Here is a 56797-nt window from a genome sequence, read left to right as displayed (position 1 = left end):
GATGCAGCGCTTTATCCCATGCCAAAATGGCAGCCTAAAGTGGGCTATAAAGTGGATCGTGCGTTGATCTTTGCTTTGATGCGCCAAGAATCAGGTTTTAACCCCAAGGCAAAATCCTATGCCGGGGCCAAAGGCCTGATGCAATTGATGCCCGGCACAGCCAGCTTTGTGGCACGCGATCGCCGCATGCGTTGGAGCAAGAAACTGTTTGAGCCGGAAACCAACATCAGCCTTGGTCAGCGCTATATCAATATGTTGCTCAATGAAAATGCCATTAATGGCGATCTGTTTCAAATGACAGCCGCGTGGAATGGCGGACCGGGGAACCTCAATAAATGGAAGCGCGGGGTGAAGTACCAAGATGATCCGCTTTTATTTATTGAAAGTATTCCTTCGCGCGAAACCCGTATCTTTATTGAGCGTGTCTTGACCAATTTCTGGATTTATCGCGACCGTATGGGCCAAGAGGTTCCGACTTTAGACGCAATTGCATCTGGTTCATGGCCGATCTATAAAGGACAAGATGCATCTTCTATCGAGATGGCAAAAAAATAACAGGATAATCTCATGTCTCAAATCCATGGGGAACGCGAGTTCCTTTCGCTTAACATTGCAATCATCACCGTTTCAGACACACGCACATTTGAAAATGACAAATCCGGCGATACGTTGGCCGCGCGCATTGAAGGTGCAAACCATAAAGTCTATGAACGTTTGATCATGAAAGATGATTGTAACGAGCTGGCAGAACAGTTGCGCACATGGTCTGATAATCCTGAGATTGATGTGGTTATCACGACAGGTGGCACAGGGGTGACAGGACGTGATGTGACACCAGAAGCTTTTCGTATGGTGATTGAAAAAGAAATCCCCGGTTTTGGCGAAATTTTCCGCATGTTATCTTATCAAAAGATCAAAACATCCACCATTCAGTCCCGCGCCATGGCGGGTTTGGTCAATGCGACCTATATGTTTGCCCTTCCCGGTTCAAGCGGGGCTGTGAAAGATGCGTGGGATGACATTTTGGTTCATCAGCTCGATGCACGCACACGCCCATGTAACTTTGTGGAACTTATGCCACGCCTGAATGAGCATTTAGCATAAACGATTGATCTAAAATCCCCTATTTCACATGGGGGATTGTAATTATTTTCAGATTCCACCTATAATCGCGTTATTGGTAGGAATAATCTGAATTGGCTGAACAAGTGCCTGATAAAAACGCACAAGGTCAAAGTGATCGTAAAATCCGTTCCATTTTGGAACGTGGTCCGGCAGTGATGTATCACTGTCAGGAATATTGGGACTATGGCATTGATTATATCAGCCCCAATATCACTGACCTAACGGGCTGGGCACCTGAAGATTTTATTGATAATTCTGTTTTCAGGATGGAGATCATCCATCCCGATGACCAACAGTATGTCTTAAGTGATATTCAATCCCTATTTGATCATGGTCACCAGATCCATGAATACCGCCTGCGCAAAAAAGATGGCGAGTATATCTGGGTGATGGATGATGTGCGCACCTTGCAAAGCTCCGATGGGAGTTTTGACGGGCTGGTTGGCTATCTCAGCGATATTACAGAATATAAAGCGACAGAACGTTCTTTGCGCGAAAGTGAACTGCGACACCGTGCAATTTTTGAGACTGTCCTTGAAGGTATTATCACCATCGATTCCAAGGGAATCGTTAAAGATATGAACAATGCTGCTGAGAATATGTTTGGCTATCAGGCCCTACATGTTATTGGTCGCAACATTAAAATGTTAATGCCAGAGCCTTTTGCCTCCAAACATGATGATTATTTAGCAAAATACCATCAAACAGCTGAAGCCAACATTATTGGCACGGGGCGTGTGGTAAGGGGGCGGCGTTCAGACGGTGAGACCTTTGAGATGAGCTTGTCTGTTTCAGAGCTGAACCTGCCTGATGGTAAATATTTTGTTGGGGCGGTACGTGATATTTCTAAGCGGGTGCGCGCCGAAAATGCCTTAAAGCGTAGCCAAGAACGCCTGCGTATGAGCCAGCAATTTGCCAAAATCGGTACATGGGACTGGCATATTGAAGAGGATAAACTTTTTTGGTCCGATCAGGTTTTCCCTTTATTGGGAATAATCAATGATGGGGTTGAAGAGCGCACGCAGCGTTTTCGCGATTGGGTCCATCCTGAAGATTGTGATTATGTCTATCAGGCTTTCATCAAATGTTTCAAAAAAGGCGAACATTTTGATTGTGAGCATCGTGTGCTTTGGCCCGATGGGACGGTGCGCTGGGTCCATGAACAAGGCGATGTGGTGCGCAATACCGAAGGCCGTGCGGTACGTATGGTTGGCGTTATTCATGATGTGAGTGAGAAGAAAAGGCGCGAAAAAGAGCTAGAGCGCGCCCGCCATGCTGCCGATGATGCAAACCAAGCGAAATCTGAATTTCTTTCGCGCATGAGCCATGAGCTTCGCACTCCGTTGAACGCCATTCTTGGCTTTGCCCAGCTCTTAGGCATGAGTGGTAAAAACCCGCTTGTGGAGCGCCAGAAAAGTCAGGTCGGCCAGATTGTGGCAGCGGGTAATCACCTGATGGACCTGATTAACGAGGTGCTTGATCTGGCACGTATTGAAGCCGGGCGCTTAAACCTTTCCCTTGAGCCTGTTGATATGGCTTCCTTGATGGAAGAATGTTTTGATATCAGCGAGTCCTTGGCAAAAGATAAAGACATTGATCTTCATCTTAACGGGGCACTGGATATTTCTTTGTGGGTGGATCGCACGCGCTTAAAACAAATCCTGCTCAATATTCTGTCTAATGCCATTAAATATAATGAGCTTGGCGGGTTTGTTAAATTTGAAGCCCATCAAGTGGATGAACATTGGGTTGAGTTTAGAGTGAGTGATGACGGGCCGGGTATTCGTGCAGAACAAAAAGATCAGATTTTTATGCCCTTTAACCGTTTGGGTGCAGAAAACTCACAAATTGAAGGCACAGGCATTGGCCTCACGCTGACTAAGCAATTGGTTGAGGCCATGGGCGGGACCATTGGTTTTGACAGTATTGTTGATGAAGGTAGCACGTTCTGGGTGAGAATGCCCATTGCCACAGAAACGGAAAAAGTAGCCGTTGAGGCCGATGTAAAACAGTCTGAGCTTAATGAAGTGCGCAAAGTTTTATTTGTCGATGATAATAATGAAAACCGTGATGTGATGACCCAATTTGCCAGCATGGTGAATAATCTGGATATGGTGGTCACCAACACGGGCAAAAGCGGTCTTGAAATAGCACGAGATACAGCACCGGATTTGATTGTGCTGGATATAAATATTGATGATATGGACGGGATAGAGCTGTGTAAGGCTATACGTCAATTACCTAATATGAATTCAACTCCTATTTTCGCCTTGAGCGCGGATAAGTCTCAGGCAACAATAGGGCGCGCGATGGCTGCCGGGTTTGATGAATATCTTTTCAAACCGATTGACCTGAGAGAATTTAGAAAAAAATTAACGCAACTTTGGGCCACCACACATGACTGACATGGAAAAGAAAATATCAGAATGTTGTATTTTGGTGGTGGATGATAAACCCGTCAATGTCTTGTTGCTTGAACAGCTTCTTGAAGAAGAAGGCTTTGATAATGTCATCTCAACAACGGATTCACGCGAAGTCGTTGGCCTTTATCAAAGCAAGCAGATCGATATGATTTTGCTTGATATCCGTATGCCGTATATGGATGGTATTGAGGTAATGGGCGCCTTAAAAGAGGTGGTGGGGGATGATGATTATCTGCCCATTCTGGTTCTGACCGCCCAAACCGATATTGAAACCCATAAAAATGCCTTAGCAGCAGGCGCGCGTGATTTTCTCACCAAACCATTTCAGCCATGGGAAGTCTTTCAACGTATCCGCAATTTATTGGAAACACGGGTTTTTTATAATAACCAGCGTGTGCGCGCGGATGTGTTGGAAACAGAAGTGCAAAAACGCACTAAAGAACTACATGAAACCCAGTTAGAAGTGGTGCGCCGTTTAGGGCGTGCGGGTGAGTATCGCGATAATGAAACGGGTGCCCATGTGGTGCGTATGAGTAAAAGCTGTAAATTGCTCGCCTTAAAAGCAGGTTTGGGGGAGGCTTTTGCAGAGCTGATTTTACAAGCTAGCCCCATGCATGATGTGGGGAAAATTGGTATACCGGATAATATCTTGCTCAAGCCTGCGCGCCTGAGTGATGAAGAACGTCATGTGATGAATAAACATGTGGAAATCGGCATGGATATCATCGGTAGCTTTGATAGTGAAATGCTCTCCATGGCGCGTGAAATTGCGGCAAGTCACCATGAAAAATGGGATGGGAGTGGTTATCCTAATCAGTTATCAGGTGAGGATATTCCCATTTCTGGTCGTATTGCGGCGATTTGTGATGTGTTTGATGCACTCACTTCTGAGCGCCCTTATAAAGAGGCTTGGAGTACAGAAAATGCGCTTTCTTTCTTACAAGAAAATGCCGCAAGCCATTTTGATCCGCATTTAGTGGCAGTTTTCATTGAAATAATCCCCGAAATCACCTCATTACGTCTAGAACACCCTGACGAAGAAGAGTAATATCGTCTCAATAATTCAATTTTCTTAAAAATTACTTTGATTCGGTATTTCTATGATGCGTAGTCTTTTCCTGATTGCGGCGACAGTCCTTTCTTTTCAAACAGGTGGTTTGGCACTTGCCAATAGTGAGTTTCGTGACTCAATCCGTATTGTTGGCTCTTCAACCGTTTTTCCATTTTCTGCTTTTGTGGCGGAAAAATTTCATCGCAAGACCGGGCAAGCGTCTCCTGTTGTGGAATCGACCGGATCGGGTGGGGGCATTAAAATGTTCTGCTCGGGCATTGGGGTAAATTCACCCGATATTGTGACGGCATCGCGGCGCATGAAGGTGACGGAAATTCACAAATGCCAAGATAATAAAGTGAAAGATATTTCAGAAGTCATGATCGGTTGGGACGGGATCATGATGGCTATGGCACGGGGCTCATTAGGTTTTAATCTGACGCGCGAACAGTTATGGAAAGCCTTGGCAAAACGCTTGCCAATTGATGGGCAATGGGTGTTAAACCCCCATACAAAATGGTCTCATATTGATAGCTCCCTTCCTGATAAGACCATTCAGGTTTTTGGCCCGCCCCCCACATCGGGAACACGTGATGTTTTTGTGGAAGAAGTCATGATCAAAGGCTGTCAGTCTGCGGCCCATCAAGATTTAAAAGACACATCTAAACAGATGCATTTATGCGGAGAAATGCGCGAAGACGGGATTTATGTTGAGGCCGGGGAAGATGACGATTTGATCGTGCGCCGCCTCAAAAACAATCCTAATGCGTTGGGTGTTTTGGGCTATAACGCCTTGGAAAGGCGCAATGGCTTGATTGAATCCTTAAGTGTTGAAGGGGTGAAACCAGATTTTGACAGCATTTTGGATGGAAGCTACCCGTTAAGCCGCCCGTTGTTTCTCTATGTGAAAAACGAACATATCAATGCCTTGCCGCAAATCAGCGATTATGTTGATGAGTTTATGAGCATGGGGGCTGTTGGTAATGAGGGTTATCTGGTGGAAAAAGGACTCATCCCCATTCAGGATGAACAGGGAAATGCCCTTAAAAGTCGGGCACTTAAACTCTCTGTTGATTAAAGCTGTTGCTTGGTTGGGCGCACGATGATTTCATTTACATCCACATCATCGGGTTGCTCAATAGCATACAGGCAGGCTTTGGCGATGGCTTCTGCATCAATGGCATCTTCATAAAGTTTCCCCACGCCGTGTGCGATCTTTTCATTACTGATAGATTGGGTGAGCTCAGACGTGACTGCGCCCGGTGAAATGATGGTGGTGCGCAAATAGCCGCGTGATTCTTGGCGCAAACCTTCTGAGATGGCACGCACGGCAAATTTGGTTGCCGCATAGACACCCGATGTGGGGGTGACCACATGGCCCGCAACTGAGGCGATATTGATGATATGACCGGACTTTTGTTCATGCATCTGGTCAATCACAGCGGCAATGCCGTGCAAAACACCGCGAATATTCACATCAATCATGCGGTTCCATTCTTCAACTTTCTTCTCGCTGAAAAAGGACAAAGGCATCACACCCGCGTTGTTGATAAGCACGTCAATGGAGCCAAATTCATCCATGGCAAGCTTTGCCAAGGCCTGTACATCATCTTCTTGAGTGACATCACAAGACTGTGCGCGACAGTTTTGACCAAGCTCATCACGTAATGATTGTAATTTATCAAGGCGACGTGCCCCTAAAACCAGATTAGCCCCTAAGGGTGCAAACTTGCGCGCCATGGCTTCACCCAGCCCACTGCTGGCACCTGTTATGAGGATTGTTTTATTTTTAAGAGAAGACATGACGCCCTTTTTAATTTCAATTGATACATTTGCCTAAAATAGGTGATACATTTAGCCTTCGCAATCGTAATGATTTTTATTTAAGTCTCTGTTAGACTGTAAAAAACGATAACGATTGGGATAACAATAATGTCAACTGATAAGCATCTTATTGCTGAAATTAAGCACGAGCTTGACTGGGCCGCTGAAGAAGTCAAACGCACAGAAACGGAAGTGATGAAGCTGGAAGTGGATTTCAATAAATCCATGGAAGGTCAAGATGATGCTGAGATCAAACGCTTAACAGAAGAAAAAGAACATTTACAAGAACGTATCGGCCTGCACGATGCCTATAGCTTGCAACGCCGGGCTGCCAGCCGCTTTGCCATGTTATGCCATGTGTTTGATATTGCCAGTATGGGCAATACGTCTGACACCTTATGTGAGCAGCTCAGCCGCTTTTTATTCCGTTCTGTTGATGGGGAAGCAGAAAACAAGGATCAGCATGAAAAGCTTTTAGAGTTGGCAGAAGCATTGATTGCCTATTTTGCCGATGGTCATTCAGATGAGGCTGATCATGCCATTCGTTCAGCCTGGCAAGATTTAGAAGAAATGCTGCGCGCAATAGGGCGCAAGATTTAATCTTCTTCTTTGCATAAAATATAAAAAAAGGGCCTGATGAGATAAATCATCAAGCCCTTTTCTTTTGTCTTTAAAAGCGGATGTTATACCAGCTTATCAAGCTCAGCAATCAGCGCATCACCCATGGCAGCACAGCCGATGGCTTTCATGCCGTCTTGCATGATATCGCCTGTACGCACGCCAGCACCCAACACATTTTGAACGCCTTGGTCCAACAGGTCAGCTTCTGCCGCCATGTTAAAGCTGTAGCGCAAACACATGGAGAAGGACAGGATGGTTGCCAATGGGTTTGCCAAATCTTGACCCGCAATATCCGGGGCAGAACCGTGTACGGGTTCGTACATGGCGCGTACTTTGCCGTTTTCATCCTTACCGGATAAAGAGGCAGATGGCAGCATACCGAGTGAACCTGTCAACATGGCAGCGCAATCAGAAAGCAGATCACCAAACAGGTTATCTGTGAGGATCACGTCAAACTGTTTTGGGTTACGCACCAACTGCATGGCGCAGTTATCAGCATACATATGCTCAAGCTTAATATCGCTATATTGTTCTGCGTGTAGTTTTGTTACGACTTCGCGCCAGAACTTACCAGATTCCATCACGTTGGCTTTTTCAACGCTGTGAACCTTGCCGCCGCGTTTTTTTGCCAAATCAAAGGCAACATGGGCTGCACGGATAATTTCTGCATCGGTGTAAACTTGGGTATCAAACCCTTTTTGACCGCCACCGGGCAGGTCTTCAACACCGCGTGGTTCGCCAAAATACACACCTGAAGTCAGTTCGCGCAGAATCATGATATCCAAGCCCTGAACGATTTCGTTTTTCAGTGTGGAACTATCCACAAGCGCGTCAAACACAACAGCCGGACGCAAGTTGGCAAATAGGTCCATTTCTTTGCGAAGACGCAAAAGGCCAGCTTCTGGGCGGGCGTGACGCTCAACATTATCCCACTGTGGGCCACCAACAGCGCCGAGCATAACCGCATCTGCATCCATAGCGTCTTGAACGGTTTCATCGGTTACAGCGCATTTATGTGCTTCGTAACAGGCACCACCCACAAGGCCTTCAGACAGGTTGAAGTTTACAGAACGGTTTTTTGTCAGCCATTCGATGATTTTGCGAACCTGACCCATAACTTCTGGACCAATGCCATCACCCGGCAAGAACAATAGATTTTTAGCGTCGGACATATTGAAATCCCTTAAACAAATATGTCCCTGTCAAAACAGGGACCTCACAATATAAAAAAGGCCCCCCGCTTTCACGAGGGGCACAATGCTTTAATTAACGCGCCATCCAAGGCATAGACTGCTTGTAGCTGTCTTCGAAGGCGTTGATCTTATCTTCTTTTTTAAGGGTAAGACCAACATCATCGAGACCTTCTAGCAAGCAAGACTTGCGAAATGGATCAACGTTGAATTCAATGGCGTCACCCGCACCTTCGATTTTCTGGTTTTCCAGATCGATGGTGATGGTGGCGTTTGCACCGTTAGAAGCCTGTTCCATCAAGCGATCAACATCTGCTTTTGGCAGTCTGATCGGCAAGATACCATTTTTAAAACAGTTGTTATGGAAGATATCGGCAAAGCTTGTGGAAATCACACAACGGATACCAAAATCCGCGATGGCCCAAGGGGCATGCTCGCGGCTGGAACCACAACCAAAGTTGTCGCCCGCAACGATGATCTGGGCTTTGCGATAAGGCTCTTTATTAAGAACAAAATCAGCTTTTTCAGAACCGTCTTGATTAAAACGCATTTCGTCAAACAGGTTGGCACCAAGGCCAGAACGTTTGATGGTTTTTAAGAACAGTTTTGGGATGATCATATCGGTATCGATGTTGATCAACGGCATAGGTGCTGCAATACCGGTTAATGTGGTGAACTTTTCCATGGTCTTAGTTCCCCTCTTTCAACAGTTCGCGAACATCTGTGAGCTTGCCTGTGATGGCAGCAGCGGCCGCCATTTCAGGGCTGACCAGATGGGTGCGAGAATCACGACCTTGACGGCCTTCGAAGTTACGGTTGGAGGTTGAGGCACAACGCTCACCCGGGCTCAAGCGATCATCATTCATCGCCAGACACATGGAACAACCTGCTTCGCGCCAATCAAAACCAGCCTCAGTGAAAATCTGATCCAGACCTTCTTCTTCAGCGATTTCTTTCACCAGACCAGAGCCTGGAACAACCATGGCATTCATGCCTTCAGCCACTTTGCGGCCTTTGGCAACAGCAGCAGCTGCGCGTAAATCTTCAATACGACCGTTTGTACAAGACCCGATAAACACGCGCGTTACAGGGATTTCATTGAGCGGCGTACCCGCTTCAAGACCCATGTAGTTTAACGCACGTTCAATGGCACCAGCTTTACCTTCATTTGGCGCATCAGCAGGTGAAGGAACTGTGGCAGTAATCGGCAGTGCATCTTCAGGGCTTGTACCCCAAGTAACATATGGCACCAGCTCATCAGCTTTGATGATGACGGTTTCGTCATAAACGGCACCTTCATCAGTTGTGAGTGTGCGCCAGTATTTTTCAGCCGCTTCAAAAGCTGCGGCTTTTGGTGACATAGGACGACCGCGAACATAATCGATTGTTTTGTCGTCAACAGCGATAAGACCACCGCGTGCGCCACCTTCAATCGCCATGTTACAAACTGTCATACGACCTTCCATGGAAAGGTCCATGATGGCTTGACCGGTAAATTCAATTACGCTGCCTGTACCGCCAGCGGTACCGATTTTACCAATGATGGCTAAAACCAAATCTTTTGCCGTTACGCCTTCTGGCAGGGCACCTTCAACACGGACTTCCATGTTTTTGGATTTTTTCTGCAACAACGTTTGCGTGGCAAGAACATGTTCGACTTCGGATGTACCGATACCAAAGGCAAGGGAGCCAAAAGCACCGTGGGTTGCTGTGTGGCTATCACCACAAACAATTGTCGCGCCGGGCAGGGTAAAGCCTTGCTCAGGACCCACAATATGCACAACCCCTTGACGCAGGTCGTCCATGGCGAAATAGGGAACGCCGAATTCTTTTACGTTTGTTTCAAGTGCTTCAACCTGAACACGTGATTCTTCGTTTGTAATCACAATACCGTTTGAACGATCAGACGTTGGTACGTTGTGGTCAGCTACAGCGAGGGTGAGTTCTGGATGACGAACCTTACGACCCGACATGCGTAGCCCTTCAAAGGCTTGCGGGGAGGTTACTTCGTGAACCATGTGGCGATCGATGAAGATCAGGCTGGTGCCGTCTTCTTGAGTTTCGATCAAATGGTTGTCCCAGATCTTGTCAAAGAGTGTGCGGGGGTTGCCCATTGTCGTTAGTCTCCGAATGAGTCAGATTGCTATAATCAATACATGTATGAAATGCGCCCCTTCTATAGAAGTTTTGCGCCAAAAGGTCACGCACTTTATACATAGATGGCGCTAGTTTGCGGGTTTTAAAATGATTTTTTGATTAAGTAGGGGAGAGATTAATTACTCTAAAGACATCTGATGAAGCGAATCGGATGTATTGCTTTGATATTTTGCAATATTATGTTAGTCTAATTTAGCTGATGTAAGAAATTTATGGTTATAATTGATGAACTTGACGTTTTAAATTACCGAAGCTAAATCAGGTTTAGAATTATTAAAAACCAAAGATAAAACGTATAAATTGAATGTAAAGGCGCTATGTGTCCTTGAGGTTGAAAGCAGCAATTTCTTTGTAGAAAATGATCTTTCTCATTTGGAAAAAGCTTTTAGTGAGTTTATGCTTTGTCTGTCGATTTGGGGAAAATGCGCTTATCGTCTTCACCGTACCACTCCGGCCAAATGGCATGGAGGGGAACATCTAAACATTCTGCAATGATTGCGTTACCTGTTGGTTGAGGGCGGATTAAGGCAGCACGTACAACGGAATCCGACACGCCATGTTGGCGTGCTAACGCTGCCATTGAGCCGACTTTTTTACGGACTTCGGCTTTAACGTCTTCAGGATGAGCGTTACAGGTTCTGGTTGTTGAATACGGCATGCGTTCCTCAAGTCTGTCACCGGTTTTAGTGCCGGTTTTTTTAGAGCGTTATTTATCACGATTGGGATGGAACCCCTTGATTGGAAAGAGACAACCAATTTTTTCATCCCGCTTGAAGAGTATGCCATATATGGGAAAAATAAATCTAGAGGTTTTATCGTTTTAGACGATTTAGTATTTTATGATGTATCCCATATGTGACATGGCTCGCCCATTTACGGAGTCTAGTTTTGACTGAACATCTTCAAATCCGTTTGAAAGAAATAGCAAAAGAGTGCGGTGGAAACCGTGCCTTATGTGAAAAATCAGGCGTGTCAGAACGTACTTTTGCAAACTGGCTTGCAGGTTCAAGTGAGCCCAAAATCATTGGTATCTCTGCGATTGCACAGGCTGCAGGTGTGACGATTGACTGGATTGTGACAGGCTCAAAGCCAAAGCAAAAGTTGGGCGCTCATTTTGAAGAGAATTTTGATACGGTCCAAATCGCACTGGTGAGTGACACGTCGATTACAGAAAAAAAAGATCATCATGAGCGCTTAGGTCTGTGTGATCATATGCCTTTTTCCAGAAGTTTTTTGGAGAAACTCTGTGATCATGACCAGTTTGACCAGTTATGCGTGCTTGAAGTGCAAGGCGATTCGATGGACCCAACCATGAGTGATGGTGATTTCGTTCTTGTGGATCGCGCACAGAAAAATGTCAATGATGGGCTTTTTGCTTTTATCTTCAAAGATCATATTAAGATCAAACGTCTGGTCAATGTGCTCAACGGGCTTGAAATTGTCAGTGACAATAAAAACCTTTATCCCCCTCATCGTATTGAATGCAGTGAGTTTGATCATCTTGATGTGATCGGGCGGATACTCTGGGTGAGTAAAACGGTCTCTTAGGCCTGTTTGGGTTTTTCGATTTCAAATTTAATATCCTCGCTCAGAAGCGGGGATTTTTTTATGTGTTGTAAAAAAGGAAACGCCGCATCCTTCACGCTCGACATGTGAGCAAAGGATACGGCGTTGTCCAACAATGGCTTTGACGGCAAATACCAGCAAGGCCGAGAGAAATGGGGCTCTTTGTTACATTAAAGAGCCGGAAGTTCCCGCCAAATGCAGGAACATTCTTTTACCAGTCTTTCTTCTCAGCGATACGGGCAGCTTTACCTGTGCGGCCACGCAAGTAGTACAGTTTCGCGCGACGAACGTCACCGCGGCGTACAACTTTGATCTCAGCCAAGTTTGGTGAGTAAAGTGGGAATACACGTTCCACGCCTTCACCAAAAGAGATTTTACGTAGTGTGAAAGCAGAGTTTACACCGTCGTTTTTACGGGCAATACAAACACCTTCAAACGCCTGCAAGCGCTCACGGTTGCCTTCTTTAACTTTAACTTGCAGACGAAGCGTGTCACCTGCACCGAATTCTGGGATTTCACGCTCAGCTTGTTGCTTCGCGATTTGCTCTTTACCGAGCTGTTCTACAATATTCATGGTCTCGACCTTTTAAAAGGATTGAACTCTAAAAATGGAGAGGTGCCGATCTCAGGCACTTCCTTTGGTTTGCTCACAGTAGGCTGCCCATAAATCAGGGCGGCGTTCCTGTGTAATGCGTCGGGCTTGGTTTTTACGCCAAGTCAGAATTTTCTCGTGATGACCTGAGAGAAGCGTTTCGGGAACTTCGCGCCCGCGCCACACACGCGGACGTGTGTAATGGGGGTATTCCAAAAGTCCGGCTTCAAAGCTTTCGTCTTCATGGCTGGCTTCCTTGCCGATCACACCGGGTAACAGTCGCACGCAGGCTTCCATTAACACGGTTGCAGCAGATTCGCCCCCATTCAAAACATAGTCTCCAATGCTTATTTCTTCCATATCATCATGTTCATCAAGAACACGTTGATCGATCCCTTCATAGCGACCACAGAGCAAGATCACACCCGGGCCTTGGGCCAGTTCGCGCACTTTGCTTTGAGTTAAGGGTTTGCCACGCGGTGTTAGAAACACCTTTTTGGCCAAGGGAAAACGCTTTACAGCCTCTTCCAAACCATCTGCGACCACATCAGGGCGCATCACTAATCCGGCACCACCACCACAGGGGGTATCATCCACTGTCTTATGTTTATCATGGGCGAAATCGCGGATCTGGATGGTATCCAGTGACCAGCGGCCTTCGCTCATGGCGCGTCCCACCAATGAATGTCCGAGTACACCCGGAAACATTTCAGGAAAAAGTGTCAAAACACAAGCGGTCCAAGGCAGCAATTGCGGGCTCATTGATCGCCCTCTTTTGCTGTATCCTTTTTGACTTTCTTGCGTTTTTTCTTCTTTTTCTTTTCTTCTGGCAACAGTCCTTCAGGTGGATCGACGATCACTCGCCCTTTTTCAATATCCACAATCGGAACAATTGCCTTGGTGAACGGCACCATAATCAGGGCACCCTCTTTGGGCAGAATTTCCAGCATGTCACCCGCACCGAAATCAAACACCGCACGCACAGTTCCAAGGGATTTACCGCTGCTGGTTTTGACCGTAAGACCGATCAAATCCGCGTGGTAAAATTCCTCATCGCCTGCATCGGGAAGTTCTTTGCGAGAAACATAGAGACGTTCGCCTTTAAGCAACTCAGCAGCATCGCGGCCATCGACACCTGCAACCTTGACAATCAATTCGCCTTTGCCTGTATGGCTGACAACTTCAACGTCATAGGTTTTTGAGGCATCTTCGCTTTGAAGAATGCTGAATTCGGCAACATCATCAGGGTTTTCTGTAAAGCTTTTCAAACGCAAGGCACCGCTGACACCATGGGCAGACGAAAAGGCCGCAACGCATACACGTTCCTGATCTTTGTCTGGGTTATGTGTGTTGGATGACATGGGTTTGAAACTCAATTACAAAAAACAAGAATATTCCAAAGAAAGCTTAGGCTTCAGCAGCTTCTGCTGGAGCTTCTTCGGCCGCAGCAGCTTCAGCAGCGGCTTCTTCAGCAGCAGCTTTAGCAGCTTCTTCAGCTTCACGAACTTTTTCAGCTTTTTCTTCGATACGCATTTTAGTCTTTTCAGACTGTTCAGCTTTTTTAGTTTGCTGTGGAATGCTGCGTTCAGCTTTGCCAGCAGCAACCAAGAAACGAAGAACGCGGTCAGAAGGCTGAGCGCCTTCGCCGAGCCAGTAATCAACGCGCTCTGCATTCATTACAACGCGGTTTTCGTCGTCTTTAGCAAGCATCGGGTTGTATGTGCCCAGTTTCTCGATGAAACGGCCATCGCGCGGCATGCGCTTATCTGCAACTACGATACGGTAAAACGGGCGCTTTTTAGCCCCGCCACGTGCCAAACGGATTGTAAGAGCCATGTGTTGGTCTTTCCTATGGTTTGGGTTTCTACAAAGGGTTAAATCGAAAATTCAAAGTCAGAAGGTCTTCACTTTTTGAACGGTGGCAGGCCCGGTGGTAATCCACCTTGTCCGCCAAGCCCGTCCAATCCGGGCATGCCTTGCAAGCCGCCTGGTGGCATACCACCACCGGGACCGCCCATCATGGCGCCCATTTTGCCGAGCAGACCTTTTTTATTCATCTTTCCGACTTTTTTCATGACGCTGGCAGTCTGTTGATATTGCTTCAACAGCTTGTTCACGTCCTGAACTGTGAGGCCGCAGCCTGCCGCGATACGCTGGCGGCGCGATGCCTTAATAATTTTAGGGTTTTGACGTTCTTTGATGGTCATGGACAGGATGACAGCTTGCTGACGTGCAATCATCTTGTCGTCCACTTTGGCTTCTGCCAGTTGCTTTTTCATCTTGCCAATGCCCGGCAACATGCCCAGCAGGCCGTCAATATCACCCATTTTACGAATTTGGTTGAGTTGCTCAAGCATGTCTTCAAGGGTGAACTGACCCTTCATCACACGTTTGGCAAGCTCTTCGGCTTTATCTTGTTCAATGGTTTCCTGGGCTTTTTCAACCAGAGAAACCACATCGCCCATGCCAAGGATTCGGCTGGCAACACGATCTGCATGGAAGGCTTCGATCTCATCGATCTTTTCACCAATACCCATGATCTTGATCGGCGCGCCTGTGATTTCCTTCATGGAAAGGGCCGCACCACCGCGTGCATCACCGTCCACACGGGTCAGCGCGATACCGGTGATACCGATCTTCTCGTTAAATTCTTTCGCCACATTGACGGAGTCTTGACCCATCATGGCGTCTGTTACCAGCAGGGTCTCTGCCGGTTTTGCAACGTCGCGCACATTGGCGACTTCTTCCATGAGTTTTTCATCAATATGTAAACGACCCGCCGTATCAAGGATAACGACGTCATAGCCGCCTTTTTTACCCTCTTGCATGGCGCGTTTGGCAATGGCAACAGGTTGTTCACCAAAAAGGATGGGCAGCGATGTCAACTCGGCCTGTTTGGCGAGGACTTCAAGCTGTTGCTGGGCGGCCGGGCGATAAATATCAAGGCTGGCCAGTAAGACTTTCTTACGCTCTTTCTTCTTGAGCATCAGGCCGATCTTGGCAGAGGTGGTGGTTTTACCCGCACCTTGCAAACCCACCATCAAAATGGCGACAGGGGGAACGGCTTTTAAATTAATGGCAGTTTCTTCAGAACCGAGCATCTCGACCATACAGTCATGTACGATCTTGATGACCATCTGGCCCGGGTTAATCCCTTTAAGGACTTCTTCACCGATGGCCTTTTCTTTGGCTTTTTTCACAAAGTCTTTAACGACCGATAAGGCCACGTCGGCTTCAAGCAGCGCGACGCGCACTTCGCGCATGGCTTCATTTACGTCGGCCTCGCTCAGAGCACCACGTTTTGTCAGTTTGTCAAAGATGTCACCGAGGCGACCTTGTAAATTCTCAAACATCAAAAATAATCCCAACGCAAAACGCGCCAGTGCTCGAAACTCGAGGACTGACGGCACCCCTTAAGGTGACAAAAATGTCAAAGAGGTCAGTGAATGTGGCGCTCTTTTACGGTTTCTCTAGATAAGAGTCAAGCAAAAGCAACATAAATAATCCATAGAATATGTTTGTTTTTCAGACTATGGGAATATACTTATTTACCTATAATGTTAGGATTTTGATTTTCATCATTGCATTGCCATGTTTAATGGCATAAACGTGATGAAACGATACAATAATATGCGCAAATATCTATAAAGTGTGTCTGATTAGCTTATGCTCAAAATAATCACTCTTCTTATTGCTCTGTTGTTTCATACCTCTGCTTTGGCAAATGAGGCGGAGATGAAACTGTCGGCTGAATTTCAGGCGATTAATGTTGAAGCTTTATTGCGCACGATGGATTTGGCATTGCTGGGCGCAACCGATCTGATTGAGCGCGATGATAAAGCCAATGAGCTGATCATTCATGAAGCATTGGGGCGTTATGTGGCGCGTGCCCCTGCCTTGCGTGCGATTATTGCGACGGATGGTGAGGGGATATTGCGCTATGACAGCTTTAAATATCCGGCCAAAAATGTAGATCTGCACGATCGTGGCTATATTAAAGCAGCTTTAAAGCAAAAAGAGCGCACGATTTATATTGGCAGTCCCATTAAGGGGCGCACTTCAGGTATTGCCTTTTTACCCATGTCCCAACCGATCTTTGATCTTGAAAAAAATGTCATTGGGGTTGTGGCGGGGATCATCACACCGGATAAATTGATCCGTCAAAACATTCTGTGTAATCAGTGTTTTGTTGGTATTTATAAGGAAAGCGGCGAGGAAATTGCCGTTTACCCCGCCTCTTTAAGCTATCCGGAAGGTTTTCATAAGGATCGCAAAACAGTTGGGCGCGGCATTGTGATGGATCATGCCATTGGTAATCTGCCCGCCAAATCGGTCTGGACGCGTATCGAAGACTATAAGCTGGAAATTATCTTTACCCACCTGAGCGGTAAGGAAGAAATTCTGCGTTAATAAACGACCAGTTCTTGGCGGCTTTTATTCAGTTCCATTTTTTCCAGTAGATATTCAACCGCTTGGGCGCGATCCAGGCGGTTAAAATCGTCAACTTTTTTGCCAACTTGTTCTTCAACCTTATACATCAGGCGCACCGGGTCGACCTGACCATTGCGTGAAGACACTACAATCATGCGTACCAAGTCATCTTGTGTGATGCTTGGCATGTAGCGCTCATAGCTCCATAGCCCAACGCCTAAAGATACAACCAGTACAGATAAACCTGAAACCAGCGGCCAGAAAAAACGTTTTTTCTTGGGAACCGATTGATCCAGCTTTTCCAAAGTTGCCTGAATATTGGCATCAAACATGGGGTTTGTCATGAAAGACTCTCGCGTAGAATTTGGATTAGAGTGAAGGAGGACAACTAATAGATTTAATTGATAGCTATTATTACAGATTAGAGCAAGTTTTGACACTCTTAATCAATGTATTCTTGTAGGAATACCACTTTATTAGTGTATGGAGTGGTTAAATGCTGTTAATACGAGTATCTCGCCCAACAGATATTGAGGCGATTGCAAGAGTGCATGCGGATTGTTGGAAAGAAGTTTATTCATTTATGCCCGATGAGGTGCTAGCGAACCGGGATTATTCCTTTCGTCTTAAACAATGGAAAAACTGGTTTGAGCAAAAAAAATATGAGCAGAACGAAGGCCTTTTTGTCATGGAATATGACAAGAAGGTTGTCGGGTTTTGTATGTGTAAATCCAACCTTGATATGGATATTCCCGAAGCTTTGGGGGAGTATCATGCGCAATATATGTATCCGCAATATCGTGCCAGTGGGACGGGTTATCAGGTTTTGCACGTGTTAACAGCATATATGCTGTCAAAGAAAATGGCGCCCATGTGTTGCTGGGCGTTTGAACAGAATAAAATCTGGCATTGGTATGAGCGTATGGGCTTTGAGCGTGTGATTAAACGCAATCGTAAAATCAACGGGATTGATTTACCAGAATATGGTTTTGTCCATCATGATCCAGAAGGTTTGATGTATCACCTTACTTTGCGTTCAATCGCCGCAGAGTAAAATCAATGACATTTGCTTCTTTAGGCTCTTGGGGAACTTCTTCATCGTCTTGAGAAATGTTTTGGGTCATGGTTTCGAAAATTTCAATGAAAGTATCTGCAAATACCTCTGGGTTCTTTGCCAGTTTTTCGCGCTTACAGAGGAAATAGGCCACATTCCAGATCATGATTTTATCAAGCGCCGCGTTGGAACATTCATGGGAACGCTTCATCTGGCCTTGGCCTGCCACCAGCCAGTTGAGGTCGTATTTCCAATCAGATAGTTTTTTGAGAATATCACCTTTTGGGGTTTTGCCATATTCATAGCCTTGCAATGTTCCCAAAGAAACACCAAGACGTTCAGCAAACTCTTTTTGCGTAATACCTAAATTTTTGCGTATTTCGATAAAACGTTGACCTATTTCACTCATCTGCAAACCCTGATAGAAAATATTGCAAATATAGAGGCTTAGTTATATATTTGCCCTCAAGAAAGCAATCACATGATCTGAACCTTTAATTGTACTTTTAATCTCGTCAATGGTCAGTTTCATCTTTTGCTTTAATGCATTTTAAGGTAATCGCATGGCGAAACAAACCTAAAATTGAACAAAAGAGAATATATGGAAAGATGAAACCATATAACTTGCTGTAAGTGCAGGGGTTTTCGCGTTCAACTTCAGGTCATTTTTTTGTTTTACACTTGACAGTCGCAGTATGATTCCTCACGTTCCTAATAGGCGCGATACGAATAAGTTTAAGAAACGAGTAGAGTAGATGAGTAGACGTCCACCAAGAACAAGCCCTGATCCGATTGATAAATATGTGGGTTCACGAGTCCGCGCGCGTCGCGTCGGTATGCGTATTTCACAAACCAAACTTGGCGATTCTATTGGCGTAACTTTCCAACAGGTACAAAAATACGAGAACGGTACAAACCGTATTGGGGCGAGTAACCTTTATAAAATCTCACGCCAACTCGGCGTTGATGTATCCTATTTCTTTCAGGATATGCCGGAAGATTTGTTTGAAGCCTCTAATTCAGACCCTTATGGTTTGAGTGAGCCTATGGCAGAACCCTTTGAGAGTGATCCGCTTTCTTCGCGCGATTCCATTGCGCTTGTGCATGATTATCAACGTATTCCTGATGAAATCTTGCGCCAACGTATGAGTCAGTTTATGCGCGCATTGGCTAATAGTTTGACCGATAGCCCCCATGAAGATGATGACGAATCGTAACTGAGTTCGATCAAAAACCCTAATAGATTGTAAAATGCATATTTAGCCACCTTTAAGGGAATATGCAGTTGGGCTTTTATGCGCGCCATGTTATATCTTTTCCGAGTGCATATATCTTTATGCACCTTATTAGTGTAGGTATAGCAAGGGAAAAAAGATGGCTTCACAGCTCAAAGAGTTGGACCCCGTCAATATTACAGTTGGCAAACGTTTACGATTAAAACGTGAGCTAGCAGGCCTAAGTCAGTCTGCCTTGGGGAACGTGATTAATGTTTCGCGCATTAAAATAGGCCATTATGAATCTGGTCAAAGTGCTATTCCAGCATCCAAACTGTATGAGCTATCAAAATATTTTAATGTGGACCTGTGTTTTTTCTTTTCAGGTGATGATGTAAATAGCCCACTGGGGGAATTGGAAAAACTTGATCCAATTTTCAATAAGGTCTCAATCTCTCTCTTAAAAGATTATAATGCACTTGATAACCCAGAAGTACGCCGCACCTTTGCCGCCGTGATCGAGCGCGCAGCAGAGCTTATAAAAGAGAAAAGAAATTAAGGCGAAACGTTACCCAACAGGCAAGCCGCCAGTAAAATCCAGCCAAAATATTTATTGGATTTGAAAATTATCAGACAGTTTTGCGGATCATGAATATCCACTTTGAAAATTTGCCAGATGAGATGCAGGGCCGTTGCCCCAAGCCCAAGGTAAAAAAGCATACTCACTTGGGCAAAATAACCAGCCAGACCAATCAGTAAAATTGTTAGCCCATAAAAGACCCAAAGGGCAGGCACAGTTTTCTCCCCAAGGCGCAGGGCAGTGGACTTAATGCCGACAAGAACATCGTCTTCTTTATCTTGATGGGCATAGATCGTATCGTAACCCAAGGTCCAGAAAAGGCCTGCGAAATAAATGCAATAAGCTGGCAGTGAGAGTGAACCTTCAACCGCACTCCATCCGACAAGCGCGCCCCAGTTAAAGGTCAAGCCCAAGACAACTTGAGGCCAATAGGTCCAGCGTTTACAAAAGGGGTAGATAAAGACCAATAACAAGGAAGCCGAGGCTAAATAGACTGTAAAGCTATTAAATTGAATAAGGACAACAAGCCCAATGAGGCAGAGCCCGCCCATAAAGATTGCAGCTTGTTTCGGGCTGACATCCCCGTTTGGGATGGGCCGTGTGGCTGTACGTGTCACTTGTCCATCAAAATCACGATCAGCCAGATCATTCATCACACAGCCCGCCCCGCGCATAACAAACGCGCCAATGGCAAACAGGGCTGCATAATAAAGATCAGGAAAACCCTCACTGGCAAGGCTTAGGGTCCAAAGACAGGGAAAGAGCAACAACCATGTGCCGATAGGGCGATCAGCACGCATCAAAATCAGATAGGGGCGCATAAAGGCGGGCATGCGCGCAATCCAGCCATGATAGACGATATCGGTTTTATTTGAGGCTATTGAGTTTTCCATGACCTCTTTTTACACTTTTTACATTGGTAAAAAAAGACCATAAGCGATATATAAAATGATCTCCTGTAAAAGCAGGAAAACACGCGTTTAGAAGTTGAAGTTTTATGGCTAGCATCATCCGTCTTTATATCGACAGTCCCCTTATTGAGGATGGCTTAATAGAGCTTCCCTCAGATCAAGCTCATTACGTGAATAATGTTATGCGCCTAAAGGTGGGTGATAAGTTAGCACTCTTTAATGGGCGGGAAGGGGAATGGAGCGCCACCATCACGCAGGCGCGCAAGAAAAATTGCACCCTTCAGGTTGGTAAAAAAACACGCCAGCAAGAGAGTTGCCCTGACCTCATGCTGGTCTTTGCCCCCATTAAAAAACAACGCCTTGATTTTATCATGGAAAAAGCAACCGAGCTTGGGGTCAGTCGTTTTCAGCCCGTTATAACTAAGCGCACCATCGTTTCAAAGATTAGAACGGATCGTTTGCACGCCCAGACTATTGAGGCGTCTGAGCAGTGTGAGCGACTTAACATACCTGAGGTGTTGGAGGCTGTATCTTTGCCCCAGCTTATTCAAGATTGGTCAAAAGATCGCACGCTCTTTGTTCTGAATGAACATGGTGGATCAAAGCCGATTTTAGAGGGGCTACAACAGTTTGTAGGTAAATCTTGCGGGCCATGTGCATTTTTAGTGGGGCCAGAGGGTGGTTTTGACCCATCAGAGCTTGACCTTTTGGAAAAACTACAGAATGTTGTGCCTTTAAGTGTGGGCCCACGAATTTTACGGGCCGATACGGCTGCATTAGCTGCAATAAGCTGTTGGCAATCCGTTCTCGGAGATTGGCAAGCGCCACTTCGCGATAGATTTAATGAAGAAGAATGAAGGTCTGAAAAAGATGGGCGATAAAAGCGCTGTGATTGAAAATAAACAACAGCTTGTGGATTATATAGCCAGTGGTAGCAAACCAAAATCCGATTGGCGCATCGGCACAGAGCATGAAAAATTCGCTTTTTGCAGCAAAAGCTTGAAGACCCTGCCTTATGAAGGTGAAAAGTCGGTCCGCGCTTTGCTTGATGATATGGCCCAGTTTGACGAATGGACGCCAGTTTATGAAAATGACAATATCATTGCGCTCAAAGGCAATGATGGCTCCTCTGTAACCTTGGAGCCGGGTGGGCAGGTTGAGCTTTCCGGTGCCCCGCTTGAAACCATTCACCAGACTTGTAAAGAAGTTGGCACCCACCTTGAACAAGCTAAAAAAGTTGCTGCCGATCTTGATGTCAGCTTCCTTGGTTTAGGGTATCAGCCGAAATGGTCGGTTGATGATATCCCGTGGATGCCCAAGGGGCGCTATAAGATCATGCGTGAATATATGCCAAAAGTGGGCACGCTGGGTGTTGATATGATGAAAGCGACTTGTACCGTTCAGGTCAATCTGGATTTTGCCAGTGAGGCCGACATGGTGCGCAAGTTTCGCACCTCAATTGCCTTGCAGCCAGTGGCAACCGCGCTTTGGGCCAACTCGCCCTTTAGAAACGGTAAACCCAACGGGTTGTTGTCTTTTCGCTCACACATCTGGACGGATACGGATGGTGATCGTTGCGGCACACTCCCCTTTGTGTTTGAAGAGGGTTTTGGTTTTGAATCCTATGTGGATTATATGCTCAATGTGCCGATGTATTTTGTTTATCGCGATGGTAAATATATTGATGCTTCAGGCCAGTCTTTTAAAGATTTTATTGACGGTAAACTTCCTGCTCTGCCCGGTGAGCGTCCAACCATTACGGATTGGGAAGATCATTTAACAACGGCTTTTCCTGAAGTGCGTTTGAAAAAGTTCCTTGAGATGCGCGGCGCAGATGGCGGGCCATGGGGCCGCCTGTGTGCCTTGCCGGCTTTTTGGGTGGGGCTGCTTTATGATGAGCAGGCCTTGGATCAGGCCGAACAGTTGATTAAAGGCTGGAGCTTGGAAGATAACGAATATCTGCGAGAACGTGTGCCCTATACAGCGCTCAATACCGAGTTTAAGGGCCAGACCATTGGTGATATCGCGCTGGACCTTCTTGATATTGCTCAAGGTGGTTTAAAACGCCGTGGGAACTTGAACTTAAGCGGGCAGGATGAAAGTAAATTCCTTGAGCCGCTTTATAAAATTGCTGAATCCGGTGAAACTCAGGCAGAAATAATGCTCAAAGAGTTTGAAACGCGCTGGAAAGGTGATATTGATCAACTCTTCAAAGATCACGCCTATTAAGAGATATAAAAATGCCGAAAGCTGTTAAATGTAATTCCCTTCAGGATGTCCGCGATAATATTGATCGTCTGGACGCGGTGATCGTTCCTTTATTGGCTGAGCGCATTCAATATGTTCTTCAAGCGGCCCAATTTAAAGAAACGCGCGGGGATGTGCGCATTCCACCACGTATCGAATTTATCGTTGATCGTGTGCGCAGCTTTGCACAAGAAGAAGGCATGGACCCGGATATGGCTGAATCTATCTATCGCCATATCATGGAAGAATCCATCGCACGCGAAGAAGTGCGTTGGGATGTGATCAACGAGGATTAAGGCGAGAGGTTCTCGTCACATATTATATTTAGACATGATCTTTTTATAATCTCCAGAGGATATAATATCCTTAAAGGCAGCCTTTAGTTTTTCCATCTGGGTAAAAGGATGGTTTTTATTGGTAGCTATAAAGGTATTGAAGCTTTGGATAGGGTCGCTAAATGTGGCTGATGAGATGCCCATTTTCGGTAAAATATCCTTGGCAACACTACCTTCTGCATACCATGTATCCAAGCGTCCAACCTGCATCATACGCACAATCCCAAAACCTTCCTGCGGCATCCGGCTGATTGTATTATAGCCTTTTTCTGTGAGCCAGTTATCCCAACTGGATTTAAGCTGAACGCCGATTTTTTTCTTGTAGGCATCTTTGGCAGTAAGCTTTTCACCATTAAGCGTGACAAAATATGTTTGAGTTTTAAAAAGTTCAAAGCCCCATGAATAATTTTTCTCACGCGTTGCTGTACGGGTTAGGGGAAAGATTAATGTGTTCGGTGTGGATTTGACCAGTGCTTGGGCACGTGCCCAAGGCATTTGGATAATTTCATATTCAATATTGGCGAGGGTGAGAACCTCTTCAACCAGTTCATAGGCATAGCCGGGTCGCACGGAATCTTTCGTTACGATTGGAGGAAATACAGAAGTATAGACTTTCACAGGTTCTATGGCATGGCCCATTGTACTGGTTAACGCCACGGCGCATATGCTGAGTAAAGACCTGATATACTTATGCATGTTATGGCTCCAGTATTGTAGAGATAGTTTGTATTAAACTATTTAAATGCAGGTAAATTAAATATCCGTGCCGCCAACTGTGAGCGGATCGATTAACAAGGTCGGTTGGCCCACACCAACAGGTACGCCTTGACCGTCTTTACCACAGGTTCCAACGCCCGGGTCCAGTTCCATGTCATTGCCGATCATTTTCACTTTGGTGAGGCAATCGGGTCCATTGCCGATCAATGTTGCGCCTTTTACAGGGTTGGTGATTTTGCCTTTTTCAATCATATAGGCTTCTGTGCAGCTAAAGACGAATTTACCAGAGGTAATATCCACCTGACCGCCGCCAAAATTCACCGCATAAAGCCCGCGATCTACAGAGGCGAGAATTTCTTTTGGGTCTTTATCCCCAGCCAGCATATAGGTGTTGGTCATGCGCGGGAGCGGCATATGGGCATAAGATTGGCGTCGTCCATTACCTGTGGGTTTGACCCCCATGAGGCGGGCATTCATGCGGTCTTGCATATAGCCTTTTAAAATTCCGTCTTCAATCAGCACCGTATTTTGGCTGGGCGTGCCTTCATCATCAATGGTGAGGGAGCCACGGCGATCATTGATCGTACCATCATCCACGACCGTGACGCCCGGTGCGGCAATACGTTCACCTAAAAGCCCGGCAAAGGCAGAGGTTTTCTTGCGGTTAAAATCACCTTCAAGACCATGACCAATGGCTTCATGCAGCAAAATACCCGGCCAGCCCGGCCCCAACACAACGGGCATTTCTCCCGCAGGCGCTGCCACAGATTCCACATTAACCAAAGCTTGACGCAACGCTTCATCACAGGCTGGTTTCCAGCTGCCTGCTTTGAGATAGTCTTCATAAGACACACGTCCACCCATACCGTGGGAGCCCGATTCCATACGATCGCCTTCACCCACAACGACTGAGACATTTAAGCGCACCAATGGGCGAATGTCAGCGGCTTGAGACCCATCGGCGCGAATGATGCGCACGGCCTGCCATGTGGCAGCGATGGAAGCGGTAACTTGCTTAACGCGGCTGTCTTTGGCGCGCAAGTAGGCATCCATCTCACCCAACAGTTTTACCTTTTCTTCAAAAGGCACAAGGTTGATGGGGTTGTCTTCCACATAAAGGCTTTTGTTGGTGCCAATGGGGGCCTCTGCCATCACGCCACTATGGCCTGAATGAACGGCTTTGACGGTGGTGCAGGCACGATCAATGGCGCTTTGATCAAGGGTGGCGGCGTGAGAATAGCCACTGGCCTCCCCCGCAACAGAGCGCAGGCCAAAGCCTTGGGCGGTATCAAAATTGGCACTTTTTAGGCGCCCATCATCAAAAGCCAGCGATTCGCTTTGACGATATTCCAAGAAGAGCTCACCATCATCAGCCCCTTTAAGGGCATTTGTGATAGATGTTTCGACTTGGGACTGCTCAAGATCAAAGCGGGAAAAGAAAAGATCATCGGTGGCTTTAAAATCGGACATTGGGTGCCTTTATTTAGTTTTATTGAGTTTGCACCTTAGAATGTGGCCTCTTGTGTTGCATTCGTCAACGGTGTAAAAGGCCATCCACTTAGTTTCCCCTACGTTAAGAAGGATAATCTCATGAGCAAGACAACATGGCGCACCAGCACACAATTGGTGCATGGCGGCATTAAGCGTTCTGCTTTTGATGAAAACTGCGAAGGTTTGTTTGTGACTTCGGGCTACATTTATGCAAGCGCTGAAGAACAAGAAGCAACCTTTAAAGAAGAGATCAAACGCTATCAATATTCCCGATTTGCCAACCCGACAGTGGGCATGTTTGAGGAACGCATGGCAATGATCGAAGGGGCAAACTTTTGCTTGGCTACAGCCACAGGCATGGCGGCGATCAACACCACTTTGATGGCGATGTTAAAATCAGGTGATCGTGTGGTGGCTTCGCGCGCGCTGTTTGGTTCAAGCGTCTTTATCATGAACAATATCTTGCCGCGTTTTGGTATTGAGACGGTTCTGGTTGATGGCGATGACCTTAACCAGTGGGAAGAGGCCTTGAAAAAGCCGACCCGCGCAGTGCTGCTTGAAACACCGTCTAACCCGACCCTTGATATCGTTGATATGCAGAGCGTGGCTGATCTTGCCCATAAAGCGGGCGCACGTGTGATTGTGGATAATGTTTTTGCCACACCAATTTTGCAAAAGCCGCTGGATTTTGGCGCAGATGTGGTTGTTTATTCCACCACAAAATATGTGGATGGTCAGGGCCGCACCATGGGTGGGGCAATCCTCTTTAATGAAGAAAAACTTCTTAAAGAAGAGATCATGCCGTATTTCCGCAACACAGGCCCAGCTATGAGCCCGTTTAATGCATGGACCCAGCTTAAAGGCTTGGAGACCATGGATATGCGCGTGATGAAACATTGCGAAAACGCCACTTTGGTTGCCAAATTCTTGGAAAACCTCAAAGGGGTCACAAAGGTCAACTATCCCGGTTTGCACAGCCATCCCCAGCATGATCTGGCGATGAAGCAGATGAAAGCGGGTGGCCCGATGCTGTCTTTTGAAATTGATGGCGGCAAGGATAAAGCTTTTGCTTTTGAAAATGCGCTGGAGCTGACCAAGATTTGTAATAACCTTGGCGATAGCAAATCTTTGATCACGCACCCAGGCACCACCACCCATTCCAAGGTGGAAGAGGCTGAGCGTTTGCATCTGGGTATTAGCGATGGCTTGCTGCGTCTCTCAGTCGGTCTAGAAGATGCCGATGATCTTAAGGAAGATCTGGCACAGGCTTCCAAGACTGTCTTTGGATAAAATGATAAGGGCCTCTGTTTTAATGCAGGGGCCTTTCTTTTGCGCCGCACAAATAGTTCGCACGCTAAACGATCTTTTCTGTTACACTGCGTGCCATGTCTGATGAAACCCCCAAAACATCCAGCTCGTGTGATCACTCCCACAAGCAAATCAATCTCGCCCTTCAAGGTGGCGGGGCCCATGGCGCTTATACATGGGGGGTTCTTGATCGTCTGTTAGAAGATGATTTCATGTCATATGACACCCTAAGCGGCACCAGCGCTGGCGCGGTGAATGCCGTGGCCTTTGCCCAAGGTTATATGGAAGATGGCGCTGCGGGGGCGGGCGCTAAGCTGGAAGAAGTCTGGAAAGCCATTTCAAAGGCGGGGGATTTTCTATCCATCCCTCAAACGCCCATGGAATTGATGAGTAAGGCCATGAGTGGCTTTTTTGCACCGTTTGATCATAACCCGCTGGATTATGACCCGTTGCGCGATATTTTAAAAAAGCACATCAATTTTGAAGATTTACGCAAACACAGTCCGGTGAGCCTTTATGTGGCGGCAACTCAAGTCTCAAACGGTAAGGCCCGCTTGTTTGAAACCCAAGAACTCACCATCGAGATGGTACTGGCGTCTAGTTGTTTACCATTTTTATCAAAATCAGTACTGATTAATGGCGACCCTTTTTGGGATGGTGGTTTTTCAGCCAATCCTGCGGTGCGCCCCTTGGTGTTAGATTCCAACACAGATGATACCTTGTTGATCCAGATCAGCCCGGTTGATGATTTTATGCAAATGCCGTCTCATATTGCGGGTATGCGCACCCATTTAAATCATCTGTCTTTTTCAGAAAGCTTGCGCCATGAAATTGAAGTGATTGAAGAAGAGCGGGAACAAGCAGGCACAAGCCCTGCGGCCTGTCGCTTAAGGAACCATCATTTCCATCTAATTGATGGCTCACCTGTTACTTCACGGCTCAATCCGGGCAGTGAGATGACACCGGATTGGAAAATGCTTTCAGAGCTTTTCATTAAAGGGCGTGAGGCTTGCGAGGTCTTTCTTGAACAAGACCGTGAAAAGATCGCGCAACATTCCTCAATTGATTTGAAAGAACATTTCGGGCTTTAAACAAGTGTGGTTGTGATATTTTCGGCCTGACAATAGTCTTTGAGCAAAGCTTGGGTTTCTTCCAGATAGCCTTCTAAGGCTGCATCATCCCCAAAGTTAATAAGGACCATTGCAATTGTGTGGTGGCCTTTTGTAATCATGGTGCGCTCACTATCACTTGTGGGGCAGCCAAAGGGGCCGAGCTCGTCACAAAAAATGGGCAGGCCTTCCAGATTGAGATCACCCCGACCAATGCCTTTATAGCTTTCACCAGCATTTGCGCGACGAAAGATCACATCACCTTCAATCTTTTCAGTGATATAGGTGCCAATGGAAATGCCTGATTTGATGGAGATCAGGTTGTTTACATCCACCACATTATTCACATGATAAATGCCTTTGCCAGACAGGAGACGCCGCGTTAGGGCTTCTGCTGCGGGGCGATAGCGCGCAGGGTCTTTGCCCAAGGCTTTATAAGCTTTGCGCGTTGCCATGATCTGTGGATCACTTGAGGCAGGCTGGGCGTTAAACTCAGCAATACGCCTCTCAACAACATCATCAAGTTTTGCAATAAACTCAGGCTTTGAGTCTTCAATGAAAACATCGGCCTGAATAAGTCCAAGGCGCAGGCGAATGTCGCGTTGTGCAAAATCATCGGACAATGAAATTTTCATCAGGCTACCTTTGGTCGGTTGATTATTTTACGCACCATATCGATCACCCATGTACTTTTCAAGCTGGCAACCCCCATGATGGTAATGGCGGCCCCGACCATTTGCAGGCTTGAAAGGGTCTCATCCAAGATAAGCCACGCCGCAATCACCGTAATGATAGGCCCTGCCAAGGTGATCAGGCTGGCCTGTGTTGCCCCGCAGCGTTTGATGCCTTCAAACAACATGAAAAAGGGCAAAACCGTACAAGCCGTGGCAATGATGGTCGCCCAAAACACACCATCGATGGGGAAGCTTAAATCTTCACTACTGGCGCTTATGGGGATGACAGCAAGCATGATAAGCAAGGTGATGCTGCCTGAGGCGGCGGTGAAACGGACCGAGCCCAAAGATTTCATAATTTCCTGAGAGGTCACCAGATAAACCGCATAGGTAAAGGCCGAGCCCAAGGCCCAAGAGGCCCCAACCCAGTCAAACCCGTCTAAAGAGGCCATGCCGTTAGGCGCCATGACCAAAGCAATGCCGAAATAGGTGGTGAAAAACACAAACCATTGATGGGGGGTAGGTGGTTTTTTCATCAATAAGGCATTGATCAACATCACCATCATGGGAAAGGTAAACAGGATCAAGCGTGAGACACTTACACCGATTTTTGAAATGGCGGTAAAATCACAATAGGTCGCAAAGAAAAACATCAATCCTGCAAAGCTACAGGTTTTCCATTGGCTTGCTGTTAAAGGGGCTGACTTGCGTGCCATAAAATACACCCCGACCCAGAATAAGGGTGCAGCAATACCAAAACGCAACAACAGTAACGCATCCACCGACATATCTGCCATATAGGCAAATTTTGCGAAAACCCCTTTAAAGGCCAGTGCAATGGTGGATATGAAAACAAATAAAATTGCACTCATATCTGCATGTTGGTTGGGCATTGTTTTTTCCTTATGAAAGCAGCTTCATGTTTACACATCTTCGTGACATAAACCAATTTCAATAATATTCTAAAAGATATTACTTTTTGTTATACCTGGTGAGTGAGATGGATTTAAAACAACTGCGCAGTTTCCTCCATGTGGCAGAAACGGGCTCTCTTTCAAAAGCGGCTAAACGTCTAAATGTGACCCAGCCTGCGCTTAGTCGCCAAATCCGTCTGCTTGAAGAAGACGCAGGAGTTGCCTTGTTTATCCGCACTGGGCGTGGTGTGTTGCTCAGTGAGGCAGGCGCTTTGTTAGAGGGGCGCGCACGGGTTCTTTCAGAAGAGATGGAACGTCTTAAAATGGATATGACGGCCTTTGCCGGAACGGTGCAGGGCGAGGTCCGTTTAGGCTTGCCGCCCAGTGTTGGTTTGGTGCTGGCAGGCCCGGTGATTGAAAGATTTCGCGCAGACTATCCAAATGTGCGCCTGCGCGTCACCCAGCTTCTTAGCGGTGCTTTACAAGATGCGCTGTTAGAAGGGCGCATGGACATTGGAGTGTTGTTTGAAGGTAATGTTTCAAGCCAACTCCATAGTGAACCGTTATGGTCTGAGCAGCTTTATTTCATCACAGCCCCCACACAGCCATGGGCTTCGCGCAAAGAAGTCACTTTAGAGGAATGTCTGGAACAGCCCTTTATCCTGCCCGGTACCAAGCATGGTTTGCGTGATTTATTAGATAAGGAAGCGGCAAAAATAGGCAAAGCGATTAATGTGGTGGTGGAGGCCGAATCCCTTGCCATTCAGACCGAGCTGGTCTGTCGCGCGCTGGGCTCAACGATTCTTTCTTATGAGGCGTGCAAATCTCATGTGGAAGCCGGGCGTCTTATCGCATTGCCACTGGTGAACCCGACGGTTGAGCGGGTTTCAACCTTGGTTTGGTCAAAAGACTATCCTTTAACCATGGCCGCGCAAGCCATGAGTGAGGTGATTAGGGAAAGTGCGGCAAAAGTCTTCACTCCGCTTTGATCCAAGCCTCAATCATGTTGCGCGCAATACTATCGCGGCTGGGCAGGAGCCTGCCTTGGGCTTTGAATTTACGCAAATCATCCCGGCTAAACCATTGGGCATCTTCAAGTTCCTCATCTTGTAAGGTGATGTCATAGCTTTGAGCGTGGGCATAAAAGCCGATCATGAGAGAGGTGGGGAAAGGCCAAGGTTGGGAACCTGCAAAAGTGACGTCGCCCACCTGAATATTGGTTTCTTCCATGACTTCGCGGCGCACGGCCTGTTCTAAGGTTTCGCCGGGTTCAACAAAGCCTGCCAGTGTAGAATACATTCCATCGCGCAAATAATGGTTATGGGCAAGCAGGCAGCGTGTACCATCATGAACCAGCATGATCACAGCAGGGTCTGTGCGCGGAAAATGGGGGATGCCGCAGTCTGGGTTTAAACAGGTGCGCATGTGACCAGCTTGTTTAAGGGCCGTTTTATGCCCACAGGCCCCGCAAAACTGATGGCGACTGTGCCAGAACATCAAGGCGCGGCCATAGGCAAATTGAGACGCCTGATCTTTTTGCATGATCGGGCCTGCGCGGCGTAAATCTTCAAAAAAGAGATCGGGCTCAAGTTTTTGGGTTATCTCTGTCTCTGTGATTTCTGATGCATCAATGACAAAGAGGCTCTTGCCTTGATGTGAACCCAGATACGCCCAAGGGCAGCTTTTGAGAAAAGGGGTAGATTCGTCGGGATTTAGAAAATGAGGCAGGTTTTCTTTGAGCGTTTTCTTAAATAAATTTTTACTTTGATGCAGCAAAATGAAACGTGACGATGAGTTGGTGATTTCTTTGTTCAACCAATTCGAATCAAGGCGCAAATGTGCAGCCCTATCCAAGTTTGGGGTAGCATAAAAGAGGTCATCAGATGCGATAAGCATATAAATATAGCCTTTATTGCAAGAAAACGTTGCTGTTTTAAAAGGTCGACGATAAAGTGGGCGTGGGTTAACCTAGGGCCGAATATGGGTTCTAACAAGGGATTAGACGGAAAAAGAAATGAAAATACGTTATGCTTTAGCCATGATGGCTGCTGTTGGTTTAAGCGCGTGTGCTGAGCGCGATGTGGCGTACAATAGCGTATTTGTTACGGATTTCGGGACTTATAAAGATGCTTTTGATGTGCGCAACCATGCAGATGCCAGCGGTGAAATCGCTGAAGCCGCAGCATGGAATGATGCACGCAATGTGACTTTGACTGTACGTCAAAACGAATTTTCACCCATGATCGTTCATTTGAAAAAAGACGTACCTTACGTGATTAAGGTGGTGAATAAAGATCAAAATTCTGTTTCGTTTAATGCAGGCGAGTTTTTTGAAAACACCTCTGTCGATTCGATTAATGAAGCTATGTATGAGGATGAGACCTACCCAGCCCGCGCTAAGCCACAGCTGAAGTCTTTTGTTGTGCCGCCAAAAGGCGAGCGTATGGTTAAGTTGGTTCCCGTTCTTGAAGGGCGTTACGAGTTTGAAGATAACGCACCGGGCTTTTTCTTGCCAAACTTCAGCTTCTCACCCTGGAGCCGCGCAGCAACCATGGGGACAAGCGGTGTGTTTGTGGTTGAATAAGCTTTCTTAAACACCCAGTGATTTCTTCACTTTTTGCCAAAGCCCCTGTTTTTTAGCAGGGGCTTTTTTCTTTTTAGGGATCGGACCGCCCATGGGGTGCGGGCTGCGTTTGCCTTTGCTTTGGCTCACCTTGGGGTTGGTGTAGGAATAAAGCACTTTAAAACCGCCGCCACTGACATCGTAATAAACAATGCGTTCAGTTGAAGGCACGATTTTACAGCGTTTTTTGGCGTCTTCTTCAGCGGCTTCCTTACAGTCAATGTCATTAGACATGACCATCTGGCCTTCTTCGATTTTTTGTCCGGGTTTACAAATATAAATTTCAACGGCGTCAGTCATTTTCAAACTCTTTTGCAAAGCTTTTATGGATGTGACTCTATTATTTTTGCGTTTTTGCTTGAAGTCAACGCCTACAGGGGTTAAAAGCCGCCTTGAGAGGTTGGTACGGACGAGCTCCTCGCCAACCCGGTCAGGTCCGGAAGGAAGCAGCCGTAACGAGTTTTTCGGTTCGGGTCGTATTCAACCTCTCACCAAAAAGCCCTTGGTCATATGCCAAGGGCTTTTTGCTTTTTAAAGACATCGATGCACATGAAAGAGCTTATAGATAATAAGCGTAATAAAGAAGACCACAGCCAAGCACGAGGCGATAGATAAAGAACGGGGTAAAAGAGGCCCGTTTAAGCCACGCCATCATAATGGCAATGGCAATAAAGGCCGCCACAAAGGCAAGGCCTGCTGCACTTAAGGCATCATTGGTCAGCTGTATGTTGCCGCTTTCATAAAGCTCATATCCTTTAAGACTACCTGCACCCAAAATGGCAGGAATAGATAGCAACATGGAAAAGCGCGCCGCATCCAAGCGCTCATAGCCCAAGAAACGTGCTGCCGTAATGGTGATGCCGGAACGTGATGTGCCGGGGATCAACGCAAGACACTGGGCAAGGCCAATAAGGATGGCGTCTACAATGCCGGTATGTTCCACACGGCGAATGGTGAGCCCCATGTTATCGGCAAAATAAAGCAGAAAGCCGAATCCTAATGTGGTCCAGCCGATGACCTCAACGGTGCGAAATTCAGGCCCGAGGTATTTATTGAGGAAAAAACCTGCAGCAATCACGGGAATGGTGGCGAGCAATACCATGGCAGACAGTTTTGCCCCGGGGTCTTTTTTACCCTTGGTAAAACGCATCACCCCGCGCAGCATATGCCAGATATCGCGCCAGAAATAGATCATGACAGCACCAAGCGTGCCAACATGTACAGCTACATCCATTAACAGCCCTTGGTCTTCCCATCCACCAAAGACGGGAACAAGAACAAGATGGCCAGATGAACTGATCGGTAAGAACTCGGTTATCCCTTGGACAAGGGCGAGCACCAAAATATGGAGTTCAGTCACGTGAATTTCCCTGTTGAAGAAATTTTATTATTTAATTTGTGATTTATATACCACGTTCGGATTCGAGGCCCAAAAACTAATATAGTACCATTTCGGTACAATATATTGGAATAATGGATTTTTAGGCGGGGCGGTAAGGCCGCTTAATTAGGGGCTTTTTTATGACATAAGGCAGTCTTACTGACCTATCTATAGTTTTTCCTTGAAATCTGCGCCATAATAGCGCATATCAACGCTCCGACTTTATCACTGAGATTCGGTTGGCCTATGCGCGCCTGTAGGTTGGGTATTAAAGGCGACAGAAAAAACAGACTCTATTAAAAGAGGAATTGGAGAGAGATATGGCTGAAAAAATGATGCAGTTTGTGAATATCGGGCAAAATTATCCCGAAAAACGCACTGCTGACGAACGCAAAAAAGATTTCGATGAAATTTATTCGCGTTTTTCCATTGAGAAAGCCCAGGAACAAGCGTCACGTTGTGAGCAATGTGGCATTCCTTATTGTTCAGTTGCTTGTCCGGTAAGCAATAACATTCCAGACTGGTTGCGCCTTGTGGCTGCGGGCCGTTTGGAAGATGCTTATCACGTCTCTCAGGAAACCAATACTCTTCCAGAAATTTGCGGTCGCATTTGCCCGCAAGACCGTTTGTGTGAAGGTCTCTGTGTTTTGGAACAATCCGAACATAATGCGGTCACCATCGGTTCTATTGAAAAATTCATTACCGATAATGCGTGGGAGCAAGGTTGGGTGAAACCACCACAGCCGCTTCAGGAACTGGGCCAAAGTGTTGGCATCATCGGTTCTGGCCCCGCTGGTATGGCAGCAGCTGATCGCTTGCGCCGCAAAGGTTATGAAGTCCATGTTTATGAGCGTTCAGACCGCGTTGGTGGCTTGCTTGTTTATGGTATTCCGGGCTTTAAACTTGAAAAAGACGTGGTTGCACGTCGTGCCAAGCTTCTTGAGGACGGTGGCGTTACCTTCCACCTAAACTTCGAAGTGGGCACAGATGCCTCACTTAAAGACTTACAAGCCAAACATGATGCCGTGATGATCGCGGTTGGTGTTTATGCGGGTCGTAAACTGGATGCACCGGGTTCTGATCTGGAAAACATCTTCCCGGCGATGTATTTCTTAACAGCGTCGAACAAAAAGAGCTTCGGTGATGACGTTCAAGAATTTGATGACGGCACATTAAATGCTGAAGGCAAAAATATTGTGGTCATCGGTGGTGGCGATACGGCCATGGACTGTGTGCGTACGTCCATCCGCCAAGGGGCGAAATCAGTCAAATGTCTCTATCGTCGTGACCGTGCCAATATGCCGGGTTCACAGCGCGAAGTGGAAAATGCTGAAAATGAAGGCGTGGATTTCCAGTGGTTATCTGCCCCGAAATCTTTCAAGGGTCTGGGCAAAGTCCAGAAGGTTGAAGCGGTTTCCATGCATTTGGGCGTGGCTGATGGTTCTGGTCGTCAAAGCGTAAAAGAAATTGAAGGTTCAGAGTTTGAGATCGATGCAGATATCGTCATCGAAGCTCTTGGGTTTGAACCAGAAGACATTCCAACCCTGTTTGGCGAGCCTGATCTGGCGGTAACGCGCTGGGGCACCGTGGAAGTTGACCAAGAAACTTGGATGACCAATCTGGACGGTGTTTTTGCAGCTGGTGATATCGAGCGCGGTGCGTCCTTGGTTGTGAGCTGTATTAATGATGCGCGTGAAGCATCTGATGAAATTCATAAATATCTGCGGGCTAAAACCCGTGCAGGCACTGCGGCCGAATAAGGAGCATGAGTAGAAAAATGACAAATAATTACGTATCGGAATATCAAAAAGCCGCAAAGTTCCTCGCTGAAAACGGCATGTATGATCCGGCTTTTGAAACTGCCAACTGTGGTGTTGGTCTGGTGGCCTCTCTTGATGGGAAGCCAAACCGTGAAGTTTTGCGCCATGCGTTTCAAGCTACACGTGCGCTGGACCACCGTGGTGCGGTTGATGCCGATGGTAAAACAGGTGATGGCGCGGGTATCCACGTGCAAATCCCACAGGAATTTTTCAAACGCCACATTCGCCGTACAGGCCATGAGCCAGAAGAAAGCTCTTTGGCGGTTGGTCAATGTTTCCTGCCAAAAACTGATTTTGGCGCGCAAGAACGTTGCCGCTGTATCGTTGAAGCGGAAGTTCTGAAATTTGGTTATCGCATCTATGGCTGGCGCCAAGTGCCGATCAACACCGAAGTGATTGGTGAAAAAGCAAACGCCACACGCCCAGAGATCGAACAGATCATGATTGCCAACACACTTGGTAAATCTGATGACGAGTTTGAAAATGACCTTTATGTGATCCGCCGTCGCATTGAAAACCAGTGTCTGGCAGAAAACCTGACAGAATTTTACTTCTGTTCGCTTTCTTGTCGCAGCGTGATCTACAAAGGTATGTTCATGGCGGGTGAAATCACAGAATTTTACCCTGACCTGAATGACGAGCTGTTTGTTTCTAACTTTGCGATTTATCACCAGCGTTATTCAACAAACACATTCCCGCAATGGCGTTTGGCTCAACCGTTTCGCATGATCGCCCATAATGGCGAGATCAACACGGTAACGGGTAACGTCAACTGGACCAAGGCCCATGAAACATGCATGGCCTCGCCTGTTTTTGGGGGGCACATTGAAGATATCAAACCATTGATTCCAAATGGTGCATCTGACTCCTCTGCTTTAGATGCAGTTTGGGAAGTTTTGGTACGTGCAGGTCGCCCGGCACCTTCTGTTAAAGCCTTGATGGTGCCAGAATCGATCGGTCAAAACTCCTTGATGCCAAAAGAGCATGAAGACCTGTTTGCTTATTGTAACTCTGTCATGGAACCATGGGATGGCCCCGCAGCAATTTGTGGGACAGATGGTCAATGGATTGTGGCGGGCTTGGACCGTAACGGTTTGCGCCCATTGCGTTACACCATCACAGGTGATGGCATCTTGCTGGTGGGTTCTGAAACAGGTATGTCAGAAATTGACGAATCTAAAGTTCAGGAAAAAGGCCATGTCCGCCCGGGCGGCATGATCGGTGTTGATCTTTCAGAAGGTAAATTCTACCACGATAAAGAACTTAAAGACTGGACGGCTGCACGTCAGCCTTATGGCTCTTGGGTGGAAAACATCGTTAAGGTTGATGAAATCTTAAAGGCCGATGCGCCAAAGCCGGTGAACCCGTCTGAAGAAGACCTGCTACAACAACAGCAGCTCTTTGGTTTTACACAGGAAGATTTGGAACTGATCTTGCGCCCCATGGTCGAAACAGGCCAAGAAGCCACAGGCTCCATGGGTGATGATACCCCACAAGCGGTACTATCTGATCAATATCGTGGCTTGCATCACTTCTTCCGTCAGGCTTTTTCTCAGGTGACAAACCCACCGATTGACTCACTTCGCGAAACACGCGTGATGAGCCTGCGTACACGTTTGAGCAACTTGGGTAACGTGCTGGATGAAGGGCCGGACCAATGTGAAGTGGTTCAGCTAGAAACACCGTTCTTGAATTCAACAGAATTCCACGCGTTGAAGAAATATCTTGGTAATGATGCGATCGAAATCGATTGTACCTTTACACCAAGCAAAGAATCTTTGCGCGAAGCGATTGAACGTATCCGTCACGAAGCTGAAATGGCTGTTCGTGGGGGCAAGAAACACATCATCCTGACAGACGAGCATGTCTCTAAAGACAAAGCGCCTGTGCCGATGATCTTGGCTGCTGGTGGTGTTCATAGTTATCTGGTGCGCCAGCAATTGCGTACCTTTACATCGCTAAACGTTCGTTCTGCAGAAGCTCTTGATGTTCAGTATTTTGCCGTTCTGGTTGGTGTTGGTGCAACAACTGTGAACGCTTACATGACAGAAGAAGCCATCGCAGACCAACATGCCAAAGGCATTTACGGTGATACATCGTTTGAAACGGCTGTTGAGAACTATAAGAAAGCCATCAACAAGGGCTTGTTGAAAACCATGTCTAAAATGGGCATCGGTGTGATCAGTTCTTATCGTGGTGGTTACACGTTCGAATCGGTTGGTCTGTCACGTTCTGTTGTGGCTGATTTCTTCCCCGGCATGACATCACGTATTTCCGGTATTGGTCTTAAAGGTCTGGAAGAGAAAATTCTGGAAATGCACGATAAGGCATATTCAGAAGCAAACCCATTGGCCCAAGGCGGTTTCTACCGTTACCGCGCCAAAGGAGAACGTCACGCCCATGACCCGCTGTTGATCCACAAGCTCCAAGAAGCTGTGGCAACGGAAAGCTATTCTAAATATCGTGAATATGCCGATGGGGTGAATAATCGCAAACCAATGATGTTGCGCGACCTGCTGGACTTCCAGTCTGATCGTGACAGCATTTCAATTGATAGTGTTGAATCTATCACAGAGCTTCGCCGCCGCCTTTGTGCGCCTGCGATTTCTGTGGGGGCCTTGTCTCGTGAAGCGCATGAAACACTTGCGATTGCCATGAACCGTATTGGGGCTAAATCAAACTCTGGTGAAGGTGGGGAAGACCGCGAACGTTTCACACCACGCAAAAATGGTGACAATGCAAACTCTGCTGTGAAGCAGGTTGCCTCTGGTCGTTTTGGTGTGACAGCGGAATATCTCAACAACTGTCAGGAACTTGAAATTAAAGTCGCCCAAGGTGCAAAACCGGGTGAAGGTGGTCAGCTGCCGGGCTTTAAAGTGACCGTTGAAATTGGTAAATTGCGTAACTCTACACCGGGTGTAACGCTGATTTCACCACCGCCTCACCACGATATCTATTCCATTGAGGATTTGGCTCAGCTCATTTATGACCTTAAGCAAATCAACCCAATTGCCCGTGTTTGTGTGAAGCTTGTGGCACGTTCTGGCGTGGGTACAATTGCGGCTGGTGTGGCAAAAGCTGGTGCCGATACCATTCATATTTCCGGTTATGACGGTGGTACGGGTGCATCGCCACAGTCTTCCATCAAATATGCTGGCCTGCCATGGGAAATGGGCCTTTCTGAGGTCAATCAGGTTCTCACCCTTAACAAACTTCGCCACCGCGTGAAGCTGCGCACAGACGGCGGTTTCCGCACAGGTCGTGACGTTGTGATCGCGGCGATGTTGGGTGCTGAAGAATTTGGTATCGGGACAACATCCTTGATCGCCATGGGCTGTATCATGGTTCGCCAATGTCACTCTAACACTTGTCCGGTTGGTGTGTGTACGCAAGACCCAGAACTGCGCAAGAAGTTTACAGGCTCAGCTGCTAAAGTTGTCAACCTCTTTACGTTCATCGCAGAAGAAGTTTCAGAAATTCTGGCCTCTTTGGGTTATGAAAAACTTGAAGATGTGATCGGTCGTTGTGATCTCTTGACACAAGTGGGTCGTGGTCGTGAAAACCTTGATGACCTTGATTTGAACCCGCTTCTAACTCAAGCTGATACGGGCGATACACCACGTTTTTGTACATTAACTGAGCGCAACCCTGTGCCAGATACACTTGATGGTCAAATCATCAAGGATGCACATAACGCCCTTCACGGTGGTGAGAAGATGCAACTCTTCTATACCGTTAAAAACACACACCGTTCTGTAGGGACATCCACAAGCTCCATCATCACGCGTAAATACGGGATGACAGGTCTTGAGCCAGATCACCTGACTGTGCGTATGCGCGGCTCAGCTGGTAACTCACTGGGTGCTTTTATCGTTCAGGGCTTAAAACTGGAAATCTTTGGGGATTCTAACGATTATGTCGGTAAGGGTCTTTCTGGCGGTACCATCGTTGTACGTCCAATGGTTTCAAGCCCATTGAAGTCCAATGACAACACCATCGTGGGTAACACATGTCTCTATGGGGCAACAGCGGGTAAGTTGTTTGCGTCTGGTCAAGGTGGTGAACGCTTTGGGGTTCGTAACTCTGGTGCGACGGCTGTGGTTGAAGGTATCGGCTCTAACGGTTGTGAATATATGACCGGTGGTACAGTGGTTGTTCTGGGTGAAGTTGGTGCTAACTTCGGTGCTGGTTTCACAGGCGGCATGGCCTTTATCTATGACCAGGATGGTACGTTTGAACATCGTGTGAACTTTGACAATGTTATTTGGCAGCGCATTGAAGTTGATCATTATGAAGATATGGTCAAAGGGCTGATCCAAGAACATGTTAAAGAAACACACTCTCAATATGCAGGTCAGCTCCTGCAGGATTGGGATATGGAGAAAGGCAAAATCTGGCAAGTGGTGCCAAAGGAAATGCTCGATAAACTCGAGGTTCCGGTAACAAAGCAAGCCGCTGCCAAGAAGACAGCTTAAGCTCCGTAAAAAGGAATTGGGGGTCGTGAGGCCCCCGAGACTGGCACAAGTTACAATGATCTCTCGTGACTTGATTGCAAGGGTGCGGTTTTTAATCGGACCTACTTGAATGTCACTTTTGACATTCATCCCTAACCAAGACTTTAGGCGAGGCTTTTTGGCTTCGCCTTTTTTTTCTCTTTCCATACCCCTTAAAAACAGTTATTCCACTCTATATTGTGCAGTGCGTTAATTAGAGAGAACATGAGACGCCTTTATCACCAACCGTTTGATCCGTTATCAAGAAAAATCCGTCTTCTTTTGGCTGAAAAGAAGCTGGAATGCACATGTGTGGTTGAACCTGTCTGGGAAAGACGCGAAACCTTCCTCGCCTTAAATCCGGCAGGTGAAGTCCCTGTTTTGGTGGAGCCTGAAGGCCGCCCGATTTGGGATGATGTGGCAATTTGTGAGTATCTTGAAGAAGTCTATCCGTTAGTTAATCTCTTGGGCACAAATGCAGATCAACGCGCAGAAGTGCGTCGCCTCATTGCATGGTTTGATAAAAAGTTTGCAGCAGAAGTCTCAAAAAACCTTGTGGGTGAGAAGATCAGCAAGCGTTTTATTGCTGGGGCCACGCCCAATTCATCGGCTATTCGCGCTGGAAAACAAAATGTCCATTACCATCTAGATTATATCGGCTATTTAACCGAACAGCGCAACTGGCTGGCGGGAACAGAGCTTTCACTGGCTGATATTACGGCTGCGGCCCATATCTCTTGCGTGGATTATCTCGGTGATATCCCGTGGAAAGATCACCCCGGTGCGCACGATTGGTATGCACGCTTTAAATCACGCCCTTGTATGCGCGATATTTTACAAGATAGCGTCAGTGGCGTTCAAGCCGCGCGTCATTATGCTGATCTTGACTTTTAATCAACTCTCTCACATTTCTTTACAATTGTTGTAATGTTTGAGAGGCGAACATTATGTATAAGAAATCATCTGAAAAGACTCTTGCACTCCCTAGAGGTGTGAGGAAAACTCAATGCGGCTATACAAACGTCCCCCTGACTGTGTGTAGTCGCATTTTTTTTGAGCAAAGGATAAAAAACCGTGTCTGATTTACCCAAATTGATTGATGCCACCCTTCATGTTGAAAATCGTATCGCCACATTGACCTTTGATCGTCATGACGTGCGAAATGCCCTCACAGGCACTGCCTTGATCGATGATATTATCAATACGATCGAGTGGGTAAATAAAGCGGCTGATGACATTAGTGTTTTGATCATGACAGGTGCGGGTTCTGCCTTTTCAGCCGGTGGGAACATTAAAGATATGAAAGATCGCGCAGGTGATTTTGCAGGCGATGTGGAAGAATGTCAGACACGGTATCGCCAAGGTATCCAACGTATCCCCTTAGCCATGAATAAATGTGAAGTCCCCATTATCGCAGCGGTCAATGGCCCCGCCGTTGGTGCAGGTTTTGATCTTGCCAATATGGCAGATATCCGCATTGCCTCAAGCAAAGCCAAGTTTGGGGAAACTTTTGTGAATTTGGGCATTATTCCGGGTGATGGCGGGGCTTATTTTTTACAACGCCTGATCGGTTATCAAAAAGCAGCTGAGCTGACCTTTACCGGGCGCGTCATTGATGCGGCTGAGGCCAAAGAAATCGGTGTGGTGCTGGATGTGGTGGAACCGGATGCGCTTTTAAAACGCGCAACAGAACTTGCAAGCCAAATGGCGGCCAAGCCCCCCCAAGCTTTGCGCTTTACCAAACGTTTGATGAAGATGGGCCAGCGTATGGAGCTGCCAGATTTTCTTGATCTTTGCGCCTGTTTCCAAGGCATGTGCCATAACTCAGATGAGCATATGGAAGCTGTGGAAAAAATGCTTGAGCTGATGAAAAAGTAAAAGCCTTTATGTGAAGGCCATATGACAGGGGTGTTAGCTATGAACCACACCGCTGTCATCGGCCTGAATGTCAAAGGCCGCTGCCATTAAGGCTTTGGTATAAGGGCTTTGGGGCGCATCAAAAATATCATCGCGCAGGCCTTGTTCCACAACGACGCCATTTTGCATGACCATGACTTTATGGCTCATGGCGCGCACGACTTTTAAATCATGACTGATAAAGATATAAGCCAGATTATGTTTTTGCTGAAGCGCGCGCAGCAGCTCAACGATTTGGGCTTGAACCGACATATCAAGGGCACTGGTGGGTTCATCCAGAATAATCAGGCGCGGTTTTAACACGACTGCGCGCGCAATGGCGATGCGCTGGCGTTGCCCACCAGAAAATTCATGGGGATAGCGATCTTGAGCCTCGCGCGACAAGCCGACTTCTTCTAAAATATCGCCAATAAGCTGGCGACGTTCTTCATAATTACCGCCAAGCTTATGGACCAAGAGGCCTTCTTCCACAATCTGATGGACTGACATGCGTGGCGACATGGAGCCAAAGGGGTCTTGAAACACCATCTGCATTTCACGGCGCAAAGGGCGTAAGTCTTTCTGGCTCATTATTTGTAAATCAGCCCCGTCAAAACTGAGATGACCCTCGCTATCCTCCAAGCGCAAGATCGCGCGACCCAAGGTGGATTTGCCTGAACCAGACTCCCCAACCACACCTAAGGTTTCCCCTTGGCGCACCGTTAGGGAAATCCCATTTACGGCTTTTACATGATCAACCGTGCGCTTAATGATGCCGCGCTTGATGGGATACCAAACTTTGAAATCTTCAACGCGCAAAATCTCATCTTCACTAAATTTACCTGTTGGTGCGCCACTGGGCTCAGCAGCGAGCAGTTTTTGTGTGTAAGCATGCTCAGGGCGCTCAAAAATATCACTACAGGCGCCTTGTTCAACAATTTGCCCGTCATGCATCACACAGACCCGGTCCGCCATATGGCGCACGATGCCAAGGTCATGGGTGATCATTAAAATCGCCATACCAAGCTTGGCTTGCAACTCTTTGAGCAATTTTAAGATTTGCGCCTGCACGGTCACATCAAGGGCGGTGGTAGGCTCATCAGCAATGAGAATATCGGGCTCATTGGCAAGGGCCATGGCAATCATGATGCGCTGTTGTTGCCCGCCACTAAATTGATGGGGCAGGGCTTTTAAGCGATCTTCTGTAGTTGCATCTTCAAGACCGACCAGTTTTAACAGCTCAATCACGCGCTCGCGTGCTTGACGCTTGGTCATGAGCTTATGGATAAACAGCACTTCGGCAATTTGCTGTTCAATTGAATGAAGCGGGTTTAAAGAGGTCAGCGGTTCTTGGAAAATCATAGCGATGCGATTGCCACGAATGGACCTGATCTTGCGCTCCTTACAGCCCAGCAGCTCATCCCCCTCTAAGGTGATGGAACCTGCGCGGTGGTGTGCGCGTGGATAGGGCAAAAGCTGTAAAATTGATAAAGCACTGACCGATTTGCCTGAACCGGATTCCCCAACAAGGGCAAGTGTTTCGCCTTTTTCAAGGGCAAAAGATATGCCGCGCACAGCCGCAGCCTCACCAAAAGAAACATGCAGGTCTTTGACCTCTAACAAACTCATTGCAATGTCTTCCTTGGATCAAACGCATCGCGCACAGCCTCGCCAATAAAGATCAACAGCGAAAGCATGACGGACAGTACGAAAAAAGCAGTAAGGCCCAACCAAGGGGCCTGTAAGTTATTTTTCCCTTGATTAAGCAACTCACCTAACGATGCACTGCCCGGTGGCAGGCCAAAGCCCAAGAAATCAAGCGCGGTCAGTGTGGTGATGGACCCATTAAGGATAAAGGGTAAAAAGGTGAAGGTCGCGACCATGGCATTGGGTAAAACATGGCGCAAAATAATGGTGCGATCATCGACCCCAAGGGCCTTGGCGGCGCGCACAAAATCAAAATTACGCGCGCGCAAAAACTCTGCACGCACAACAGAGACAAGCGAAACCCATGAAAAGAGCAACATTAAGCCAAGCAACCACCAGAAATTCGGCTGCACGAGACTTGCCAGAATAATCAACATAAACAAAGTGGGCAGGCCGGACCAAATCTCAATAAAACGCTGGGAAATGAGATCAATCATCCCCCCAAAATAGCCCTGCACAGCCCCTGCTGCCACCCCGATGATGGAACTGGCAACGGTTAGGATCAGACCAAACAGCACAGAGATGCGAAAGCCATAAATTAAACGCGCCACCACATCGCGGCCCTGATCATCTGTACCCAGCCAGTTTTCCGCACTGGGCGGGGCGGGGGTGGGCACGGTGAGGTCATAATTGATACTGTCATAGCTGTAGCGCACAAGGGGCCAGATAATCCAGCCGCCAGCCTCCTTGATTAAGGCTTGGACTTCAGGGTCGCGATATTCAGCCTCTGTTTCAAAAAAACCGCCAAAGGTGGTTTCGGGATATTCATTTAAAAACGGTGTGTAAAAAACATCCTCATAGGAAATCAGCAGCGGCTTATCATTGGCGATCAGTTCGGCAAAAAGCGAGCCGGTAAACAGAATGAGAAACAGCCATAAAGACCAATAGCCCCGTCTGTTCTTTTTAAAATTATCCAAGCGGCGTTGATTAAGCGGGCTCATCAGTTACCTCGCCTCAAAATCAACACGGGGATCAATGATATGATACATCACATCCCCAATTAAATTCATCACCAGCCCCAAAAGCGTGAAGAAATAGAGCGTGCCAAAGAGCACCGGATAATCCCGGTTAATGGCGGCTTCAAAGCCAAGCAGGCCGAGCCCATCAAGGGAGAAAATAATCTCTGTCAGCATGGAGCCTGTGAAAAACACCCCGATAAAGGTGGCTGGAAATCCGGCAATGACAATCAACATGGCATTGCGAAACACATGACCATAAAGCACGCGGTTTTCGTGCAAGCCCTTGGCACGTGCGGTGATGACATATTGCTTGTTAATTTCTTCTAAAAACGAATTTTTGGTCAACATGGTCAAGCTGGCAAAACCGCCAATGACCATGGATAAAACAGGCAAGGCCATATGCCAGAAATAATCGGTGATCTGCTCAAAGGTTGAAAGTTCCGACCAGTTATCTGAGACCAGCCCGCGCAAGGGGAACAAGTCAAAATAACGCCCGCCGGCAAAAACAACGATTAGCAGAATTGCAAAGAGAAAGCTTGGGATCGCATTGCCCAAAATCACCGCACCACTGGACCAGATATCAAATCTGGAGCCATCCCTAATCGCCTTTTTAATGCCAAGGGGGATGGAGATGAGATAAACCAGCAAGGTCGTCCATATCCCTAAGGAAATGGAGACAGGCATTTTTTCAAGAACGAGATCAACCACACTCTCATCGCGATAAAAACTATTACCAAAATCAAAGCGGATATAATTGCCCATCATCTGGAAAAAACGCTCATGCGCAGGCTTATCAAAGCCAAACTGTTGTTCAATCTCTTCAATTAGTTCTGGGGGTACCCCTTGGGCACCGCGATATTTGGAATTTTGTGAGGCGCTAGCACCTTGAGGGGCAGTGCCACTTCCTTGAATTTCAGAACTGCCCGTGCCAGAGACCCGCGCGGTTGCATCTACCGCTTCGCCCTGGATTTTTGCCAACATCTGTTCAACCGGGCCACCGGGGGCAGCCTGAATGATGACAAAGTTCAACACCATAATGCCCAGCAATGTAGGCACGATCAAAAGCAGGCGTCGAATGATATAAGCGAGCATGAAAAAAACGGTTCTTGTTTCAGTTAAAAACAGTTGTATGGAAGCTTAAGAACCACGTCAAGGGCACGGCGTCATACATCTGCTTTAGGAAATCATATCAATGTCCGAAAATGGCGAGTTTTATGCTGATCATACTGTATACTACCTTCATGAATTTAGAACATGACATATGCTATCAGGCCTTAAAGACGCGCGATGCCCGTTTTGATGGACGGTTTTTTACAGGGGTTTCTTCAACGGGAATTTTCTGTCGCCCGATCTGCCCTGCCAGTACGCCAAAGCCGGAAAATTGCACCTTTTATCCTTCAGCCAGTGCCGCGATCAATGCGGGGTTTCGCCCCTGTTTGCGCTGTCGCCCCGAAAGTGCCCCGGCAAGCCCGGCGTGGTTGGGCACTGAAGCCACCGTGCGCCGCGCCTTGCGCTTAATCGAAGATGGCGCGTTAGATGACGGGCAGTCTTTAAGCGAGCTTTGTGCGCGCCTTGGCATTGGGGAGCGTCACTTGCGCCGCCTGTTTCAAAGCCATCTTGGGGCCTCCCCCAAACAAATTGCCCAGACACGGCGTTTGATGTTTGCCAAGAAACTCCTGGTCCAAACCAAAGCGCCTATTACTGAGATTGCCTTGGGCTCGGGCTTTAACAGCCTGCGGCGTTTTAACGATGCCTATAAAACCGCCTTTGGTTTTGCGCCAAGTCATGAGCGTAAAAACAAAAGTGAAGAAACCAACACCCAAGAAACCGTGCTGCATTTTAATTTCCGCCCACCTTATGATTGGGACGGCTTGCTTAGCTTTTTTAAAGAGCGCGCCCTTGATGAGATTGAAACGGTGAGCATGACATCTTATGAGCGCCTCATTTGTATTGAGGGTCATAAAGGCTCCCTTAGGGTGAGTTGTGATGAAAAGAAGAACCGTCTTAAGGCCGTGATTAAAGATATCCCCACCGCCCATTTAAAGACCGTGTCGCGTAAAATCCGCCGCCTGTTTGATGTGGATGCCGATCCGGTTGGGATTGCCCATGATCTAAGCCACGACCCTGTCTTAATGCCTTTGGTGAAAGCGCATCCCGGTTTGCGCCTGCCCGGTGCGTGGGATGGGTTTGAAATTGCCGTGCGCGCCATTATTGGTCAGCAAATCAGCGTTAAGGGCGCGCGCACCATATGTAATCGTCTGGTCGAGCGCATTGGCACGGGGCTATTTCCCACTGCTGATGAGATAATGAATGCTGATTTGGATGGATTGGGCCTGACGGGGCGACGTATCACCACCTTAAAAAAACTGTCTGAAAACTGGTGTGGCCTTGATAAGGCAAAGCCTGTTGAAGAAACGTTAAAAGAGCTGTGTGCGCTGCCCGGTATTGGGCCGTGGACAGCGCATTATATTGTCATGCGTAGTTTTGGAGAGCCCGATATTTATCCGGTGGATGATCTGGCGTTGCTGCGCGGTCTTGAAAAGCTGGGGCAACCTTGCACCAAGGCAGATTTAAAAGAGCGCGCACAAAACTGGCGGCCTTGGCGGGCTTATGGGGCGTTATATTTATGGAGGGCATCGTGATGAAAATTTTTTATGGGGAGTATTTTAACAGCCCGTGCGGTGAGCTTTCTATTGTGTTTGATGAAAAGGAAACCTTGCTGCATCTAGATTTCCCCGATCAAGGAGAGCGCCAAGACAGATTGCTTTTAAAACGCTTTGGCCCCTATGAGTTGGTGGAAAAAACCTCTCGTGACATTAAAGGCCATATCCTTGCCTATCTTTCAGGTGAGTTTGCCGCCCTTGATAGGATTACCTGCGATCTGGGTGGGACAGAATTTCAAAACCGTGTCTGGAGCGCCCTTCAAACCATTCCGCTTGGCAAGACATGTAGTTATCTGGAACTTGCCCGGCAATTGGGTAATCCAAAGGCCGTGCGTGCGGTGGCGCGTGCCAATGCGCTAAACCCCATCTCGTTGATCTATCCATGTCATCGTGTGATTGGATCAGATGGCTCACTCACCGGATATGCAGGCGGGTTAAAGCGCAAAGAATGGCTGTTGCACCATGAAGGGGCGCTGTAACTACCCACTAATGCGCAATTGTCAAAACCTGTGATAACTGGCAAAGATGCGTCCATGAGCTTGATCCTTATTAAAATCTGCGTGACCATTACCATTGTGCTGGGGCTTTCTGTAATTGCCGAGCGTGTCAGCCCGCGCGTGGCAGGCCTGCTTGGGGGCTATCCCCTTGGCATTGCCATTGTGTTGGTTTTTATCAGCTATGAAGAAGGGGCCAGCTTTGCGGCCCAAAGCATGGTACATACCCTTGCAGGGCTTTGTGCCAACCTGTCTGTTTTTGCAACATATGGCCTTGTGATCAGTCTGCGTCCGAAATGCCCGGTCTGGCTTGCAGCCCTTTTATCGCTTCTATCCTTTATGATAGTGGGGCTGGGGTTGAGCTATATTGATTTTGATCTTATTTCTGCGGTTGTTTTCATCATTATTGTCATTGCCATTTGCATCTTTTCTTTTAAACGCTTTGCTGAAATGAAAATTCATCGCGCTGTGCGTTTGGGTTTTTGGGTGACTTTTGTGCGCGCGGCTATGGCCTGTTTTGTGGTGCTCTCCATCACCGGGCTTGCCAATATCATGGGTCCACAAATGGCGGGTGTGATGGCGAGCTTCCCCTCCACCGTCTTTCCCATGGTGGTGATCATTCATTTCACCTATGGTCCCGCGCCAGTGCTGAGCATTATCAAGCATTTTCCCAATGGATTAGGTGCGATGGTCAGTTTTGGGATTGTCTATGCGCTTTATCTGGAAAGCCTTGGCCTGCTGTGGGGAACATTGGCCTCCTTTGGGGCCGCAACGGTTTACTTGCTGGCATTTTCTCTGTTCCAACAAAAAATGCGCCCGAAAACCACATAGAGTTTTCAAGACGCATCAAGATTAGGGCATAAACTCATAAAATAGACTTGCTTTGGTTTATCAAAAATATAGGCAAGACAAGGAAAAGGTTTGCAGGAAGTACTTGTACTTTCAAAAGGCTTTGACGCTGTATTTGCCTATATTTTTGATAAATCCCTAAAGGGACGGGATTACTTTAAGGATGGGCCGCGTTATAAAATCCTTAAAGTGCTCGCACTTCTGTGGATTTCATGCCTAACCCATCCTTAAAGTAATCTCCGCCAAACAATTCTATTTTATGAGTTTATGCCCTAGTTTTAAAAGTCTAAATCTTTAAGAAAAAGCGTTAGGCGACAGCGCGCAATCCTTCAAGAACTTCCTCAACAGGTTTGCGATCTTTCCAGAGTTTCAACAAAGGGCGCGGTGTGAGTTTCGCCACTAAATCAGCATGTGGGGCTACAGTAAGCTGCTCATATGAAAGTTCGCCTTCAATATGGGCGCTCTTTTCAATAATCACTTCGCGGGCCTGAATGTTACCTTTAACAAACCCCATGATGCGCACGGTTTCGGCAACTACAGTGCCTTTAACGCAGCCTTTTTTGCCGATTACAAGGTTATCTACTTCAATATCGCCTTCAACATTGCCGCGCAAATCAAGCTCGCCTGTGCCTTTAATATCAGCATGGATGTTGCGATTGCGCCGTACAATGGCTTTTTTTGGTTTTAAAAACATGGTTTTAGACTTTCCTATTCATTTGCCTAGTCCTAACCTATCCCAAAGAAGTAAACACGCGATTAACAGGCATGAAAAAAGAGCATATCTTTCGACATGCTCTTTAAAAAAGTCTGTTACTTAAGCTTTATTGGAGGCCAGCGACAAACTCGATGAGTTCATCCAGATAGGCTTGTACCTCTTTTGAAGGCTCTTCTACCTGATGGACCAGCTCAATGGCTTCATCCAGATTATGTTCTGCATAAGCGCGTGCTGCTGCAATACCCAATGCATGGACTTTTTCATGGGGCGGATCAATCGCACTAAAGGCCGGATGGGCTTTAACCTGAGCATCATGTGCGCCAAAGTACCATTTACCCAAGCGGCAATGTTTATGATCAGCCAATTCATTGGGGTCAAGGTTTGCACGACCCACCAGCATATCAGCCAGTTTTTTGCGCCAAACCATATGATCGGCCTTGGCGCGAATGAGATCACGTGCGGCAAACTGGTTGCGCATTAAGGCATCCATTTGCTCGGTCAGCAGTTTTTCTGTCTGGTCCATTTCATCAAGCACTTGAGTGTTTGATTTAACGTTTTCATTGGCCATATCAGAAATGACACCCGCATTTTGTGCCGTTTCTCCCGTCACGCTTTGCTGTTGTTCTAAAACAGTGGCAATGCCTTGCATATCAGAGGTCACACGGTCTACACCACGGTCGATCTCTTCCATGCTTTTAAGCGTTGAGGTGATGATCTGTTGACCATTTTCCACAGCGCTTGCCCCTTCGGACATGGATGTGGTGATCTCTTCCATCTCGTGGCGCAAACGTTCAATACGATCATTAATATCGCTTGTGGCGCGCTCTGTCTGGTTGGCAAGGTTTTTCACCTCACTGGCAACCACGGCAAAACCTTTACCCGCTTCGCCTGCGCGTGCAGCCTCGATGGTGGCATTTAGGGCTAATAAGTTGGTTTGTGAGGCGATATTATTGATCAAGCCGACCACTTCACCAATTTGGGTTGAGGCATCAGCCAAATCTTTTAATTTATCCACACCATGGCTGACCGATTCAGAAATGGCGTTAATGGCATTGATGGCCTCTTGGGAACCCAGCATGCTTTGCTGGACAATTTCCTGCAGATGAGTGGCTTCTTCAGAACTGTGATGGGTGCTGCTGGAAATCTCGCGAATGGATGCTGACATTTCTTCCATGGCAGAGGCCAGGCTTTGTGAAATCTCGTTCAGTTGTTTCAAGCTGCGGGCAGAACGGGCAACGGAAATCACTGTTGAGTTATTAGCAACAGAAAGTCCAACAGAACGCGAAAGCTGCGTTTCGGCACGCGTTTGCTGTTCTTGTGCCATTTTCTTTAACTTAACAGTTAATTCATCACGACCTTCGGGAACTTGGCTATAGTCGCGTTCCATAATCGCATTAACTTGTTCTAAGGCCAGAGACAACTCGCAATGCTCAACCTCAGTTGTTACGGCACTCTCCACACTGGAGTTCTGCGTAACTTCGGTCTTCTTCTTACCAAAGAATGACATAATACCCTCGTAAACCACGTAAAAATTTATATGATTTTTTTATTATTTTCCCTATAAATTGCATAAGTTTTAAGCAAACTCAACAAAATAACATATACGGAAGTATTGTTTTATATATTCCAAAAGTAGTATCACGTGGTGGTTTCTAATTCATTTGGCTAATATATATGATTTACCCATATTTATCATATGGTTATGAGGCGCTTTAAAATTGCATAAAAAAAGCCGGAGGCTTTCGCTTCCGGCTTTTTCTGATCAGAAATTTGAAAGTCTATTGACGTTCAAACTGCAATTTCTTGATCTCTGCAATCGCTTTACCCGGGTTTAGGCCTTTCGGGCAAGTGTTTGTACAGTTCATGATCGTGTGGCAACGGTACACTTTGAATGGATCGTTAAGATCATCAAGGCGTTTACCTGTTGCTTCGTCACGTGAATCTGCAATCCAGCGATATGCTTGTAGTAAAACAGCTGGGCCGAGGTAACGGTCGCCGTTCCACCAGTAAGATGGGCAAGATGTCTGGCAAGAGAAGCACAAGATACATTCCCAAAGACCATCCAGCTTTTCACGCTCTTCAATAGACTGTAAACGCTCTTCATTTGCAGGTGCTGGTGTATCAGCTTGCATCCAAGGTTCAACAGAACGAAGTTGCGCATAAGGCAGGTTCAGGTCTGGGACCAGATCCTTGATCACAGGCATATGCGGCAGTGGATAAATCGCACAATCACCATCAACTTCTGCAATGGGCTTCAAACAAGCCAATGTGTTTGTCCCGTCGATATTCATCGCACAAGAACCACAAATACCTTCACGACAAGAACGACGGAATGTCAGCGTTGTATCAACTTCATTTTTGATTTTGATCAGCGCATCCAAAATCATCGGGCCACAATCATCGAGATCAATCTCGAATGTATCCAGAGACGGGTTTTCACCTGAATCAGGATCGTAACGGTAGATTTTGAACTTCTTAACGTTCGAAGCCCCATCAGGAGCTTTGAAGGTCTTGCCTTCTTTAACCACCGAATTGGCGGGTAGAGAAAATTCAGCCATTTTCTAAGCTCCTCTTAGTAAACACGTTCTTTAGGCACGATGTACTCAATCTCATCCGTCAATGTCCATGTGTGGACCGGACGATAATCAAGCTCAACAGAACCATCAGCTTTAACGTATGCCAAAGTATGTTTCATCCATTCTTCGTCATCACGATTTGGGAAGTCTTCATGTGCATGTGCACCGCGTGACTCTTTACGTGCTTCGGCTGAAACAATTGTTGCTTTCGCACAAGCCATCAGGTTTTCAAGCTCAAGGGTCTCAACCAGATCAGAGTTCCAAACCATAGAACGGTCTGTAACTTTAAGGCTGTCCAATTTCTTCGAAATTTCGAAGATTTTGTCCATACCTTCTTTAAGGCTTGGCCCTTCACGGAATACGGCTGCGTGCGTTTGCATTGTTTTTTGCATTTCAAGGCGAACGTCAGCTGTTTTATGCTCGCCATTTGCATTGCGCAAACGATCAAAGCGTTCCATGATCTTGTCTGTAAGGCTCTCGTCAATCGCTTTATGTGGCTCGCCTGCTTTCATTGTTTCAGAACAACGAATGGCAGCTGCGCGACCAAAGACAACGATATCCAACAAAGAGTTTGTACCCAGACGGTTTGCACCGTGAACAGATGCTGAAGCACATTCACCAATAGCCATCAGGCCTTCGCAAACCGCATCAGGGTCATCTTTAGTTGGGTTAACAACTTCGCCATGATAGTTGGTTGGAATACCACCCATGTTGTAGTGAACCGTTGGCAGAACCGGAATAGGTTCTTTGGCTGCATCCACACCAGCAAAGATTTTCGCTGTTTCAGTGATACCCGGCAGACGCTTGAGAAGTTCTTCTTCAGGAAGATGCTCAAGGTGCAGATAGATATGGTCGTTTTCTTCACCAACACCGCGACCTTCACGAATTTCCATCGCCATCGAACGTGATACAACATCACGCGAAGCAAGGTCTTTCGCCGTCGGTGCGTAGTTCGGCATGAAGCGTTCACCTTCAGAGTTGGTGAGGTAACCACCTTCACCACGTGCACCCTCAGTGATCAAACAGCCAGAGCCGTAGATACCGGTTGGGTGGAACTGAACGAATTCATGATCCTGCAAAGGAATGCCTGCACGTGCAGCCATACCGTTACCATCACCCGTACAAGTATGGGCAGATGTACAAGAGAACCAAGCACGACCGTAACCACCTGTTGCCATAACAACTTTGTGGGCGCGGAAGCGGTGGATTTTACCTGTATCCAAATCCCAGGCTACCAGACCACGACACACACCGTCTTCCATCAGCAGATCAATACCGATGTACTCAACAAAGAATGTCGCATCATGTTTCAAACACTGTGAATACAATGTGTGAAGGATCGCATGGCCGGTACGGTCAGCTGCGGCACAAGCACGTTGAACAGGTGCTTCACCGTAGTTAGACATGTGACCACCAAACGGACGCTGGTAGATTTTACCTTCTTCTGTACGAGAGAACGGCACACCGAAATGTTCCAGTTCCTGTACAGCAGGGATGGCGTTGCGACACATATATTCGATGGCGTCTTGGTCGCCGAGCCAGTCGGAACCTTTCACCGTATCGTACATGTGCCATTGCCACTTGTCCTCAGCCATGTTGCCAAGAGCTGCGCCAACGCCGCCCTGTGCTGCAACCGTGTGAGAACGTGTTGGGAAAACTTTAGTAACACAAGCCGTTTTCAGGCCTGTCGCCGCCATACCGAGCGTCGCGCGCAAACCTGCACCACCGGCACCCAATACGACCACGTCATATTCGTGTTCGATAATTTCGTAAGGCTGATTAGCCATGGTTCATTAGCCTCCAAAGGCGACGCGCAGAACTGCAGTGATGGCCGAGAAGCCCATCAGCGCTGCGATCAGTTTCACAAAGACAAGAAGAAAAATCTTCTTTGCCTCACAAGACACATAGTCTTCGATCACGACCTGAAGGCCGAGAACAGCGTGGTAGAACATCACAAAGATGAACAAGCACAAAAAGACCATATTGCCGTGATCACCGAGCCAGTCCTTATAGGCGGCATGATCGGCGTCAGCGAGACCAATGATAGAGAAAACGAACCAAAGAGCGAGCGGCACTAGGGCGATAGCGGTTAAACGCTGATGCCACCAGTGATGGACGCCGTTCTTTGTAGAGCCAGTATTACGTGCCTGACCCAAATAACTTTGCATCTTCATTAGTTCATCCTCACAGCACTGCAAAAATCCAGAAGGCCACCGTCAGAATGACAGCCAGACCGATTGTGACACGACCAGACGCAATGAGATCTTCTTTCTCAAGGCCTTTACCCGTATCCCAACGCATGTGGCGAATACCATTCACGAGGTGATAAAACAGACAAGCTGTCCAGCCGAAAATAATGATCATGCCAAACCATGACGTCATCAATTCCTGTGCTGTAGCGAAGCTTTCCGGACCGTACGCGGCTGCGACAATCCAATAAGTGAAAAACACCAGACCAAGGGACATGATGATCCCGGTCATGCGGTGCGTAATTGACATTTTACCTGCCATAGGCAGTTTGTAAACTTGTAGGTGCGGCGATAACGGCCGATTTCCCGTAGTCATGGAGCGGTTCCTTTTACCATGAAAAAGAGGGATACTGAAAAACATATCCGGTCTAACCCTGTCTTAGGTCGAAGTCAATGTGCCAAGGCCATTTAGGGCTAAATTCCCCAAAATAAAGGCGATTTAACCCCATTGGTATGACCGATAGAGGCAATTTTTCAGGTATTATTGCTTAGTTTGCGAACAAAATCGGTACTGTAATGCGCATTTAATTCTTGGATTCGCCCTAAAGTACCGGATTACTCATCCCACTTTTCAGCAACGCTAGGTGGTGCCTGTTCAAAGGGGGAACCAAGGCGAAAGCGCGGGCTGCCGTGCCCTGTGGGGGCAAGCTCTTGTGTTGGTCCGCCTGCGCGCACGGGCCGGGGGGCAAAACGGCCCATACTTTGAAGGCGATCATACATGACCAAAGCCCCGGCAACCCCCACATTCACGCAGAACTTCATGGGGATTTTAATGATATGGTCACAGCGCTCAATGGTGCTATCGGGCAAGTTTGAACGTTCTGGCCCCAAGATATAGGCCGCATTGGTGGGATGGCGAAAACTGGGCAGTTCCACCGCATCCTCGGTTAATTCCACCCCGACAAGCTGACAGCCCTGTGGCAACATCATGTCCTCTAAATTGGGGAAAGAATAAAACGGGGTATGTTCCACCGCCTTGGATGTATCGGTCTTATGGCCTTTGGTTTTTGAATATTTCGCATCTACCGTAAAGACGAAGCTTGCGCCAAAGGCATGGGCAGTTCGATATAGATTACCGATATTAAAAGGTTTATTCACCCCGTGAATGCCAATGCCGAAATACCCACGCATGATCTTTGCTCCACATATCCATATGATTTTCGTCATTCCCAACTTGATTGGGAATCTCTTTCTATGCCACAAAGACTCTACATCTGTTTTGGTGACACGATCACTGGCTATATAGCAAATGGAGTTCTTATATGAAAGCGGCAGTTTGCACCTCCCTTGAGGGCTATGAAAATCTCGAAATCCTCGACATCGATATCCCCAGCCCCAATGAGGATCAGGTTTTAATCCGCGTTCATGCCAGTGCGTTGAACTTTGCCGATAGTTTGATTGTGAAAGGTAAATATCAGGTCAAGCCCCCGCTTCCTTTCTCACCGGGTCTGGAATGCGCAGGTGTGGTTGAGGCCGTGGGCGCTACTGTCACCACATGTAAGGTGGGTGATCGGGTCATGGCGGTGCTTGATTGGGGTGGTTTTGCTGAATATGCCCTTGCAAAAGCCCATGATGTGTATCCCATTGCGGATAATCTGGATTTTAAAACCGCTGCTGCCATCCCTGTGGCCTATGGCACGTCGCACCATGGTTTGCGCATGAAGGCAAACTTGAAGGCGGGGGAAACCTTGGTGGTCCATGGCGCAGCTGGTGGGGTGGGGCTCACGGCAGTTGAAATTGGTAAACGCATTGGCGCAACCGTTATTGCCAGTGCAGGCGGGGCAGAAAAGCTTGCCATTTGTAAAGACCATGGCGCGGACCATCTGATTGATTATCGTGACGGTAATGTGCGTGAAAAGATCAAGGAACTGACGGGGGGCTTAGGCTCCCACGTGGCTTATGATCCTGTCGGGGGTGATCTCTTTACCGAGACTTTGCGCTCCACCCGCCAAGATGGGCGTATCTTGGTTGTGGGATTTGCCAGTGGTGATATTCCTCAAATTCCCGCCAATATCATGATGGTGAAAAATATCACCTGTATTGGTTATCACTGGGGGGCTTATCGCACGCTTGATCCCGATAGCTTGCGTGCTTCTTTTGCTGAACTTATGGGCTGGATTGAAGAAGGCTCTTTAAAACCTCATGTCTCCATGACTTTTGCACTGGATGATATTAAAGAAGCCTATCACGCACTGATCAGCCGTAAATCCACAGGTAAGGTGGTGGTGACCCTTTAGGGTTAAGCGGTTTTAGTTTCCCTTTTCACCGCCATTTCCTTAATGGGGAGATGGACCACAGCTGAGAAAACACCAAGGGCGATGGAAACATACCACGCGCCATCAAAGCTGCCTGTCAGATCGTAAAAATATCCGCCCAGCCACGCCCCGAAAAACGCGCCGATCTGGTGGGTGAAAAGCGTAATGGCAAAAAGTGTCCCCATATAGCGCGTGCCAAACATCACCCCGACCAAGCCACTGGTCAGCGGCACGGTTGAGAGCCACAAGGCCCCCATGGCAACGGCAAAGGCAAGGGTAGAAAAGACCGTGATGGGCATTAAGGTATAGATAAGAATGGCTGCTGCGCGGGAAAGATAGATGATGCTTAGCAGATATTTCTTGGAATATTTACCGCCCAAGACCCCTGCAATATAAGTCCCCGCCATATTGGAAAGCCCAATCACCGCAAGGGCTGTGGCGCCTACTTCAGGTGCGATATTACAGGTCGATAAAAACATGGGCAGGTGGGTGACGATAAAGGCAATATGAAACCCACAGACAAAGAAACCCAGATTAAGCAGGATATAACTGTTGGTGCCAAAGGCTTCATGCAAGGCTTGGC

57 protein-coding genes and 1 other RNA gene (2 of these 58 cut by a window edge) are annotated in these 56797 nt (G+C 47.2%); 27 read left to right on the top strand and 31 right to left on the bottom strand.

Annotated features, from left to right (window positions below; translation table 11 throughout):
- The 5 genes from MTBPR1_RS11950 to MTBPR1_RS11930 all read left to right on the top strand — a co-directional run.
- Positions 1-555 carry the end of a lytic transglycosylase domain-containing protein gene (locus MTBPR1_RS11950; RefSeq protein ID WP_069189235.1) on the top strand. The gene continues 1245 nt to the left of window position 1, outside the view, so the window shows 555 of its 1800 coding nt (coding positions 1246-1800); the start codon falls outside the window, past its left edge; it ends in the stop codon at positions 553-555.
- A 12-nt stretch (positions 556-567) separates the two neighbouring features.
- Positions 568-1104, top strand: a complete 537-nt coding sequence (gene moaB / locus MTBPR1_RS11945; protein ID WP_069189234.1) for a molybdenum cofactor biosynthesis protein B — start codon at positions 568-570, stop codon at positions 1102-1104.
- A gap of 92 nt (positions 1105-1196) precedes the next feature.
- A complete protein-coding gene (locus tag MTBPR1_RS11940) occupies positions 1197-3530 on the top strand; it encodes a hybrid sensor histidine kinase/response regulator (RefSeq protein WP_069189233.1) in 2334 nt (777 codons plus the stop codon).
- A complete protein-coding gene (locus tag MTBPR1_RS11935; RefSeq protein WP_069189232.1) occupies positions 3523-4596 on the top strand; it encodes an HD domain-containing phosphohydrolase in 1074 nt (357 codons plus the stop codon). Before MTBPR1_RS11940 ends, MTBPR1_RS11935 begins: the two co-directional genes overlap by 8 nt.
- Before the next feature lie 52 nt (positions 4597-4648).
- Positions 4649-5677, top strand: coding sequence for a substrate-binding domain-containing protein (locus MTBPR1_RS11930; protein ID WP_240492894.1), 1029 nt, complete (start codon positions 4649-4651; stop codon positions 5675-5677).
- On the opposite strand, the gene MTBPR1_RS11925 is transcribed toward MTBPR1_RS11930, so the two are convergent.
- Entirely contained in the window at positions 5674-6402 is a 729-nt protein-coding gene (locus tag MTBPR1_RS11925; protein WP_069189231.1) for an SDR family oxidoreductase, read from the bottom strand. The genes MTBPR1_RS11930 and MTBPR1_RS11925 overlap by 4 nt on opposite strands.
- A gap of 129 nt (positions 6403-6531) precedes the next feature.
- Between MTBPR1_RS11925 and MTBPR1_RS11920 the strand changes: the two genes are divergently transcribed.
- Positions 6532-7023, top strand: a complete 492-nt coding sequence (locus MTBPR1_RS11920; RefSeq protein ID WP_069189230.1) for a hypothetical protein — start codon at positions 6532-6534, stop codon at positions 7021-7023.
- A gap of 83 nt (positions 7024-7106) precedes the next feature.
- On the opposite strand, the gene leuB is transcribed toward MTBPR1_RS11920, so the two are convergent.
- The 4 genes from leuB to MTBPR1_RS11900 all read right to left on the bottom strand — a co-directional run bounded on the left by leuB (position 7107) and on the right by MTBPR1_RS11900 (position 11049).
- A complete protein-coding gene (gene leuB / locus MTBPR1_RS11915) occupies positions 7107-8216 on the bottom strand; it encodes a 3-isopropylmalate dehydrogenase (RefSeq protein ID WP_069189229.1) in 1110 nt (369 codons plus the stop codon).
- A 94-nt stretch (positions 8217-8310) separates the two neighbouring features.
- Positions 8311-8919 carry a 3-isopropylmalate dehydratase small subunit gene (gene leuD, locus MTBPR1_RS11910; protein WP_069189228.1) on the bottom strand — a complete coding sequence of 203 codons (609 nt, stop codon included), beginning with the start codon at positions 8917-8919 and terminating at the stop codon, positions 8311-8313.
- A 4-nt stretch (positions 8920-8923) separates the two neighbouring features.
- Positions 8924-10348 (bottom strand): 3-isopropylmalate dehydratase large subunit, encoded by a 1425-nt coding sequence (gene leuC, locus MTBPR1_RS11905; protein WP_069189227.1) that lies wholly within the window; start codon positions 10346-10348, stop codon positions 8924-8926.
- Positions 10349-10785: 437 nt separating this feature from the next.
- A complete protein-coding gene (locus MTBPR1_RS11900) occupies positions 10786-11049 on the bottom strand; it encodes a helix-turn-helix domain-containing protein (RefSeq protein WP_069189226.1) in 264 nt (87 codons plus the stop codon).
- Positions 11050-11279: 230 nt separating this feature from the next.
- On the opposite strand from MTBPR1_RS11900, the gene MTBPR1_RS11895 reads away from it, so the two are divergent.
- Positions 11280-11939 carry a LexA family transcriptional regulator gene (locus MTBPR1_RS11895; RefSeq protein ID WP_069189225.1) on the top strand — a complete coding sequence of 220 codons (660 nt, stop codon included), beginning with the start codon at positions 11280-11282 and terminating at the stop codon, positions 11937-11939.
- A gap of 229 nt (positions 11940-12168) precedes the next feature.
- On the opposite strand, the gene rplS is transcribed toward MTBPR1_RS11895, so the two are convergent.
- From rplS to ffh, 5 genes are all read right to left on the bottom strand, one after another.
- The gene (gene rplS / locus MTBPR1_RS11890; RefSeq protein WP_069189224.1) at positions 12169-12531 is read right to left on the bottom strand and encodes a 50S ribosomal protein L19; all 363 of its coding nucleotides are present in this window, start codon (positions 12529-12531) and stop codon (positions 12169-12171) included.
- A 51-nt stretch (positions 12532-12582) separates the two neighbouring features.
- Positions 12583-13296, bottom strand: coding sequence for a tRNA (guanosine(37)-N1)-methyltransferase TrmD (gene trmD, locus MTBPR1_RS11885; protein WP_205631242.1), 714 nt, complete (start codon positions 13294-13296; stop codon positions 12583-12585).
- 11 nt (positions 13297-13307) lie between these two features.
- On the bottom strand, positions 13308-13910 hold the full coding sequence (gene rimM, locus MTBPR1_RS11880; protein ID WP_069189222.1) for a ribosome maturation factor RimM: 603 nt from the start codon (positions 13908-13910) through the stop codon (positions 13308-13310).
- 46 nt (positions 13911-13956) lie between these two features.
- Entirely contained in the window at positions 13957-14385 is a 429-nt protein-coding gene (rpsP, locus tag MTBPR1_RS11875) for a 30S ribosomal protein S16 (RefSeq protein ID WP_069189221.1), read from the bottom strand.
- Between the two features lie 68 nt (positions 14386-14453).
- Positions 14454-15902 carry a signal recognition particle protein gene (gene ffh, locus MTBPR1_RS11870; RefSeq protein ID WP_069189220.1) on the bottom strand — a complete coding sequence of 483 codons (1449 nt, stop codon included), beginning with the start codon at positions 15900-15902 and terminating at the stop codon, positions 14454-14456.
- A 382-nt stretch (positions 15903-16284) separates the two neighbouring features.
- Between ffh and MTBPR1_RS11865 the strand changes: the two genes are divergently transcribed.
- Entirely contained in the window at positions 16285-16959 is a 675-nt protein-coding gene (locus MTBPR1_RS11865) for a PDC sensor domain-containing protein (RefSeq protein ID WP_126465204.1), read from the top strand.
- Here MTBPR1_RS11865 and MTBPR1_RS11860 read toward each other — a convergent pair.
- Complete coding sequence (locus MTBPR1_RS11860) at positions 16956-17324, bottom strand: hypothetical protein (RefSeq protein WP_069189218.1); 369 nt, start codon at positions 17322-17324, stop codon at positions 16956-16958. The two genes, MTBPR1_RS11865 and MTBPR1_RS11860, sit on opposite strands and share 4 nt — an antisense overlap.
- A gap of 152 nt (positions 17325-17476) precedes the next feature.
- On the opposite strand from MTBPR1_RS11860, the gene MTBPR1_RS11855 reads away from it, so the two are divergent.
- The gene (locus MTBPR1_RS11855) at positions 17477-18034 is read left to right on the top strand and encodes a GNAT family N-acetyltransferase (protein ID WP_083223060.1); all 558 of its coding nucleotides are present in this window, start codon (positions 17477-17479) and stop codon (positions 18032-18034) included.
- Here MTBPR1_RS11855 and MTBPR1_RS11850 read toward each other — a convergent pair.
- On the bottom strand, positions 18006-18443 hold the full coding sequence (locus MTBPR1_RS11850) for a helix-turn-helix domain-containing protein (RefSeq protein WP_069189216.1): 438 nt from the start codon (positions 18441-18443) through the stop codon (positions 18006-18008). The genes MTBPR1_RS11855 and MTBPR1_RS11850 overlap by 29 nt on opposite strands.
- Positions 18444-18789: 346 nt before the next feature.
- Between MTBPR1_RS11850 and MTBPR1_RS11845 the strand changes: the two genes are divergently transcribed.
- Both MTBPR1_RS11845 and MTBPR1_RS11840 read left to right on the top strand, forming a co-directional pair.
- Positions 18790-19251, top strand: coding sequence for a helix-turn-helix domain-containing protein (locus tag MTBPR1_RS11845; protein ID WP_069189215.1), 462 nt, complete (start codon positions 18790-18792; stop codon positions 19249-19251).
- Positions 19252-19408: 157 nt separating this feature from the next.
- Positions 19409-19807, top strand: a complete 399-nt coding sequence (locus tag MTBPR1_RS11840; protein ID WP_069189214.1) for a helix-turn-helix domain-containing protein — start codon at positions 19409-19411, stop codon at positions 19805-19807.
- Here MTBPR1_RS11840 and ubiA read toward each other — a convergent pair.
- Entirely contained in the window at positions 19804-20721 is a 918-nt protein-coding gene (gene ubiA / locus MTBPR1_RS11835) for a 4-hydroxybenzoate octaprenyltransferase (protein ID WP_126465202.1), read from the bottom strand. The two genes, MTBPR1_RS11840 and ubiA, sit on opposite strands and share 4 nt — an antisense overlap.
- Before the next feature lie 104 nt (positions 20722-20825).
- On the opposite strand from ubiA, the gene MTBPR1_RS11830 reads away from it, so the two are divergent.
- Genes MTBPR1_RS11830 through MTBPR1_RS11820 form a run of 3 tightly spaced genes read left to right on the top strand, consistent with a single transcriptional unit; the run spans position 20826 to position 23282 of the window.
- Entirely contained in the window at positions 20826-21596 is a 771-nt protein-coding gene (locus tag MTBPR1_RS11830; RefSeq protein ID WP_069189213.1) for a 16S rRNA (uracil(1498)-N(3))-methyltransferase, read from the top strand.
- 13 nt (positions 21597-21609) lie between these two features.
- A complete protein-coding gene (locus tag MTBPR1_RS11825) occupies positions 21610-22968 on the top strand; it encodes a glutamate--cysteine ligase (protein ID WP_069189296.1) in 1359 nt (452 codons plus the stop codon).
- A gap of 11 nt (positions 22969-22979) precedes the next feature.
- Positions 22980-23282, top strand: coding sequence for a chorismate mutase (locus tag MTBPR1_RS11820; protein WP_069189212.1), 303 nt, complete (start codon positions 22980-22982; stop codon positions 23280-23282).
- Positions 23283-23297: 15 nt separating this feature from the next.
- Here MTBPR1_RS11820 and MTBPR1_RS11815 read toward each other — a convergent pair whose 3' ends face one another.
- The gene (locus MTBPR1_RS11815) at positions 23298-24017 is read right to left on the bottom strand and encodes a substrate-binding periplasmic protein (protein ID WP_083223059.1); all 720 of its coding nucleotides are present in this window, start codon (positions 24015-24017) and stop codon (positions 23298-23300) included.
- Positions 24018-24074: 57 nt separating this feature from the next.
- On the bottom strand, positions 24075-25508 hold the full coding sequence (gene tldD, locus MTBPR1_RS11810; protein WP_069189210.1) for a metalloprotease TldD: 1434 nt from the start codon (positions 25506-25508) through the stop codon (positions 24075-24077).
- Positions 25509-25628: 120 nt separating this feature from the next.
- Here tldD and metZ point away from each other — a divergent pair, with 120 nt between their 5' ends.
- Both metZ and MTBPR1_RS11800 read left to right on the top strand, forming a co-directional pair.
- Positions 25629-26819, top strand: coding sequence for an O-succinylhomoserine sulfhydrylase (metZ, locus tag MTBPR1_RS11805; RefSeq protein ID WP_069189209.1), 1191 nt, complete (start codon positions 25629-25631; stop codon positions 26817-26819).
- Between the two features lie 95 nt (positions 26820-26914).
- The gene (locus MTBPR1_RS11800) at positions 26915-27928 is read left to right on the top strand and encodes a patatin-like phospholipase family protein (RefSeq protein WP_069189208.1); all 1014 of its coding nucleotides are present in this window, start codon (positions 26915-26917) and stop codon (positions 27926-27928) included.
- Here MTBPR1_RS11800 and MTBPR1_RS11795 read toward each other — a convergent pair.
- Both MTBPR1_RS11795 and MTBPR1_RS11790 read right to left on the bottom strand, forming a co-directional pair.
- A complete protein-coding gene (locus MTBPR1_RS11795) occupies positions 27925-28581 on the bottom strand; it encodes a B3/B4 domain-containing protein (RefSeq protein ID WP_069189207.1) in 657 nt (218 codons plus the stop codon). The genes MTBPR1_RS11800 and MTBPR1_RS11795 overlap by 4 nt on opposite strands.
- Positions 28581-29513: a DMT family transporter gene (locus tag MTBPR1_RS11790; RefSeq protein ID WP_069189206.1), complete on the bottom strand. Its 933-nt coding sequence runs from the start codon at positions 29511-29513 to the stop codon at positions 28581-28583. The genes MTBPR1_RS11795 and MTBPR1_RS11790 overlap by 1 nt, the downstream gene beginning before the upstream one ends.
- Positions 29514-29620: 107 nt before the next feature.
- Here MTBPR1_RS11790 and MTBPR1_RS11785 point away from each other — a divergent pair, with 107 nt between their 5' ends.
- Complete coding sequence (locus MTBPR1_RS11785) at positions 29621-30523, top strand: LysR family transcriptional regulator (RefSeq protein ID WP_069189205.1); 903 nt, start codon at positions 29621-29623, stop codon at positions 30521-30523.
- On the opposite strand, the gene nudC is transcribed toward MTBPR1_RS11785, so the two are convergent.
- Positions 30510-31430, bottom strand: coding sequence for an NAD(+) diphosphatase (gene nudC / locus MTBPR1_RS11780; protein WP_069189204.1), 921 nt, complete (start codon positions 31428-31430; stop codon positions 30510-30512). The genes MTBPR1_RS11785 and nudC overlap by 14 nt on opposite strands.
- Before the next feature lie 118 nt (positions 31431-31548).
- On the opposite strand from nudC, the gene MTBPR1_RS11775 reads away from it, so the two are divergent.
- Complete coding sequence (locus MTBPR1_RS11775; protein WP_069189203.1) at positions 31549-32118, top strand: cupredoxin domain-containing protein; 570 nt, start codon at positions 31549-31551, stop codon at positions 32116-32118.
- Positions 32119-32124: 6 nt separating this feature from the next.
- Here the strand turns inward: MTBPR1_RS11775 and MTBPR1_RS11770 are convergent, their stop codons facing one another.
- Positions 32125-32457 carry a hypothetical protein gene (locus tag MTBPR1_RS11770; RefSeq protein ID WP_069189202.1) on the bottom strand — a complete coding sequence of 111 codons (333 nt, stop codon included), beginning with the start codon at positions 32455-32457 and terminating at the stop codon, positions 32125-32127.
- Between the two features lie 94 nt (positions 32458-32551).
- On the opposite strand from MTBPR1_RS11770, the gene ffs reads away from it, so the two are divergent.
- An RNA gene (gene ffs / locus MTBPR1_RS11765) (signal recognition particle sRNA small type) lies at positions 32552-32650 on the top strand.
- A 66-nt stretch (positions 32651-32716) separates the two neighbouring features.
- Here the strand turns inward: ffs and MTBPR1_RS11760 are convergent.
- Positions 32717-33517 carry an undecaprenyl-diphosphate phosphatase gene (locus MTBPR1_RS11760; RefSeq protein WP_069189201.1) on the bottom strand — a complete coding sequence of 267 codons (801 nt, stop codon included), beginning with the start codon at positions 33515-33517 and terminating at the stop codon, positions 32717-32719.
- Between the two features lie 341 nt (positions 33518-33858).
- Here MTBPR1_RS11760 and MTBPR1_RS11755 point away from each other — a divergent pair, with 341 nt between their 5' ends.
- The 4 genes from MTBPR1_RS11755 to MTBPR1_RS11740 all read left to right on the top strand — a co-directional run bounded on the left by MTBPR1_RS11755 (position 33859) and on the right by MTBPR1_RS11740 (position 41729).
- On the top strand, positions 33859-35298 hold the full coding sequence (locus MTBPR1_RS11755; RefSeq protein ID WP_069189200.1) for an NAD(P)-dependent oxidoreductase: 1440 nt from the start codon (positions 33859-33861) through the stop codon (positions 35296-35298).
- Positions 35299-35315: 17 nt separating this feature from the next.
- The gene (gltB, locus tag MTBPR1_RS11750) at positions 35316-39833 is read left to right on the top strand and encodes a glutamate synthase large subunit (RefSeq protein ID WP_240492893.1); all 4518 of its coding nucleotides are present in this window, start codon (positions 35316-35318) and stop codon (positions 39831-39833) included.
- Between the two features lie 243 nt (positions 39834-40076).
- Positions 40077-40745, top strand: coding sequence for a glutathione S-transferase family protein (locus MTBPR1_RS11745; RefSeq protein ID WP_069189198.1), 669 nt, complete (start codon positions 40077-40079; stop codon positions 40743-40745).
- 180 nt (positions 40746-40925) lie between these two features.
- A complete protein-coding gene (locus tag MTBPR1_RS11740) occupies positions 40926-41729 on the top strand; it encodes an enoyl-CoA hydratase-related protein (protein ID WP_069189197.1) in 804 nt (267 codons plus the stop codon).
- Positions 41730-41762: 33 nt separating this feature from the next.
- Here MTBPR1_RS11740 and MTBPR1_RS11735 read toward each other — a convergent pair whose 3' ends face one another.
- From MTBPR1_RS11735 to MTBPR1_RS11725, 3 genes are read right to left on the bottom strand one after another with little or no spacing between them, the layout of a single operon-like run.
- Positions 41763-43376, bottom strand: a complete 1614-nt coding sequence (locus tag MTBPR1_RS11735) for an ABC transporter ATP-binding protein (RefSeq protein ID WP_069189196.1) — start codon at positions 43374-43376, stop codon at positions 41763-41765.
- The gene (locus MTBPR1_RS11730; RefSeq protein ID WP_069189195.1) at positions 43373-44395 is read right to left on the bottom strand and encodes an ABC transporter permease; all 1023 of its coding nucleotides are present in this window, start codon (positions 44393-44395) and stop codon (positions 43373-43375) included. Before MTBPR1_RS11730 ends, MTBPR1_RS11735 begins: the two co-directional genes overlap by 4 nt.
- Positions 44396-44398: 3 nt before the next feature.
- Positions 44399-45505: a microcin C ABC transporter permease YejB gene (locus tag MTBPR1_RS11725; RefSeq protein WP_069189194.1), complete on the bottom strand. Its 1107-nt coding sequence runs from the start codon at positions 45503-45505 to the stop codon at positions 44399-44401.
- A 122-nt stretch (positions 45506-45627) separates the two neighbouring features.
- On the opposite strand from MTBPR1_RS11725, the gene MTBPR1_RS11720 reads away from it, so the two are divergent.
- Genes MTBPR1_RS11720 through MTBPR1_RS11710 form a run of 3 tightly spaced genes read left to right on the top strand, consistent with a single transcriptional unit; the run spans position 45628 to position 48401 of the window.
- Positions 45628-47055, top strand: coding sequence for a DNA-3-methyladenine glycosylase 2 family protein (locus MTBPR1_RS11720; RefSeq protein WP_240492892.1), 1428 nt, complete (start codon positions 45628-45630; stop codon positions 47053-47055).
- Positions 47055-47555 carry a methylated-DNA--[protein]-cysteine S-methyltransferase gene (locus MTBPR1_RS18395; RefSeq protein WP_069189295.1) on the top strand — a complete coding sequence of 167 codons (501 nt, stop codon included), beginning with the start codon at positions 47055-47057 and terminating at the stop codon, positions 47553-47555. The genes MTBPR1_RS11720 and MTBPR1_RS18395 overlap by 1 nt, the downstream gene beginning before the upstream one ends.
- Before the next feature lie 54 nt (positions 47556-47609).
- The gene (locus tag MTBPR1_RS11710; protein ID WP_069189192.1) at positions 47610-48401 is read left to right on the top strand and encodes a hypothetical protein; all 792 of its coding nucleotides are present in this window, start codon (positions 47610-47612) and stop codon (positions 48399-48401) included.
- A 325-nt stretch (positions 48402-48726) separates the two neighbouring features.
- Here MTBPR1_RS11710 and MTBPR1_RS11705 read toward each other — a convergent pair whose 3' ends face one another.
- The 7 genes from MTBPR1_RS11705 to MTBPR1_RS11675 form a co-directional block, all read right to left on the bottom strand.
- A complete protein-coding gene (locus tag MTBPR1_RS11705; RefSeq protein ID WP_069189191.1) occupies positions 48727-49113 on the bottom strand; it encodes a bactofilin family protein in 387 nt (128 codons plus the stop codon).
- Positions 49114-49240: 127 nt separating this feature from the next.
- On the bottom strand, positions 49241-50641 hold the full coding sequence (locus tag MTBPR1_RS11700) for a methyl-accepting chemotaxis protein (RefSeq protein WP_083223057.1): 1401 nt from the start codon (positions 50639-50641) through the stop codon (positions 49241-49243).
- Positions 50642-50912: 271 nt separating this feature from the next.
- The gene (locus tag MTBPR1_RS11695; RefSeq protein ID WP_069189190.1) at positions 50913-51692 is read right to left on the bottom strand and encodes a succinate dehydrogenase iron-sulfur subunit; all 780 of its coding nucleotides are present in this window, start codon (positions 51690-51692) and stop codon (positions 50913-50915) included.
- A 14-nt stretch (positions 51693-51706) separates the two neighbouring features.
- Complete coding sequence (sdhA, locus tag MTBPR1_RS11690) at positions 51707-53497, bottom strand: succinate dehydrogenase flavoprotein subunit (protein ID WP_069189189.1); 1791 nt, start codon at positions 53495-53497, stop codon at positions 51707-51709.
- A 6-nt stretch (positions 53498-53503) separates the two neighbouring features.
- Positions 53504-53884: a succinate dehydrogenase, hydrophobic membrane anchor protein gene (gene sdhD / locus MTBPR1_RS11685; protein ID WP_069189188.1), complete on the bottom strand. Its 381-nt coding sequence runs from the start codon at positions 53882-53884 to the stop codon at positions 53504-53506.
- A gap of 10 nt (positions 53885-53894) precedes the next feature.
- Positions 53895-54275 carry a succinate dehydrogenase, cytochrome b556 subunit gene (gene sdhC, locus MTBPR1_RS11680; RefSeq protein ID WP_069189187.1) on the bottom strand — a complete coding sequence of 127 codons (381 nt, stop codon included), beginning with the start codon at positions 54273-54275 and terminating at the stop codon, positions 53895-53897.
- A 239-nt stretch (positions 54276-54514) separates the two neighbouring features.
- Positions 54515-55090, bottom strand: coding sequence for an RNA methyltransferase (locus tag MTBPR1_RS11675; RefSeq protein WP_069189186.1), 576 nt, complete (start codon positions 55088-55090; stop codon positions 54515-54517).
- Positions 55091-55221: 131 nt separating this feature from the next.
- On the opposite strand from MTBPR1_RS11675, the gene MTBPR1_RS11670 reads away from it, so the two are divergent.
- The gene (locus MTBPR1_RS11670; RefSeq protein ID WP_069189185.1) at positions 55222-56196 is read left to right on the top strand and encodes an NADPH:quinone oxidoreductase family protein; all 975 of its coding nucleotides are present in this window, start codon (positions 55222-55224) and stop codon (positions 56194-56196) included.
- Between the two features lie 2 nt (positions 56197-56198).
- Here the strand turns inward: MTBPR1_RS11670 and MTBPR1_RS11665 are convergent, their stop codons facing one another.
- Positions 56199-56797, bottom strand: partial view of an MFS transporter gene (locus tag MTBPR1_RS11665; protein ID WP_069189184.1) — the end only. 604 nt of this gene lie beyond the right edge of the window; the window shows 599 of its 1203 coding nt (coding positions 605-1203); its start codon lies beyond the right edge, outside the window — the gene reads right to left on this strand; the stop codon is at positions 56199-56201.

This window comes from Candidatus Terasakiella magnetica (genome assembly GCF_900093605.1).
In the GTDB taxonomy this organism is placed as follows: Bacteria; Pseudomonadota; Alphaproteobacteria; order Rhodospirillales; family Terasakiellaceae; genus Terasakiella; species Terasakiella magnetica.
This window is presented reverse-complemented; position numbering and strand designations above follow the sequence as displayed.

Excerpts from the sequence above, each read along its gene's own strand:
- MTBPR1_RS11745 (WP_069189198.1), top strand. The coding sequence starts at position 40,077 with ATGAGACGCCTTTATCACCAACCGTTTGATCCGTTATCAAGAAAAATC.
- leuC (WP_069189227.1), bottom strand. The coding sequence starts at position 10,348 with ATGGGCAACCCCCGCACACTCTTTGACAAGATCTGGGACAACCATTTG.
- MTBPR1_RS11840 (WP_069189214.1), top strand. The coding sequence starts at position 19,409 with ATGGCTTCACAGCTCAAAGAGTTGGACCCCGTCAATATTACAGTTGGC.
- nudC (WP_069189204.1), bottom strand. The coding sequence starts at position 31,430 with ATGCTTATCGCATCTGATGACCTCTTTTATGCTACCCCAAACTTGGAT.
- MTBPR1_RS18395 (WP_069189295.1), top strand. The coding sequence starts at position 47,055 with ATGAAAATTTTTTATGGGGAGTATTTTAACAGCCCGTGCGGTGAGCTT.
- MTBPR1_RS11735 (WP_069189196.1), bottom strand. The coding sequence starts at position 43,376 with ATGAGTTTGTTAGAGGTCAAAGACCTGCATGTTTCTTTTGGTGAGGCT.
- rimM (WP_069189222.1), bottom strand. The coding sequence starts at position 13,910 with ATGTCATCCAACACACATAACCCAGACAAAGATCAGGAACGTGTATGC.
- MTBPR1_RS11790 (WP_069189206.1), bottom strand. The coding sequence starts at position 29,513 with ATGCCCAACCAACATGCAGATATGAGTGCAATTTTATTTGTTTTCATA.
- MTBPR1_RS11935 (WP_069189232.1), top strand. The coding sequence starts at position 3,523 with ATGACTGACATGGAAAAGAAAATATCAGAATGTTGTATTTTGGTGGTG.
- MTBPR1_RS11925 (WP_069189231.1), bottom strand. The coding sequence starts at position 6,402 with ATGTCTTCTCTTAAAAATAAAACAATCCTCATAACAGGTGCCAGCAGT.
- MTBPR1_RS11700 (WP_083223057.1), bottom strand. The coding sequence starts at position 50,641 with ATGTCATTCTTTGGTAAGAAGAAGACCGAAGTTACGCAGAACTCCAGT.
- MTBPR1_RS11865 (WP_126465204.1), top strand. The coding sequence starts at position 16,285 with ATGAAACTGTCGGCTGAATTTCAGGCGATTAATGTTGAAGCTTTATTG.
- MTBPR1_RS11670 (WP_069189185.1), top strand. The coding sequence starts at position 55,222 with ATGAAAGCGGCAGTTTGCACCTCCCTTGAGGGCTATGAAAATCTCGAA.
- MTBPR1_RS11695 (WP_069189190.1), bottom strand. The coding sequence starts at position 51,692 with ATGGCTGAATTTTCTCTACCCGCCAATTCGGTGGTTAAAGAAGGCAAG.
- MTBPR1_RS11755 (WP_069189200.1), top strand. The coding sequence starts at position 33,859 with ATGGCTGAAAAAATGATGCAGTTTGTGAATATCGGGCAAAATTATCCC.
- MTBPR1_RS11775 (WP_069189203.1), top strand. The coding sequence starts at position 31,549 with ATGAAAATACGTTATGCTTTAGCCATGATGGCTGCTGTTGGTTTAAGC.
- leuD (WP_069189228.1), bottom strand. The coding sequence starts at position 8,919 with ATGGAAAAGTTCACCACATTAACCGGTATTGCAGCACCTATGCCGTTG.
- MTBPR1_RS11860 (WP_069189218.1), bottom strand. The coding sequence starts at position 17,324 with ATGACAAACCCCATGTTTGATGCCAATATTCAGGCAACTTTGGAAAAG.
- sdhD (WP_069189188.1), bottom strand. The coding sequence starts at position 53,884 with ATGAAGATGCAAAGTTATTTGGGTCAGGCACGTAATACTGGCTCTACA.
- tldD (WP_069189210.1), bottom strand. The coding sequence starts at position 25,508 with ATGTCCGATTTTAAAGCCACCGATGATCTTTTCTTTTCCCGCTTTGAT.
- leuB (WP_069189229.1), bottom strand. The coding sequence starts at position 8,216 with ATGTCCGACGCTAAAAATCTATTGTTCTTGCCGGGTGATGGCATTGGT.
- rpsP (WP_069189221.1), bottom strand. The coding sequence starts at position 14,385 with ATGGCTCTTACAATCCGTTTGGCACGTGGCGGGGCTAAAAAGCGCCCG.
- MTBPR1_RS11825 (WP_069189296.1), top strand. The coding sequence starts at position 21,610 with ATGGGCGATAAAAGCGCTGTGATTGAAAATAAACAACAGCTTGTGGAT.
- gltB (WP_240492893.1), top strand. The coding sequence starts at position 35,316 with ATGACAAATAATTACGTATCGGAATATCAAAAAGCCGCAAAGTTCCTC.
- MTBPR1_RS11900 (WP_069189226.1), bottom strand. The coding sequence starts at position 11,049 with ATGCCGTATTCAACAACCAGAACCTGTAACGCTCATCCTGAAGACGTT.
- rplS (WP_069189224.1), bottom strand. The coding sequence starts at position 12,531 with ATGAATATTGTAGAACAGCTCGGTAAAGAGCAAATCGCGAAGCAACAA.
- MTBPR1_RS11850 (WP_069189216.1), bottom strand. The coding sequence starts at position 18,443 with ATGAGTGAAATAGGTCAACGTTTTATCGAAATACGCAAAAATTTAGGT.
- sdhA (WP_069189189.1), bottom strand. The coding sequence starts at position 53,497 with ATGGCTAATCAGCCTTACGAAATTATCGAACACGAATATGACGTGGTC.
- MTBPR1_RS11675 (WP_069189186.1), bottom strand. The coding sequence starts at position 55,090 with ATGCGTGGGTATTTCGGCATTGGCATTCACGGGGTGAATAAACCTTTT.
- MTBPR1_RS11930 (WP_240492894.1), top strand. The coding sequence starts at position 4,649 with ATGATGCGTAGTCTTTTCCTGATTGCGGCGACAGTCCTTTCTTTTCAA.
- MTBPR1_RS11770 (WP_069189202.1), bottom strand. The coding sequence starts at position 32,457 with ATGACTGACGCCGTTGAAATTTATATTTGTAAACCCGGACAAAAAATC.
- MTBPR1_RS11920 (WP_069189230.1), top strand. The coding sequence starts at position 6,532 with ATGTCAACTGATAAGCATCTTATTGCTGAAATTAAGCACGAGCTTGAC.
- MTBPR1_RS11705 (WP_069189191.1), bottom strand. The coding sequence starts at position 49,113 with ATGTTTTTAAAACCAAAAAAAGCCATTGTACGGCGCAATCGCAACATC.
- MTBPR1_RS11855 (WP_083223060.1), top strand. The coding sequence starts at position 17,477 with ATGCTGTTAATACGAGTATCTCGCCCAACAGATATTGAGGCGATTGCA.
- sdhC (WP_069189187.1), bottom strand. The coding sequence starts at position 54,275 with ATGACTACGGGAAATCGGCCGTTATCGCCGCACCTACAAGTTTACAAA.
- MTBPR1_RS11730 (WP_069189195.1), bottom strand. The coding sequence starts at position 44,395 with ATGAGCCCGCTTAATCAACGCCGCTTGGATAATTTTAAAAAGAACAGA.
- MTBPR1_RS11800 (WP_069189208.1), top strand. The coding sequence starts at position 26,915 with ATGTCTGATGAAACCCCCAAAACATCCAGCTCGTGTGATCACTCCCAC.
- metZ (WP_069189209.1), top strand. The coding sequence starts at position 25,629 with ATGAGCAAGACAACATGGCGCACCAGCACACAATTGGTGCATGGCGGC.
- ffh (WP_069189220.1), bottom strand. The coding sequence starts at position 15,902 with ATGTTTGAGAATTTACAAGGTCGCCTCGGTGACATCTTTGACAAACTG.
- moaB (WP_069189234.1), top strand. The coding sequence starts at position 568 with ATGTCTCAAATCCATGGGGAACGCGAGTTCCTTTCGCTTAACATTGCA.
- MTBPR1_RS11830 (WP_069189213.1), top strand. The coding sequence starts at position 20,826 with ATGGCTAGCATCATCCGTCTTTATATCGACAGTCCCCTTATTGAGGAT.
- MTBPR1_RS11710 (WP_069189192.1), top strand. The coding sequence starts at position 47,610 with ATGAGCTTGATCCTTATTAAAATCTGCGTGACCATTACCATTGTGCTG.
- MTBPR1_RS11725 (WP_069189194.1), bottom strand. The coding sequence starts at position 45,505 with ATGCTCGCTTATATCATTCGACGCCTGCTTTTGATCGTGCCTACATTG.
- MTBPR1_RS11845 (WP_069189215.1), top strand. The coding sequence starts at position 18,790 with ATGAGTAGACGTCCACCAAGAACAAGCCCTGATCCGATTGATAAATAT.
- MTBPR1_RS11720 (WP_240492892.1), top strand. The coding sequence starts at position 45,628 with ATGCTGATCATACTGTATACTACCTTCATGAATTTAGAACATGACATA.
- MTBPR1_RS11785 (WP_069189205.1), top strand. The coding sequence starts at position 29,621 with ATGGATTTAAAACAACTGCGCAGTTTCCTCCATGTGGCAGAAACGGGC.
- MTBPR1_RS11820 (WP_069189212.1), top strand. The coding sequence starts at position 22,980 with ATGCCGAAAGCTGTTAAATGTAATTCCCTTCAGGATGTCCGCGATAAT.
- ubiA (WP_126465202.1), bottom strand. The coding sequence starts at position 20,721 with ATGGAAAACTCAATAGCCTCAAATAAAACCGATATCGTCTATCATGGC.
- MTBPR1_RS11815 (WP_083223059.1), bottom strand. The coding sequence starts at position 24,017 with ATGCATAAGTATATCAGGTCTTTACTCAGCATATGCGCCGTGGCGTTA.
- MTBPR1_RS11795 (WP_069189207.1), bottom strand. The coding sequence starts at position 28,581 with ATGAAAATTTCATTGTCCGATGATTTTGCACAACGCGACATTCGCCTG.